This is a genomic window from Parvibaculum sp., assembly GCF_049671045.1.
Classification (GTDB): Bacteria; Pseudomonadota; Alphaproteobacteria; order Parvibaculales; family Parvibaculaceae; genus Parvibaculum.
Genome location: NZ_JBATUH010000068.1, coordinates 1 through 54,041, shown reverse-complemented (window position 1 = coordinate 54,041; position 54,041 = coordinate 1). Strand labels below are relative to the sequence as shown.

The following is a 54,041-nucleotide window of genomic DNA, read 5'->3' as shown; positions in this document are numbered from 1 at the left end:
GGCCTGCTCGGCACCTTCTGGGGCCTTCTCACCACCGTGACCTCGGTCGGCGCGACGATCCACGGCCTCAATATCGAGACATCCGATCCCGCGACCGTCTTCCAGAATCTCAAGGCGGGACTCGAGGGGCCGCTATCGGGCATGGGCACGTCCTTCTCCTCCTCGCTCTTCGGCCTTGCCGGCTCGCTCATCCTCGGCTTTCTCGACCTTCAGGCCGGGCAGGCGCAGAACCGCTTCTACAATGAGCTTGAAGAGTGGCTTTCTACGGTGACGGATATTTCCGGCGCGGCGGAGCCCGGCCCCGGCATGCTCGGGGAAACGCTGAAGCGGCTCGAGCGCATCGAGCAGTCGCTGGCCTCGGGCGGCGGCGCAAACAGCGCGCCGATGCTCGCGCTCGCCGGCCAGATCACGGCTCTCACCGAGCAGATCAAGCACGAGCAGCTTCTCATCCGGCGCCTTGCCGAAAATCAGGAAGCGCTGCGCCCCGTGCTCGATCGCCTCGCTGCCAGTCTCGGCAGAAAATAACCGGCGGGCGGGAACGGCATGACGGTCGCACACAGACGAATTCGCGGACGCGCCCCGAGTGCCGACTACTGGCCGGGCTTCGTCGACGCCATGTCGAGCCTGCTGCTCGTGCTCATCTTCCTGCTCACCATTTTCATGCTGACGCAGTTCTTCCTGTCGCAACTCGTCTCGAGCAAGGACACGGCGCTCGAAGCGCTGCGGAGCCAGATTGCCGAACTCGTCAGCCAGCTCGCGCTGTCGAAACAGGAGAAGGCTGACCTCCAGACCACCATCGCGACGCTTCAGGCCTCGCTCGCCGAAGCCAATGCCGAGAAGGATCGGCTCGGCGCGGCGGCAGGCGCGGGCTCGCAGGTCGCGGTGCTGCAGGACGAGCTTTCAAAGCAGAAGGAAATTTCCAATCAGGCGCTTGCGCAGGTCGAACTTCTCAACCAGCAGATCGCCGCGCTCCGCCGCCAGCTTGCCGCACTCGAGGAGGCGCTCGAAGCCTCCGAAAAACGCGACCGGGAAAGCCAGGCGCAGATCGCGGATCTCGGCCGCAGGCTCAACGCCGCGCTTGCCCAGAAGGTGCAGGAGCTTGCGAAGTACCGCTCCGAGTTCTTCGGCCGCCTGCGCGAAATTCTCGGCAACCGACCCGACATCGAGGTCGTGGGCGACCGTTTCGTCATCCAGTCGGAAATCCTCTTCGACAGCGGCTCGGCCGAGATCAATCCCTCGGGCGTCGCCCAGCTTCAGAAGATCGCGGACGCGGTGAAGGAAATCGCCGCCGAAATCCCGAACGACATTCAGTGGGTCATCCGCGTGGACGGGCACACCGACGCAAATCCGATCCACACGGCGCAGTTCCCCTCCAACTGGTATCTCTCGAGCGCGCGCGCCATCGCCGTCGTCAACTTCATGGCGAAGCGGGGCGTGCCGCCCGAGCATCTCGCCGCGACGGGCTTCGGCGAGTTCCAGCCGCTCGATACGGGCAAGAGTGCCGCCGCCTTCAAGCGCAACCGCCGCATCGAGTTCAAGCTGACGGAGCGCTGAAGGCGGGATGAGGGGCGATCAGAACGCCTTGAGTTCCTTCGACTGCTTGCAGGCAAGGATCTTCGGATCGAAGACATTGCCGATCAGCATCATGTCGTCGAAGCCAGCGGCGACGCTCGATCCTGAAATCTCCTCGCCGCGATTGAGATAGATCGTACCGGCCTTGCCGCCCTGCCCCGCGCCCGGCTCGACGCGCACGACCTGGCTCGGCGAGAGCGCCTTCGGGTCGCCTGCATGTTTCAGGAACGCGATCAGATGCGGATGGGCCGCGATGAGGAGCGCGCCATCCGGCTCGACATCGATATTGTCGAGGCCGGTACCGAGGCGCGCATAATCGCGGCTCGTGAGGGCGCCCGTCGCGGGATCGCGCGTATAGATATGGAGCGCGGCACCGAGCATTTCCGAGACATAGAGCGTCTTGCCGTCCGGGCTCACATTGATGCCGTTCGCAAAGAGAAGCCTGTCGGCGGCGGCATGCGCCGAAGCGCCGTCGTAATAGACGACATTGGCGTTACGCAGCAGGACGAGATCGCTCAGCCTTCCGCCGAGCCCCTTCGAGCCGTGATCATTCGTCGCGTAGAAGGCATCGGGACCGACCGCGACGACATCGTTCAGCGAAACGAACAGCGGATCGGCGACCGTCTTCACATGGGTGAGCAGACCATCCGGCGCGACATCGAAAATCTCGACCGCCTCACCCTTCGCCGCGTGGTTGACGACGAAGAGGCGCCGTTCGCCGCCCGCGCCGACATGGAGGCTGATTCCGTGGGGCTTGAAGTCGGCCGGCTCGTTCGCCGTGACCGGACGAAGCGCCCATTCCGCCTGCGGCGCCTTCAGATCGATCACATAGATGCCGCCGCGCGTGGCTTCATGCCCGGCCATTGCGGCGCGCCGGTCAAAAGCCGAGACGAAGGCCAGGCCGCGCTCGCGGTCGATCTGAATATCCTCCGGCCCCGGCACGGAAGCGATCGCCCGGCATTCCGCGGGAACTTCCGCCCGGATGTCGGTGAAAAAGCCCGCCGCCGAAAGGAAGCGCCAGGCGAGCACGCTCGCTATCACGGCGACGGCGAATACGGCGATGATGGCTCTGCGCAAGAGCGGTGACATGTTCCCTTCCCTCCCGGTTCGTTCAGTGCAGCGCGGCGCTTTGGGGCTCGCCACCCAATATGTCGCCCGTGAATTGCAGGCGGGCAAGCCTGCTGTAAAGACCGCCCTGCCGCACAAGCTCGTCATGCGTGCCGGCAGCGACAATGCGGCCTTCTTCCATGACGATGATTCGATCAGCCTTGAGAACGGTCGCGAGCCGGTGCGCGATCACGAGCGTGGTGTGGCCCCGCATCAACCCTTCTAGTGCCGCCTGGACGAGCGTTTCGCTTTCCGCGTCGAGCGCCGACGTCGCCTCGTCGAGAAGAAGCACCGGCGCATCGCGCAGGATAGCGCGCGCAATGGCGACGCGCTGGCGCTGGCCGCCGGAAAGCGTGACGCCGCGCTCTCCCACCTGCGTCGCATAGCCCTGAGGCAGCGAGACGATGAAATCGTGAATACGCGCGGCCTTCGCGGCGGCGATGACATCCTCCTCGCTCGCATCGGGCCGCCCGTAGCGGATGTTCTCCGCGACGCTCATGCCGAAAACGACCGTCTCCTGCGGCACGACGCCGAGACGGCTGCGAAGCTCGCCGGGCTCGACCTGGGAAATATCGACGCCATCGAGGCGGATTACCCCCGACTTCGGATCGTAGAAACGCAGCAGAAGCTGAAACACCGTGCTCTTGCCCGCGCCGGACGGCCCGACGATCGCCACGGTTTCGCCGGGCTTCACATCGAGAGAGAAATCGCGCAAGGCCGCGACTTGGGGCCGCGTCGGATAGGCGAAGGTCACGCGCTCGAAGCTGATCGCGCCGCGAGCGGGCAGAGGCAGAGCCCTGGGCGATTTCGGCGCGCGGATCTCGGGCTCGATCGCCAGCAGTTCCATCAACCGCTCGGTCGCGCCCGAGGCCATCTGCATGTCGCCCCAGACTTCCGAAAGGGCGGCGAGCGACGTTGCCGCGAAGACCGCATAGAGAATGAACTGAAGCAGCGCGCCGCCCGACATGGTGCCCGCGACGACCGCATGGGCACCAAACCAGAGCACGCCGACGACGCTCGAAAGTCCCATGAAGAAGACGAGCGCGGTCAGCACGGCGCGCGCCGTGATGCGCGCCCGCGCGGTCACGAAGGAGCGCTCCACCGTCTCGGCGAAACGCTGCCGGTCGATCTCCTCATGCGTGAAGGCCTGCACGGTCTGGATGGCGTTGAGGCTTTCCGTGCCGAAGGCGCTCGAATCCGCGAGCCGGTCCTGGCTCGCGCGCGAAAGGCGGCGCACCCAGCGCCCGAAGATCACGAGCGGCAGAACGATCATCGGAATGGCGAGAAGCACGAGGCCGGAGAGCCATGTGCTCGTCACCGCCATCATGGATGCCGCGCCGATGAAGAGGAACACGTTGCGCAATGCGACGGAGGCGGAGGAACCGACGACCGTCTTGATGAGCGTCGTGTCGGCCGTGAGGCGCGACAGCACCTCGCCCGTGCGTGTCACCTCGAAGAAGGCGGGCGAGAGCTTCAGCACATGGGCGTAGACGGCCTCGCGCAGATCGGCGACGACGCGCTCGCCAATCCAGCTCACGAAAAAGAAGCGCATGGCGCTCGCGACGCCGAGAAGAGCCGCGATGCCGATCAGCGCGAGGAAATAGGTGTCGATGAAGTCGGCGCTCGTCTGGGTGAAGCCATTGTCGAGCAGGCGGCGGCCGGCGATGGGCACGGCGAGCGTCGCAAGCGTCGCGAAGACGAGCGAGACGAAAGCGAGCGCCACCATGATCCGGTAGCGGCCGATGAAGGGCATGAGTTTGGCGAGCGGCCGGACGCCCCTGGCGGGCCTGCGGCGCTGGGCTTCTTCCTCGATGGCTTCAACCACCGGATTCGATATCTCGCTCATGGATGGCCGCCGGGTCAGTTTTGCGAGGTCGCGGGCAGCCCCCAGAAGGACACCCTGCCCGTTCATATAGCAACCCTTGCCCCGCCGAGCCAATCCGAAGCCGGCCCCGGCCCCCGCGCCCAATCGCCCCAGCGCATCGCTCAGGGCGGAGCTTGGCCTTGTATTGGGCTCACTCCTTGGCTATAAGCCCCCATTCCCGGCGCGCCAGCGATCGGCAGCCCCGGTTTCCGGCATTTTTGTGATCTGAGAAGGCGTAGAGCCATGAAGAAAGACATTCATCCCGACTACCACATGATCACCGTGGCGATGACGGACGGGACGACCTTCCAGACCCGCTCGACCTACGGCAAGGAGGGCGACACGCTCACCCTCGACATCGACCCGAAGACCCATCCGGCCTGGACCGGCGGCGGCCAGCAGATCGTCGACCGCGGCGGCCGCGTCAGCCGCTTCAAGCAGAAGTTCGGCAATCTCGGCGGCAAGGCCTGAGGTTCACGGAAGCTTCGCTTCAAACGACAAAGCCCCGCTCTCGCGGGGCTTTTTCATTGGCGGATCGTGAGGTTCCGGGACTGCCCGAGGGATCAGGCGCCCTGGCCCCATTCGCGCTGCAGGGTTTCGCGGAAGAAGGCTTCGACGCGATCGAACTGCTCGGCCAGCGGGCGGCTCGCCTCCACGACCGCCGGTTCCGCGCGCAGCCCGGCATCGAGCCTTTCGATGCGCGCATAGAGAAGCTCGGAGCGCATGATGAGGTCGATCAGGGGCTCCGGCAGGACGTGATTGCCGGAAAGACGCGCCGAACGGGCGATCTCCCTCGACGCCAGGCGGTATTTCGCGGCCATGGATTCCTCATGCGAAATCTCGCCTTCATGCACGGCCTTGCGAACGAGAAGCCAGGCCGCCACCTGCATCAGCCGCGTGGTGAGCCGCATGCTTTCGCCCGCATAGGCGAGCGATGCGTCCCGCGAGAGATTGCGCGAGGCTTCGCGGCCCGGACCGTCGAGATAGGCCGACGTCTCCTCGACGAGGCGCATGCCTTCCTCATATGTCCGCTGAAAGAGGCCGGACGACATGAACTCGCCGATGCTCACATCCTCGCCCGCAAACTGCACATCGCCAGCGCCGCCAAACCGATCCGCACTCATCCCCTGACCCTCTTCTCTGGTCCGTGCCAGAGCGGCACGGATGCCCGATGAAGGATCAACATTCATGCCAAACGCTGGCGCCGATGGCATGTCGAGATATGTGTGAAGGGCTCGATCAAAAAAAGAGCCGCGGACTGCCCGCGGCTCAGTTGTAACAGGGAGGCGTCAAACAGAGTGGATAGGAACCACTCAGAATCCAGAAGATCTGGATTACGCAAGGTCACCCTAGCAACCATATGTTTATCAAATCGTGAATTACCCGGCAAATGGGCACTGGCCGCCGGGAGGAGCAGCGCGCTCCAGATCTACTTGTTTTTCCCGGAAAATTGCGCTCCGCCAATATGTTAGCTCTTGCTAACTTACTTCTTGAAAAGTGCCTCCGCCGCCGTGCGCGTGCCGTGTTTTCGCTCCAGTTGCGCGCGGATGCGTGCGATTTCGGCCTCGAGGGCGCTGATTCGTTCGTTGAGTTCCTCGATGCCGAGCAGGCTCAGATCCTCGCGCGCAAGGGCGGCCAGCGCCTCGCCCCTGCGCTTGCGCGGCTCAAGATCGTCCGTGTCCATGGGCTGCCTCCTCATTGCCTCGGCCTGGGTCAGGTTGCCAGTCTCGGAGGGCTTGGATAGACCTTCAAGTGTCCCGGCGCCAGACCGACCCGAGAGGCCCCCCAAATGTCCCCGACCAAGTCCCCGTCCCTTCCTGCCCAGATGAGAGCCATCGCCATCCGCGAGCCCGGCGGCCCGGACGTGCTTGTCCCGGTCCGGATCGCCCGGCCGGAGCCCGGCCATGGCGAAATCCTGATCCGGGTCGAGGCGGCGGGCGTGAACCGGCCCGACACGATCCAGCGCATGGGGCTTTATCCGCCGCCGCCCGGCGCGCCCGCGACGCCCGGCCTCGAGGTTGCGGGCGAGGTCGTCGCCGCCGGTCCCGGCGTCACGCATTGGCGGCAGGGCGACCGCGTCTGCGCCCTTCTCGGCGGCGGCGGGTATGCCGAATATGCGACCGTGCACGAGACCCATGCGCTGCCGATCCCGGCGGGCTTCACCGCCGTCGAGGCGGCGGGCCTGCCGGAAACCTTCTTCACCGTCTGGACCAATGTCTTCGAGCGGGGCCGGCTCGCCGCCGGCGAGACTTTCCTTGTTCACGGCGGCTCGAGCGGCATCGGAACGACGGCGATCCAGCTCGCCCGCGCCTTCGGCGCCCGCGTCTTCGCTACGGCGGGCTCGGCGGAGAAATGCGCTGCCTGCCGCGATCTCGGGGCGGAGGCGGCGATCAACTACCGCGAGCAGGATTTCGTCGCCGAGGCGAAGCGCCTGACCGGCGGGCGCGGCGTCGACGTCATTCTGGACATGGTCGGCGGCGACTATATCGCCCGCAACATGCAGGCCGCCGCGCAGGACGGGCGCATCGTCTCCATCGCCTTCCTCAACGGCCCGACCGCCGAGGTCAATTTCATGCCGATGATGCTGAAGCGGCTGACGCTCACCGGCTCGACGCTCCGCCCTCGCGGGATCGAGGAGAAGGCGGCACTTGCCCGGGCGCTGCGCGAGAAGGTCTGGCCGCTTCTCGATGCCGGCCGGGTGCGGCCGCGGATCGACGCGACCTTCCCGCTCGAGGAAGCCTCCAAAGCGCACGTGCTTATGGAAAAAAGCAGCCATATCGGGAAGATCGTCCTCACCCTTTGAGGGAAGGCGGGCGGAACGCCACCCGAAAATCGCCGAAATGCCCTGTGCCAGCCCCGCCATTGGTCTTTCATTGGGCGGCTTTTCCCCTTATATAACGCCGATACCCACTCATCCCGAGGAAGAGAAAAGGGTTCGTCCGGATGACGTCCGGGTGAATCAGAGGAACAACATGACTCAGCCCCTCATGCCCAAGGCGACGGCCGTCTGGCTCGTCGAAAACACCTCTCTCACCTTCGATCAGGTCGCCGATTTCTGCGGTCTGCACGTTCTGGAGGTGAAGGGCATCGCTGACGGCGACGTCGCACAGGGCATCAAGGGCCTCGACCCTGTTGCCTCGGGCCAGCTCACGCGCGCCGAGATCGAGCGCTGCCAGAAGGACCCCGCGACACGGCTGAAGCAGGCGGAAAGCAAGTACAAGCTGCCGCCTATCCAGCCGCGCAAGGGCCCCCGCTACACCCCCGTTTCGCGCCGTCAGGACCGGCCGGACGCGATCGCATGGCTCCTCCGCAACCATCCGGAACTCTCGGACGCGCAGATCGCCAAGCTCGTCGGCACCACCAAGCCGACGATCCAGAGCGTGCGCGACCGGAGCCACTGGAATTCGGCGAATATCAAGCCGGTCGATCCGGTGACGCTCGGCCTTGCGAGCCAGATCGAACTCGACGCCGCCGTGCAGAAGGCCGCCCGCAAGCTCGAACGCGAGCGGCGCAAGGCCGAGAAGGCTGCGGGCGGCAGCGGCGAGACGCTGCTCCCTGCCTCCGAGACGATCGCCCCCGAGGCGCCGCACCACGCCACCATCGCCGCGCCCGAAGCGGCGGAGGAGAAGAAGGAAGAGCGCAAGACCTATGACGCCGACAGCGTCTTCGCCAAGCTCAAGGACGTGAAGATCGAGGAAGACGAGGAGTAAGCCCTCCTCCAAGCCCCGATGTTCGGAAAGATGAAACCCTCTCCCGGCCGGAGAGGGTTTTTCTTTTGCCGCGATTCCGGTTGGACCTCGGCTCGCTCGCAATTGTCATCCCGGGCTCATCCCGGGATCCAGGGCCGCAAGCTCCGAACCCGCCACTCTGGACCCCGGCACAGGGCCGGGGTCACAGCAGAGGGAGGGCAACCCCGGAGCGACAGCGATGCTCGTGGACCGCCCCTCAGCCCTTCCTGCCATAGCCGGCGTCCGACAGCGCCTCGCCGATTTCCTCGAGGATCACCGGATCGTCGATCGTGGCCGGCATGCTCCACGCCTCGCCGTCCGCGATCTTGCGCATGGTGCCGCGCAGGATCTTGCCCGAGCGCGTCTTGGGCAGGCGCTGCACGACAAGAGCAGTCTTGAACGCGGCGACAGGACCGATCTTGTCGCGCACCAGCGCCACCGCTTCCTTCGCGATCTCCTCGGCGGGGCGGTTCACCCCCTTGTTGACGACAAGGAAGCCCACCGGCACCTGCCCCTTCAGCGCGTCGGCAACGCCGATGACGGCACATTCGGCGACGTCCGGGTGCCCCGCCAGCACTTCCTCCATGCCGCCCGTCGAGAGGCGGTGGCCGGCGACATTGATGATGTCGTCGGTGCGGCTCATCACATAGAGATAGCCGTCCTCGTCGAGATAGCCCGCATCGGCGGTCTTGTAGTAGCCGGGATAGTCGGCGAGGTAGGAATTACGGAAGCCCTCGTCATTGTGCCAGAGCGTCGGCAGGCAGCCCGGCGGCAGGGGCAGCTTGACGACGATGGCGCCCGTCGTGTTCGCGGGCACGGGCTTCGCCGCCTCGTCGACGACCTGGATTTCGTAGCCCGGCATCGCGACGGTGGGCGAACCGTATTTGACAGGCAGCCTTTCGAGGCCCATCGGGTTTGCGACCATCGGCCAGCCGGATTCCGTCTGCCACCAATGATCGATCACCGGCACGCCCAGCGCGCGCTCGGCCCATTGGATCGTATCGGGATCGCCGCGCTCGCCCGCGAGGAACAGAAGCTCGAATTTCGACAGATCGTATTTCTTCACCAGTTCGGCGGCCGGGTCTTCCTTCTTGATCGCGCGGAAGGCGGTCGGCGCCGTGAAGAGCGCCTTAACGCCGTGATCGGCGATGACGCGCCAATAGGTGCCCGCATCGGGCGTGCCGACGGGCTTTCCCTCGAAGAGGATCGTCGTGCAACCATGCAGGAGGGGCCCATAGACGATGTAGGAATGGCCGACCACCCAGCCCACATCGGATGCTGCCCAGAAGACGTCGCCCGGATCGACGCCATAGACGTTCTTCATCGACCATTTGAGCGCAACCATGTGCCCGCCATTGTCGCGCACGACGCCCTTGGGCTTGCCGGTGGTGCCGGAGGTGTAGAGCACATAGAGCGGATCGGTCGCGGCGACGGGGACGCAGGCCGGTGCCGCGCCCGCGGCGCGCGCCTTCTCCATCTCGTCCTTCCAGTCGAAATCGCGGCCGGGCACGAGGGGAGCTTCCAGCTCCGCGCGCTGAACGATGATGCACGCTTCGGGCTTGTGCTCCGAAAGCTCGATCGCCTGATCGAGCAGCGGCTTGTAGGCGATGGCGCGGCCGGGCTCGAGACCGCATGAGGCGGAGACGATGAGCTTCGGCCTCGCATCGTCGATGCGCGTCGCCAGTTCCTTCGCGGCAAAGCCGCCGAAGACGACCGAATGAATGGCGCCGAGGCGCGCGCAGGCGAGCATGGCGACGACGGCCTGCGGCACCATCGGCATGTAGAGAATGACGCGGTCGCCCTTCCCGATGCCGTGGCGTTGCAGCACGCCCGCAAAGGTCGCCACCTTGTCGCGCAATTCGCGATAGGTGAAGCGCTTCACCTTGCCCGTCATGGCGCTGTCATGAATGAGCGCAAGCTGCTCGCCGCGCCCGCCTTCCACATGACGGTCGAGCGCGTTCCAGCAGGTGTTGCATGTCGCGCCCTCGAACCAGCGCGAAAGATCGCCCTCCAGCGTGAGCACCCTGTCCCACGGCTTCGACCAGTCGATTTCGCGCGCGGCCTCGGCCCAGAACGCCTCGGGCGATGCCTTCCAGCGCTCATAGGTTTCGCGATAACGCCCCATGCCGATCTCCCGTTTTTTGTTCGTTTGGCGGTGACTGTTTCAAGACATTGCGCGCTTTGCAAGCCCGCATGAAGGCTTCCCGGCGGCGCTTGTCGCCATTCGCCGCGTTCATTACCGTGAAGCCCGAATTCGCGGCACATCAGCCGCCAAGAGGGACCAATGACGACGAATCCTTATGAACTCGATCTCGACAAGAATCCGGCGAACCATCAGCCGCTGAGCCCCTTGAGCTTTCTCAAGCGCGCGGCGGAGGTCTATCCCGGAAAGCTCGCCGTCATTCATGGCAGCTTGCGGCGCAACTATCGAGAGTTCTACGCGCGCTGCCGCCGCCTCGCCTCCGCGCTCTCGGAGCGGGGCATCGGACTTGGCGACACGGTCGCCGTGATCGCGCCCAACACGCCCGCCATGCTCGAACTCCACTATGCCGTGCCGATGATCGGCGCCGTGCTCAACACGATGAACATCAGGCTCGACGCGCCCATCATCGGATTCATGCTCGATCATGGCGGCGCGAAGGCGCTTTTCGTCGACCGCGAGTTTTCGCAACTTGCCGCCGGCGCGCTCACCCATGCGACGGTCAAGCCCTTCGTCGTCGATATGGACGATCCCGAATACGACGGCGCGGGAGAGAGAATCGGCGCGATCGAATATGAAGACCTGGTCGCCACGGGCGATCCCGAATTCAACTGGCAGCTTCCGGCCGACGAGTGGCAGGCGATCAGCCTCAACTATACGTCCGGCACGACGGGCAATCCCAAGGGCGTCGTCTATCACCATCGCGGCGCCTATCTCCTCGCCATGGGCAATGTCGTCACCGCGGGCATGACGGACAAATCCGTCTATCTCTGGACGGTGCCGATGTTCCACTGCAACGGCTGGATCTTCACCTGGTCGATGAGCGTCATCGCGGGCACGCATGTCTGCCTGCGGCGCGTCGCCGCCGGAAACATATACGAGGCGATCGAGGCTCATGGCGTCACCCATATGGGCGGCGCGCCGACGGTCATGGGCTTCCTCATCAACGCGACGGATGAGGAGAAAAAGAAACTTCCGAACACGGTGCATTATTTCGCCGCCGCCGCGCCGCCGCCCGCCGCGACCATCAAGCGGCTCGAGGATCAGGGCTTCAACGTGATCCATGTCTATGGCCTGACCGAGACTTACGGCCCCGCCGTCGTCAATGCCTGGCACGAGGAATGGGACGAGCTGGAAACCGATGCGCGCGCGCAGGTGAAGGCGCGGCAGGGCGTCAACTATCCCGTGCTCGAAGGGCTTTCCGTGCGCGACCCGGAAACCATGGAGGAAGTGCCGCGCGACGGCGAGACCATGGGCGAGGTGATGTTCCGCGGCAATGTGGTGATGAAGGGCTATCTCAAGAACCCGAAGGCGACGGCCGAGGCGTTCGAGGGCGGCTGGTTCCATTCCGGCGATCTCGGCGTCTGGCATGCGGACAATTACATCCAGATCAAGGATCGCTCGAAGGACATCATCATCTCGGGCGGCGAGAACATCTCCTCGATCGAGGTCGAGGACGTGCTCTACAAACATCCCGACATTCTGGAAGCAGCGGTGGTTGCGCGGCCGGACGAGAAATGGGGCGAGACGCCTTGCGCCTTCATAACGCTGAAACGCGGCGCCGCGCAGACGGAAGCCGAGATCATCGCCTATTGCCGCGCCAATCTCGCGCATTTCAAATGCCCGAAAACGGTCGTCTTCACCGACCTGCCCAAGACCTCGACGGGCAAGATCCAGAAATTCAAGCTGCGGGAAATGGCGCAAAAGCTCTGAGCGGCAAGGCGGGGAGAGACGTGGATGGCCCGGCCATGCCGGGCCATGACGTATCTCGTTGCGGGCTCCCGAAATACAAAGCGCCGGGCTTTCGCTGCCCGGCGCTGTCTCGGATCAGAGCTTTTCAGATGAATTCGTCAGGCTGCGGATTTTCGGCCTGAAAGCCTCTCTATTTGTTCCTTGAGGCGGAGCTTCTGCTTTTTAAGCTCGGCAATTCGGAGATCATCGCTTGAAGGGTGGAGCAGTTCCTGTTCGATTTCCCGTTCCAGGGTCCTATGCCGATCACGAAGTTCGGCAATATGCGACTCCAGTGCCATCCCTTACCTACCTTTCGTTGGGGTGGGTAACCCGAAAAGGATGACTCTTTTTTGACAGCTTGTCGAACCCCCTATCGCAAAGAGGGCGAAGAGACGGTAAATGTCATAATCATGGCTGAAACGAAACGCCTCATTGTGGGAATTTCCGGCGCCTCCGGCGTCATCTATGGTGTGCGCCTTCTTGAAATTCTCCGCTCGCTCGAAATCGAGACGCATCTCGTCATGACGAAAGCGGCCGAGATGACGCTCGGCTACGAGACGGGCCGCACGCCCGGCGAGGTGGAGGCGCTGGCGCATACGCGCTATCAGCTTGCCGATGTCGGCGCCGCGATCGCGTCGGGCTCGTTCCGAACGCTCGGCATGATCGTCGCGCCCTGCTCGATCCGTACCATGTCGGAAGTCGCGACGGGCGTGACCTCCAATCTGCTCACACGCGCGGCCGACGTCATGCTGAAGGAGCGCCGCCGCCTCGTGCTCATGGTGCGCGAGACGCCGCTTCACACCGGCCATTTGCGCACGATGACGCATCTGTCCGAAATCGGCGCCATCATCGCGCCGCCCGTTCCCGCCTTCTATGCAGAGCCGAAAACCATCGACGACATCGTCACGCAAACGGTCTGCCGCGCGCTCGATCTCTTCGGCATCGAGGCGGACGAGACACGCCGCTGGGGCGAGGACATCAGAAGCGGCAGGCGCGCTCCCGTGCGGCCCGCGAAGAAGCCGCGGAAATAGTCAGTCGTCGTTGAAACAAGCGTCGAGCACCCGCGCGAACCTCTCGCCGCACCGGCCTGCGAACGCCCTGCCCTCGCCCTCGAGCCAGGCCGACAGATTGCGCTCGGCAAGCCCGCGGCCGGGCGGCAGGAGCGCCGCCCCGGCAGGCAGCGCCCCGGCAAGCAGCGCATCTAGGCGCAGCTGCATCTCCTTTTCCGCGGCAAGCTCCAGCCGCTTCACCTCGGCGCGCAGGCGAGCGGCCGCCGCATCACCTTCGGCGATGGGCTTGAGGGCCCGGCGCGCGGCGCGAAGCGGCGCGACGACCCCCTGCCCCCATCCGGCGCCGATGCCTCGCATGCCCGCGAGCGTGGCTTCCTCGAGCGACCTTCCGCGCGCCCCCGCATAGAGGCAGAAAAGGATGAGGTTCACATCGAGCCCCTCTTCATCCTGAAGGGCGAGAAGCGCCGCCTCTACGCCGGGCCGGGCATAAAGGACGAGGGAAAAATCCCAGAAATCTTCCGCCGTCTTTCCCATTCCGATCCTGCCTCCGCGCGCTGCGGCATTATCGCCCGCTTGCCCTTGCCCGCCGATGCCGCCACCATTAAAAACGATGGATGCGGGACCGCCCCTGAGCGGCGGTTCGCGCTCTCACGATCGGGCGGCCATGACCGAACAGGAAGAGCAGGAGCTGCGGCAGCGTCTGGCGCAACTCAAGGAAGAACATCGCGATCTCGACAGCGCCATTCTGGCGCTGGAAGGCTCGCCGCTGCCCGATCATCTGCAGATCAAACGGCTCAAGAAGCGCAAGCTCTATCTGCGCGACCGCATCCACGAAATTGACGATCTCCTCTTCCCGGACATCATAGCCTGAGGGCTATTGCTGTATGCCGTGCTTGGCGCGGTACATGGCCCGGTCGGCCCGCGCGAGCGCGTCCTGCGGGTCCTCGTCGCCCGTGAAGGCGATGGCGCCGAAGGAGATCGACAAGGTGATCTCGACACCATCGACGACAAGCGGTTTCTCGCGCATGAGGATCGAGAGAGCGCGCGCCTTCGACTCGGCGGTCTTCTCATCCGTCCGGGCAAGGATGACCGCGAATTCATCGCCGCCCATGCGGCCGATGACGTCCGTTTCGCGCACATGCTCGGAGAGGAGGCGCGTGAGGTGTTCCAGCGCCGCGTCGCCCGCCGCATGGCCCCAGGTGTCGTTCACCTGCTTGAAATTGTCGATGTCGAAATAGGCAAGCCCCGCCGGCTCGTTGTAGCGCCGCGCATAGGCGATGACGCGCGCAAGCTCGCGCACGAAGGCGCGCCTGTTGAGAACGGGAAGGAGCGGATCGCGGTCGGCCAGGTCTTCGGCATCCCGAAGCCGCTTGCGGACCCTGTCCATTTCGCGGCGCAGCCGGTCGACCTCGCCAAGGAGAGACATGAGTGCATCGCGGACGCTCGGCGTCAGCTCCGCCTCGGGAATGCCCATGAAGCTCACGGCATCCGTGATCGTGCGCCCGGCCGCCACTCTGGACGTTCCGGCCACCTCTCCGCGCTCACGCGCCGTCTGAAGGGGCGCCCCCCCGAGCGGCCTGCTGTCACCGACCTTCATGCATCGTCGACCGGAACGTTCTGCGCCGATCCCCCACGGTCCGCGGCCTGAGCATCCCGCCAGACCGAATCAGAAGATGCCACTGTTCGCCTCAAAACGCCACAGACCCCGAATCGCCCGGCCGCGCGGGCGGGCCTGAACCCGGCTTGCCAAGCGGGACGGGACGCCTATACTCCCTCGCTTTCCGCGCCGGACCGGCCTCGCGACGAGGCCCGGCAGGGCCCGGCTCCAATAGGACATCGGAAGGCAAATGGCAGCGCGCGCACTTGTCGGCATCATCATGGGCAGCCAGTCGGATTGGCGGACCATGAAACACGCCGCCGAAATGCTCGACCTGCTGGGCGTCGCCCATGAGGTCCGCATCGTCTCGGCGCACCGCACGCCGCAGCGCCTCGTCGAATATGCGACAACGGCCCGCGACCGCGGCCTCAAGGTCATCATCGCCGGCGCGGGCGGCGCGGCCCATCTGCCCGGCATGACCGCCTCGATGACGCCGCTTCCCGTCTTCGGCGTGCCGATCCAGACGAGATCGCTCCACGGTCAGGACAGCCTCCTCTCCATCGTGCAGATGCCGGGCGGCATTCCCGTCGGCACGCTCGCGATCGGCGATGCGGGCGCGAAGAACGCCGCCCTTCTCGCCGCCGCGGTGCTCGCGCTTTCCGACGCGGAACTCGCCACGCGCCTTGATCAATACCGCGCCGAACTGACCAGTTCGGTCGGCGACATACCCGTGGACGAATAGATTGTCGGCAATCGCACCTGGCGGACGGATCGGTATTCTGGGCGGCGGCCAGCTCGGACGCATGCTGGCATCGGCCGCGGCGGAGCTGGGCTTCACCTGCCACATCTACTGCCCCGACGAAGACGCGCCCGCCACGCATGTCGCGGCGGCGGCGACGCGCGCCGCCTATGAGGACGCCGGGGCGCTGGCGCGCTTTGCCGCAAGCGTCGATGTGGTGACCTATGAATTCGAGAACGTGCCCGCCGAGACGGCACGCATCCTCGGCGAGCACGCGCCAGTGCGCCCCGGCGCGCGGGCGCTCGCGACGGCGCAGGATCGCTTCGTCGAAAAGAGCTTCCTCGCCTCGCATGGAATTCCCACCGCGCCCTTCGCCGATGTGAGTTCCCTCGACGCGCTCGAGGCGGCGCTTGCGGCCATCGGCACGCCCGCGATCCTCAAGACGAGGCGCTTCGGCTATGACGGCAAGGGGCAGGTCACGATCCGCGATGCCGCCGAAGCGCGCCCCGCCCATGAGGCCATCGCCCGCGCGCCCGCCATCCTCGAAGGCTTCGTCCCCTTCGAGCGCGAAATCTCCGTGATCGTCGCGCGCGGGCTCGACGGCCATACGGCCGCCTACGATCCGGTCGAAAACCTGCACAAGAACCACATTCTCGACCGCACCTTCGCCCCGGCCTCGATCGACCCCGCCCTTGCGGCGGAAGCAGGCGCGATCGCTGCCCGCATCGCCGCCGAGCTCGATTATGTCGGCGTGATGGGCGTCGAGATGTTCGTGTTGCCGGTGGGAACCGGTCCCCGGATTCTCGTCAACGAGATCGCGCCGCGCGTCCATAATTCAGGCCACTGGACGATGGACGCCTGCCTCGTCAGCCAGTTCGAGCAGCACATTCGCGCAATCTGCGGCTGGCCGCTCGGCGATCCGGCGCGCCATTCGGACGCGGTGATGACGAACCTCATCGGCGACGACGTGAACGCATGGCCGGATCTCGCCCGCGAAGCCGGCGTGGCGATCCATCTCTATGGCAAGGACGAGGCTCGCCCCGGCCGCAAGATGGGCCATGCCAACCGCCTCTATCCGCTTGGAAAGCGCCCCTCGCCGGAAGCCTGACCGCCCCCGGACCGCCTCAGCCGAAGACGAAGTTACCTCTCGTTAACCATCCGGGCTGATGATCCTTGGCGGGGGTTCGATCCGGGCGCGCATCATCAGCGCAGCGGAGACGTGCAGGGGCGAAAACGATGACGATACTGGCCGGCAAAGCGCCATCTGGGGATACCGTGCATCGCGCAATGGAGAGCATGGCGCCGACCCCCGGCAGGGCATGCAGGAAGCCGCAGCCCCGATCATCGACGCTCACGGCCCTTTTCGACTACTGGTCCAGCCTTCCGGCGGCGGGCGGCCTGCCCGCGGCCGCGGATTTCCGTCCCGCCGAGATCGCGCGCTGCCTGCCCGATACCGCCATCCTCGAAATCCGCTCGCCGGATGTGGTGACCTACAGGCTCGCAGGCACCGGCATCGCGGAGCGCATGGGGCACGACCCGACGGGCGCCAATGTTCTCGATCTCGTCGCCGCGAGCTCTCGCCAGCAGGCCGGCCGGGACCTGCTCGAAATCTTCCATCGGCCCTGCGGCCTTCATCTGCGCTATGTGAATACCTACGCGTCGGGACGGGTGACGGCGATCGAAAGCCTCTATCTGCCGCTGCGGCCGCCGGCAGGCGCCTTTCCGCGCGTGATCTCCGTCCATGCGCCCGAGGATGTCATCGAGTACACGCACCCGCTCGATCTTTCGCTGATCGCGGAAACCATCAACGATGCGATCTGGATCGACCTCGGCTTCGGAACGCCGGCAGGCGATCAGCCGCGTCCGTAACGCAGACGGCCGATGACGCCGAGCGGATCGGGCAGCCACTCGCCCGCCTTCCGCAGGCTCGCCTTCGCCTTCTCGATCTGCATCACATCCTCGATGCGCTTGTCGAGAAACGCCCATGTATTGGCAAAATCCTCCGACTGATCTGCAAACCAGTAGAGCGTGACCGCCGAATAGACGCCCGCGAGCGTCGCCCGCTTCGTGTAGAAGTTGAAATCGGTCGAGCGGTCGCCGATCGCGCGCCAGATCGTATCGACGGTGCGATAGAGCGCGCGCGGGCCCGCTATGCCCGAGAGAGGCAGCGAGAGCAGCGTCACGGCGCGCCGGACGGCTTCGCGATGGGCGAGATCGACCTCGATCCGCATGCGTACGGCAGCCGTGATGCGTTCGCGTATCTTCAGCGCACCGAGATCGCGCCGCGACAGCGCCTCCTCCATCCGCCGGTCGCCATCGGCGAGAAAATAATCGACGAGATCGAGAATGCCGCCGGAAAAGGCGAGCCGCATTTCGCCATGTGTCAGCCCGGCCGCGTCCGCCGCCTCGCGCATGAGCCGCGTCGTCCAGCCGTCGAAGGCGACGTTGGGAAGCGCGGCGGCGAGGATGCGCGCGCGGAAGGCATCGACATGATCGTCATGGCGGCGATGCGTGGAACCGGGCAACGGCTTGCCCTGTGTGCGATCAGGCATCGGCTTTCTCCTTTTCCGACCCGGCCTTCGTCCGCGCGGCCATCCAGGCCCGCGCCTCCGACTCGAAAATGAGGTTTCGGAGATCCGTCATCCGCTGCGGATAGAGAATGCCGTCGAGGTGATCGCATTCATGCTGCACGACGCGGGCGTGGAAGCCTCTGGCGCGCCGCTCGATGCGTTTTCCATCAAGGCCGAGGCCGCTATAGCGAAGCTCCGTATAACGCGGCACGAGCCCTCTGAGGCCCGGCACGGACAGGCAGCCTTCCCAGCCTTGCTCCATCTCGCTCGTCAGGATTTCGATTTCGGGATTGATGAGCACGGTGAGCGCCGCTGTGTAGTCATAGGCTTCCTCGCCCTCCAGCCCTTCCGGCATGCGCTCGGGCGGCGCCTGGAAGATGACAATGCGCTTCGGCACATGAACCTGCGGCGCGGCAAGCCCCGCGCCATTCGCGTCGATCATGGTTTCGATCATGTCAGCGACGAGTGTGCGGGTACCGGGCGCGGTCGGATCGGCGACGGGCTCGGCTATCCGGGACAGGACGGGGTGGCCCATGCGGGCGATCTTCAAAATGGACATGAGCTGAATATGAGGTTGAAAAGACGCCCGGGCAACCGCCCGTCCGCCGTCTTTTCAAGGGGTTGGTGTGGACAAGGCGCGATTCGTTTGATAGATAAGCACCTCGTCAGCGGCACGGCTGGGCCTGCCGCCTCTAAATCATTGAATCCAGATAGGATTTCGTCGTGCAGGTACTCGTTCGCGATAACAACGTCGACCAGGCCATGAAGGCGCTGAAGAAGAAGCTGCAGCGCGAAGGCGTTTTCCGCGAAATGAAGCTCCGCAACTTCTACGAGAAGCCCTCCGAGAAGCGCGCACGCGAAAAGGCGGAAGCCATCCGCCGCGCCCGCAAGCTCGCGCGCAAGCGCGCCCAGCGCGAAAGCGGCGTCGTGGCGAAGCCGCGCTCCATGTAAGTTTCCGGCATTGCCGAAGCGACAACGCCCCCGATTTCGGGGGCGTTTTCGTTTGTGCGCGCCGACCCCACCCCGCCGGAGAAGATGAATGCCGGACCGCGCCCGGCATGACGAACAGGCGAAGGACTTTCCACAGTCGCAGGGCCGTCACCCCGGACTTGATCCGGGGCCATCTGCGCCCTCCACGCCGGAAGAATCGGACGCGGAATCGGCCTAAGGAGCGTCGCCCTTCTCGACCGCCGCTTCCGGTTCGACCGCGACCGGAAAATTGACGGAATTGGAGATGAAGCACATTTCATGCGCCTTGTGGTGGAGCGCCAGCGCCTTCTCGCGGTCGGAGCCCGCCGCAATGGTGACATGCGGGCGCAGGGTGACGCCGGTGAAGCGGCCGCTGCCGCCCTCCCCCTCCATCATGATGCCTTCCGCCGCGTCGCTGTAGGCCGTGACGACGACGCCGGCCACGGCGCAGAGATGCAGATACCAGAGCTTGTGACAGGCCGAAATCGAGGCGACGAGAAGCTCTTCCGGATTCCAGCGTGCCGCATCGCCGCGGAATTTCGGCTCCGCCGATCCGGGGATCGCGGGCTTTCCCGGCGCCGAGATCTCATGCGCGCGGCTATAGGCGCGATAGCCGGTCGTGCCCTCCCCCAGATTGCCCGCCCAGGTCACGGTCACGTCGTAGCGATGTTCTCTGCCTGCCATTTCAGCCTCCATCGTTGCTCGCGGATGCCCGAAACGAAAACGGGCGGCGCTCCGGATGAAGCGCCGCCCGCGTGATTGTCCGTCAACAGCGGATCAAAGCGCCTTGATGATGTCCTCGACCATCTTCTTCGCGTCGGCGAAGAGCATCATCGTGTTGTCGCGGAAGAAGAGCTCGTTCTCCACGCCCGCGTAACCCGATGCCATGCCGCGCTTCACGAAGAGAACCGTGCGCGCCTTTTCGACATCAAGAACCGGCATGCCGAAGATTGGGCTCGACGGGTCGGTCTTGGCCGAAGGGTTGGTCACGTCGTTCGCGCCGATGACGAAGGCGACGTCGGCCTGGGCGAACTGGTTGTTGATGTCCTCAAGCTCGAAGACTTCATCATAAGGCACGTTCGCTTCGGCCAGCAGCACGTTCATGTGGCCAGGCATGCGGCCCGCGACCGGGTGGATGGCATAGGAAACCTTGACGCCTTCCTTCTTCAGATGGTCGGCCATTTCCTTCAGCGCATGCTGCGCCTGGGAGACCGCCATGCCGTAGCCGGGGACGATGATGACCGAGCCCGCATTCTTCATGATGAAGGCCGCGTCGTCGGCCGAGCCCTGCTTCACCGGGCGCGTCTCGACCTTGCCGCCAGCCGCCGCCGACGACGTTTCGGCGCCGAAGCCGCCGAGGATGACGCTGATGAAGGAGCGGTTCATGCCCTTGCACATGATGTAGCTGAGGATGGCGCCCGACGAGCCCACCAGCGCGCCCGTGATGATGAGCGCGAGGTTGCCCAGCGTGAAGCCGATGCCGGCAGCCGCCCAGCCCGAATAGGAGTTCAGCATCGACACGACGACGGGCATGTCCGCGCCGCCGATCGGGATGATGATGAGGAAGCCGAACACGAAGGAGATCAGCGTGATCGCCAGGAAGAGTTCGGTGGACTGGTTCGCCGGGTCGGCGACGATATAGGCGACGCCGCCGACGATGAGCGCGGCGAGCAGCGCGTTGATGAGATGGCGGCCCGGAAGCAGGATCGGGGCACCCGACATGTTTCCGTTGAGCTTCGCGAAGGCGATGATCGAGCCCGAGAAGGTGATCGCGCCGATGGCGACGCCGAGCGACATCTCGACGAGGTTGCCCGCATGGATGGCGCCCGGCGCGCCGATGCCATAGGCCGTGGGCGAGAAGAAGGCTGCCCAGGCGACCAGCACGGCAGCAAGGCCGACCAGCGAGTGGAAGAAGGCGACGAGCTGCGGCATCGCGGTCATGGCGATGCGGCGGGCGACGACCGCGCCGATGCCGCCGCCGATGATGATGCCGACGATGACGAGCGCCCAGGTCGTCTGGTTCTGCGCCTGAAGCAGGGCCAGCGTGGTCACGATGGCGATCGTCATGCCGATCATGCCATAGCGGTTGCCCTGACGGGACGTTTCAGGCGACGACAGGCCGCGCAGCGCCAGGATGAACAGGACGCCCGAGACGAGATAAAGCAGGGCCGAAATATTGGCTGACATGTGCGTGGCCCCTCAGCGATCTTTTTTCTTGTACATGGCGAGCATGCGTTGCGTGACGAGGAAGCCGCCGAAAATGTTGACGGCGGCCAGGATCACGGAGACGAAGCCGAGGCCCGTGGTGAGCCAGCCGCCCTCGCCCGCCTGCGTGAGGTCGATGCCGACGGCGATGAGCGCGCCGACGATGATGACCGACGAAATGGCGTTGGTGACCGACATGAGCGGTGTGTGAAGCGCGGGCGTCACGCTCCAGACCACGTAGTAACCGACGAAGATCGCGAGCACGAAGATCGCGAGCCGGAAGACGATGGGGTCAATGACTGCGGCTTCCATCTCAGTTTCCTCCCTCGCGCAATGACGGATGAACGACCTGCCCGTCCTTGGTCAGGCAGGTGCCGGTGATGATCTCATCTTCCCAGTTGATGTTGAGCGACTTCGTTTCCTTGTCGATCAGGGGCGTGATGAAGTTCAAGAGGTTCTTGGCATAGAGCGCGGACGAGTCGACCGAGAGCTGACCGGCCACGTTGAGTTCGCCGATGATCGTCACGCCGTGCTTCTGCACGGTCTTGCCGGCTTCGGTCAGCGGGCAGTTGCCGCCGCGCTCCGCCGCCAGATCGACGATGATCGAGCCCGGCTTCATCGTCTTGACCATGTCCTCGGTGACGAGAACCGGCGCGGGACGGCCCGGAATGAGCGCCGTCGTGATGACGATGTCCTGCTTCTTGATGTGCTCGGCGACAAGCTCGGCCTGACGGCGCTTGTAATCCTCGCTCATCTCCTTGGCGTAGCCGCCCGCGGCATCACCCGATTCTTCCGATTCCACCATCACGAAGGTGCCGCCGAGGCTTTCGACCTGTTCCTTCGTCGTCGAGCGCACGTCGGTCGCGGAGACGATGCAGCCGAGGCGCTTCGCCGTCGCGATGGCCTGCAGGCCGGCGACGCCGACGCCCATGATGAAGGTGCGGGCGGGCGCGATGGTGCCGGCCGCCGTCATCATCATCGGCATGGCGCGCGTGAAGGCCGCCGCGGCATTGATGACCGCCTTGTAGCCCGCGAGGTTCGACTGCGAGGACAGCACGTCCATCGACTGCGCGCGCGTGATGCGCGGCATGAATTCCATCGCGAAAGCATCGATGCCCGCATCCGCATATTTCCGGATGCGCGCATGGTCGCCATAGGGATTGAGGATCGCCGCCAGCAGCGCGCCCTTCTTGAAGAGGCCGATTTCCTCGTCGAGAGGGCTGCGCACCTTGAAGACGATATCGGCGTCCTTCAGGGCCTCCGCCTCGCTCGAAGCGATTTTGGCGCCTGCCTCCTGAAAGGCCGCGTCGGAGAAGTTCGCCAGGGCGCCTGCTCCGCTTTCGACCGTTACATCAAGACCGAGCGCGACGAGCTTCTTCACGGTTTCGGGGGAAGCCGCGACCCGCGTCTCGCCGTCCTGCCGCTCTCTGGGGATCGCGAGTTTCATGTGGATTCTGCCTGTCCGATGGCGTTGGCGGAGGGCGATACCCGCCACCTACGCTAGATTAGAATTGTTCAAAGGTAATTCATGCGGGCTGTCTGTCAACCCGCACGCATCGAGACCGCCTGAACGACGGGGTCAGAGCAGGAAGATCGCCATGCCGACCAGCACGACGATGAGGATGGCGGCGGACCATTTGGCGCCGCTGAGGAAGCCCTCATAGGTCGCGACGTGATCTTCCGCGTCCATATTCGCGTTCCACTCCGACCGGGTTATTTCCTGAGCCATTTTCCTGCCCCTAACCGTGAATTCATGTGGCGTAATTTGGGCGGACTATAACAAAGCGCGGGCTGACGGCAAGGTCGGGAACGTCCTCAATCCACACACGAATCGGGAAATGGCCTGCCCAGAATTGAATAGGTGGCCGCCGCCGCCGGGACCGCGCTCACGCCTGCCACAGCTTTTCCGGCGTGCCGAGCGTGCTACGGGTGTCCGGGCGGCATGCCTTCAGGTCGCGAAAGGCACGCGCGCGATCAGATCGCCGCGGCGCGTCGGCTTGGAATGCTCCCAGTCGACGAGCAGCGTCCGCAGCGCCGCCACGAAAGCGAGCGGCTGGTCGAGCATGATGTGATGATGGGCGAGCGGAATCTCGACGACGGGCGCCGCGCGGCCGAGCAGCGTGAACATGTAGTCACCGATTTCCGGCGGCACGAGGCCCGAGAACTCGCCGCGCATGATGGCGATGCGGCAGCGCGTGGCGGCAAGGCGCGCGCTCATGTCGCCGATGTCGAAGCGCTGCCAGATCGCGGGATCGAATTTCCACGTCCAGCCCGTGCCGCCATCGGGGTTCGGCACCTGCTTGAGCGAATGGCGCGCGATGTAATCGAGAATGTAGCGGTTGGCGCAGGGCTGCGGCGGCGCGAGGCGAAAGCGGCCGAGCGCGGCTTCGATGGTCGGGTAGATGCGGTGCTGCCTCACCGCATGATCGGGCGGACCGCTCGGCCGTCCGGGCGGATTGACCGGGCTGTCGACGATGACCGTTCCGGAAAGCCGGTCGCCATAAAGCGAGCCCGTGACGATGGTGACGAAGCCGCCGAAGGAATGGCCGACGATGATCGGCGACTCGTCATTGCGGAAGAAGCCCGCATGTTCGCAAACGGCCATCTGCTCCTCGGCGAAGACCTCGAGCGAATAGCTGTCGCGCCAGCCCGAATCTCCCATGCCGGAAATGTCGATCGCCGCCACCGAATATTCTCGGGCGAGGAGGGGCGCGATGAAGGACCACCAGCGCGCATGGGCGCCATTGCCATGCACGAGAAGGAGGCCCGGCTTCGACGGGTCGCCCCAGTGGAGATAGTGAACATCCGTGCCTTCGACCTTGACGAAGCGGCTCTCCGGCTCGATGGCCAGCGCGCGCTCGAACCAGCGCGGCGGCGTGTCGATGAACGGTCCGAGTTCCGGGTCCGGCTCCTTGTCGAAGGGTTCGTTCATCCTGGTCGCTCCACCTTGGCGGGCCTGTCACCCAGCGCCTTGAAGACGCCGGTTCCCGTCATGATAACGCGATCTCCGCACCAGATGCGCCCCTGAACGGTGATGAAATCATCTTCCATTCCGGTCACGACGCCCGTGCCCTCGATCCATTCGCCGACCTTCGCGGCGGACATGAAATCGGTCAGCAGGCGCACCGTCACCCAATAGCGATGCGTCGTCATCGTCACCGCATGGCCGAAAGCCATGTCGGCAAACGCCATCAGCATGCCGCCATGGCAGTTGCCCATGCCGTTCGTGTGATGCTCCTGAACGAAAAAGGCGCGGGCATAGCTGCCATCGGCGCCGATCTTCTCGTAGAGCGGCCCGATCTGCCGTCCGAAGCCGCTGAACCAGTTCATCGGCGCATAGCCGTCAGGGAGGGAAATGGAGGATTCTTCGAGAAGGTCGTCGGTCATCTGGATACTCGGTCAGGCGCGCCATTGCGGCTTGGGTACTCCGGCCTTCTTTAACGCGGCGCTCTGACGCTTATCAAGGCGCGCGGCATCGAAATTCTCGATGGTTTCGTTGAAGAGCCGGTGGAAATTGAGTTCCGCGCCGAGATGCAGGAAGACCCCGCCAAGCCCGATCGCCGCGCGGTCCATGAAGACGAATTCGCGCGGCGGCGTCACGGGCCCGAGCTTCCTCAGCGCCTGATGGACCTGGAACGCCTCCTTGCGGCCATATTCGGCGGCGCTCACGCCATCGGCGACCGAGCGCACCCGGTCGTCGAGCATCGGCGCATAGATGAACCTCGCCCAGACATTGAGCACATCGATGAGTTCGTTCGAGAGCGTGCCGAAGCCCCAGCGCGCATAGGCCGCCGCCGCCCTGTCGCGATCGTCCGCCTCGAGCGCGCGGTAAAGCTCCACCACGCCTTCCACGAAACCCGCCGGAAAGATGCGGATGCAGCCATAGTCGAGGAGATTGATGCCGAGGTCGCGCCGCACCGTGTAGTTGCCGAGATGCGGGTCGCCATGAATGACGCCGTAATGGCTGAAGGGAAACCACCAGGCGGCGAACATGGCTTCAGCGATCCGGTTGCGCTCATCGAGCGGATGATCGCGGAAATTCAGCAACGGCTCGCCCTCGAGCCAGCTCATCGTCAGAAGGCGCCTCGTCGAAAGCTCCTCGATTACCTCGGGCACGGCGATGCGGGGCTCGCTGGCGAAGATCGCGGCATAGAGGCGGATATGCGCGGCCTCGCGCGCATAGTCGAGTTCTTCGTGAAGACGTTCGCGGATCTCGGCATAGATTTCGCGGGTGTCGATGGCCGGGTCGATGCGGCGATGGATCGAGAAGACGATGCCGAGCTGGTTGAGATCCGCATCGACCGCCGACTGCATGTCGGGATATTGGAGCTTCACGGCGAGCTTCCGCCCGTCGGGTCCGGTCGCCCGGTGGACCTGGCCGAGCGAGGCGGCGGCCGCGGCCTCGCGCTCGAACGCATGGTAGCGGCTCTCCCACCCCGCCCCGAGTTCGGCGCGCATGCGCCGCCGGACGAAGGGCCAGCCCATGGGCGGCGCCGAGGACTGAAGCTCGGCAAGCTCGACGGCGAATTCCGCCGGCACCACATCGGGGACGGTCGCGAGCATCTGGGCGACCTTCATGATCGGTCCCTTGAGCCCGCCCAGCGCCGCCTTGAGTTCGCGCGCGGTGCGATCATTGTCCGGCGTCATGCCGAGCAGGCGCTGTCCGGCGAATTTCGCGGCGAGCCCGCCGACGCCCGCGCCCACCTGGGCGTAGCGCTTCACGCGCTGCCCGAGCCGGTTGGCCTCATCGTCGGGTTCGCGGCCGCTCACTCCATCCGCTCCAGCTCGTCGATCAGCCCACGGATGACCGAAAGGCCCTTGTCCCAGAAATCAGGCTGGCTCGCATCGAGGCCGAAAGGCGCGAGCAGCTCCTTGTGGCGCAGCGTGCCGCCGGCGGCGAGCATGGCAAGGTAGCGGTCGGCGAACCCTTCCTGCGCCTGCTCATAGACGGCGTAAAGCGAGTTCACGAGGCAATCGCCGAAGGCATAGGCATAGACATAGAACGGCGCATGGATGAAGTGCGAGATGTAGCACCAGTAAGTCTCGTACCCCTCGGCGAAATGAAAGGCGGGGCCGAGGCTCTCGGCCTGAACGTCGAGCCAGATGCGGCCGATATCGGCGGCCGTCAGCTCTCCCTCGCGCCGCGCGGAATGAAGCCGCCGCTCGAAAGTGTAGAAGGCGATCTGGCGCACGACGGTGTTGAGCATGTCCTCGACCTTGGCCGCAATCATTGCCTTGCGGCGCCTCGGGTCGGACGTGTTCGCCAGCAGCTTGCGGAAGGTGAGCATCTCGCCGAACACGCTTGCCGTTTCAGCGAGCGTCAGCGGCGTGTCGGCCATGAGCGCGCCCTGACGGGCGGCGAGCACCTGATGCACCCCATGCCCAAGCTCATGGGCAAGCGTCATGACATCGCGCGTCTTGCCCTGATAATTGACGAGCACGAAGGGATGCGAGCTCGGCACGGTCGGATGCGCGAAGGCGCCGGTCGCCTTGCCGGGCCGGAGCGGCGCGTCGATCCAGCCCCTCTCGAAAAAGCGATTGGCGATGTCGGCCATATCGGGCGCGAAGCCGCGATAGGCGGAAAGCACCGTCTCCTTCGCTTCGGGCCAGGTGACTATGCGATCGTCCGTCTCAGGCAGCGGCGCGTTGCGGTCCCAATATTCGAGGCGCTCGAGCCCGAGCCAGCGCGCCTTCAGCCGGTAATAGCGGTGCGAGAGTTCGGGATAGGAACGCTGCACCGCATCGACCAGCGCCGCCACGACCTCGGCCTCGACGCGGTTGGCGATGTGGCGCGCATCGGCGATGTCCTTGAAGCCGCGCCAGCGATCCTCGATCTCCTTGTCCTTTGCGAGCGTGTTGGTGACGAGGGTGAAGGTGGCGATGTTCTCGGAGAAGGTCCTGGCCAGCGCCTCGGCCGCGGATTTGCGCCGCGCGGGGGCCTTGTCGGACAGCAGGTTCAGCGCGGCCTCCACCGTCAGCGTTTCGCCATCGACATTGAAGGTGAGGCGTGACAGCGTCTCGTCGAAGAGGCGGTTCCAGGCCGCGCGGCCGGACACGCTCTTTTCATGCAGCAGCGTTTCGAGATCGTCCGCAAGCTGATAGGGCCGCATGTCGCGCAAGTCGCGCAGCCAGGGCTGATAGTGCGAAAGGCCGGGCTCATCGATCGCGGATGAAAGCACCGCCTCGTCGAGGCGGTTGAGCTCGAGCGTGAAGAAGAGCAGGTCCGTCGAAATCCGCGTCACGCGCTCCTGCATGTCGCCATAGAACTTCGCATGGACCGGATTTGTGTTGTCGGTCGCATAGAGCAGCCCCGCATAGGACATGACCCGGCCGAGAATGTCCTCCAGCGCCTCATAGGTGCGGATCGCCTCGGCGAGCGCTTCGCCGCCATTCGTCTCGCGAACGAGCTGATCGAGCTTGCCGCGATAGCGCTCGGCGAAGCTCCGCGCCGTCTCGGCCGCACGCGACAGATCGCGGCCGATCTCCGGCGCGTCAGGAGAGGAATAGAGATCGCTGAGGTCCCATACCGGCAATTCGCCGAGCGCCGCCTTCGGCGCGGCCGCTGCCTCCGCCAGGGCGGCGCGAGGGGCGGACGAAACATTGCAAGGCGCGAACGGCATGGGCGGTCTCCGCAATTCGGGGGTGCTCAGCCCTATATCGCGCGTGGACCGGCGCCAATCAACCGGGCCCCCTCCAAAAAGCAGAAGCCCCGGCGTTTCCGCCGGGGCTTCCCGATCTTTATGGCGTCAAGGCTTACTTGACCACCGAGATGACCGCGCGGCGGTTCAGCGGCTCGCGCACGCCGTCGCCGGTCTTCACGGCGAGGTTCCGCTTGCCGTCCGACGTGGCGCTGGCAACTTCCTTGCCGTTCGCCTTGATGGCGTTGGCAACGGAGTTGGCGCGGCGCTGGCCGAGAGCATCGTTATAGGCGTTGCTGCCGACCGTGTCGGTGTGGCCGACCACAGCGAAGGTCGAGGCCGACGACTTGGCGATCTCCTGGATCACAGCCTGCGCTTCGGGCGTCAGGTTGTACTTGTTGAAGCCGAAGTAGATCGTCCACGGACCCGCAGCGACAACCGCCTTGGCTTCGCAAGCCGTCAGCGCTTCGTAGAAGGCCGCCTTTTCAGCCTTCACGCGCTCCGGCTGCACCGGGCCGCCTTCGCCGCCGAGCCACGAGCCGTTCACGCCGAGCTTGTTGTCGCTCGCCTGCTCGACCCAGCCGTCATAGTAGCGCTGCGCCTTGGCGCACTTGCAGGCGCGGTCCGCGTCGGTGCGGCCGCCATTGTCGAGGGCGGCGAGAAGCTTCGCGCGCGCATCCTGCAGTTCCGGCAGGTCGCTGGCGAGGACGCCGCGCGTCGCCGGATCCCACGGCAGGACCGTCTCGCCGGCAGCCGCGGCGCGGCCCTTCTCGACGATCGTTGCGGTATCGACCCAGTTGCAGTCGACATAGGCTTCAGAGGTCGCCCTCTCCTGGTACTCACGCGCCAGGCATGCGTTGAACGAATCGCCGCTGATCGTTTCATGCAGATACGATTCAGCAGTCCAGGTGCCGCAACCAGCCAGCACCAAGAAGGTCCCCAACGCTATAAGCCGGGATATGATTTTCATCCCAATCTCCGTCGTTATTGTGCTCAACCGCCCGACGTCGTGACGGGTGGCCCGGACCCCACCGGTAATCCCTAATCTAATCTCTTCGCATGGAACTTGAGGAACCATCAATGGCATTTGCCGGAATTGCTTAAGTTCGCCCCGTAAAGTTACACGATGGCAACACTATTCCGGATGCGTCATGATTGCCCGGCGTAGTACCCAGGTTGAGTCTAATACCTCTGTATGAGTGGAAATAAGGCCCGGGGAGAAAGTCCGCAGTTTAAGATGGTCTTTACCAATCCGCCCCAATATGGGCCATCCAGACCGCGACCCAGGCGGCGAAAGTAAATCCGAGGCGACCCTATGACACAGGCCATCCTGATTGTGGACGACGACCCGGCGCAGCGCCGCATTCTCGAAGAGGTCGTCAGCAGGGACGGATACCGCGCCGTTCCCGTCGATGGCGGTGCGGCGGCGCTGGCCTATCTCGAAGGCCCCTCGGGCAGCGAAATTTCCCTCGTGATTCTCGATCTCGTCATGCCGGGCATTGATGGCATGGAGGTGCTGCGGCGCGTCCATCCCGCCAAGCCCAACCTGCCGGTCATCGTGCTGACGGCCCATGGCGGCATCGAGACGGTCGTCAATGTGATGCGCGAGGGCGCGACCGACTTCGTCATCAAGCCGGTGAGCCCCGAGCGGCTCCATGTCTCGATGCGGAACGCGCTCAAGGTTAACGCGCTCACGGGTGAAATCTCCCGTTTACAGAAGAAACAGAGCGGTCGGCTGACATTCGGCGATCTGATCGCGCGTAGCCCCGCGATGGATCAGGTCAAGCGGCTCGGCAAGCGGGCGGCGCAGTCGAACATCCCGATTCTGATCGAAGGCGAATCCGGCGTCGGCAAGGAGCTGATCGCCAGCGCCATTCAGGGCGAGAGCGAGCGCGCGGGCAAGCCCTTCGTCACCGTCAATTGCGGCGCCATCCCCGAAAATCTCGTGGAGAGCATTCTCTTCGGCCATGAGAAGGGCGCGTTCACCGGCGCCACCGACAAGCATGCCGGCAAGTTCCAGGAAGCCTCCGGCGGCACCCTCTTCCTCGATGAAATCGGCGAGCTTCCGCTCGACATGCAGGTGAAGCTGCTGCGCGCGCTCCAGCAGGGCGAGGTCGATCCCGTCGGCTCGAAGAAGCCCGTCAAGGTCGACATCCGCCTCATCTCGGCGACCAATCGCGACCTTCTCCAGATGGTGAAGGACGGCCGTTTCCGCGAGGACCTCTACTACCGGCTCAACGTCTTCCCGATCCATGTGCCGCCGCTGCGCGAGCGCAAGGACGACATTCCCGATCTCGTCGCGCATTTCATCCGCAAGCTCGCTGCGGAAGAAGGAAAGCCCGTCGTCGGCATTTCCCGCGAAGCCCAGTCGATGCTCTGCGCCTTCGACTGGCCGGGCAATGTGCGCCAGCTGGAGAACACGGTTTTCCGCGCCATCGTTCTTTGCGACGGAGAAATGCTTCAGGTTTCCGACTTCCCGCAGATCGCGAGCCTCGTCGAAGGCTATGCGGCCGCCATCGCGCATCCGCAGCCGGCGCCGCAGCCCTCCTACCAGCCGCAGCAGCCGGCGGCCGAACGTCAGGAGCGGGCGCCCATGCGCGAACAGCGCCACACGCTCGCCGATTTCGCGCGGTCGAATTTCTCGGACGGCATCGCGGTGACGGACGAGGCCGGCAATGTCCGCAAGCTCGAGGACATCGAGGCCGAGATGATCCGCCTCGCCATCGAGAAATATAAGGGTCACATGACGGAAGTCGCCCGGCGCCTGGGCATCGGCCGCTCGACGCTCTACCGCAAGGTCCGCGATCTCGGCCTCGAGGTCCGCGAAAGCTGAGGCGGTTCCCGGCCCCAATTTCCTGTAGCTAGCGAACGGCGCGGATGAAAATCCGCGCCGTTCCGCCATTTCCGGGTGGCCATTGATCCGCCCGCTCGATCAGTGCTATTCCCTCCCCCGTTCGACCCCGGGCGGAACCGGGACCGCCCTCTTGGCATCTGGTCAATTCGGCGTCTGGTCAATGGAACCCATCCGGGGAGCGCCCGCGAGAATGAGACCCCTTCCATGAAGCTGGTTTCCGTTCCCTATGCGCTCGGCCTCGCAGTCGCGGCCCTGCTCACGGTGATGATCTGGAAGTTCCTGGGAGCGCCCGTCGAAATGGTCGACGCGCCTGCCGGCAAGGTGCATTGCGTCAGCTACACGCCCTATCGCGGCGCCGAAACGCCGTTCGACGAGAGCTTTCTGGCCGATCCCGCGCGCATCGATGCGGACCTCGCGCTGCTTTCGGGCATGACCGATTGCGTCCGCACCTACAGCGTCGACCAGCGGCTCGATGCGGTGGTGCCGATCGCCGAAAAATACGGCCTCAAGGTTCTGCTCGGCATCTGGATCGGCCGCGACGACGCGCGCAACCAGAAGCAGATCGAACATGCGATCGAGGTCGCGAAGGCGCACCCCAAGGCGATCAAGGCGATCATCGTCGGCAATGAGGTTCTGCTGCGCGGCGAACAGCCGCCCGAGGAATTGATCCGTTATCTGACCGAAGTGAAAAAGGCGACCGGCATGCCGGTCACCTACGCCGATGTCACGGATTTCTGGGTCAAGGCGCCGATCGAGCTTTCGCAGGCCGTCGATTTCGTCACCATTCACATCCTGCCCTATTGGGAGAACAATCCCACTTCCGCGAAGCATGGCGTCGACTATCTGAAAAGCGTGCTCGGCGAGGTGGCGCCGATGTTTCCGGGCAAGAGCATCTTCATCGGCGAGACGGGCTTTCCGAGCGCGGGACGCGAACGCGCGGAAGCGATACCCTCGATCGTCTCCCAGGCGCTCTATCTGCGCGAGCTTGCCGCCTACGCGCAGAGCGTCGATCTCGACTACAATCTGATCGAGGCCTTCGACCAGCCCTGGAAGCGCGCGCTCGAAGGCACCGTTGGCGGGCATTGGGGTGTCTTCACGACCGATCGTGTGCAGAAATTCCCGTGGACGGGCCCCGTCTCGAACCATCCCCAATGGCGCCTCGAAGGTACGGTGAGCTTCGCGCTGTCCTTCCTCATTCTCGCCGTCATGGCGTGGCGCGGCGGCAAGCCCGATCCGCTTGGCGGGCTCGCGGCCGGTGTCGGCGCCGCCATCGCCGGCTCCAGCCTGCTGCTGCAGGTCGAACATTCATGGATCGCCTGGCGCACGCCGATTGAGGCGGGCGTCGAACTCTTCGTCCTCGCGCAATCGCTCGCCGTCATCTGCTTCGTTATCCCGGAACTGACCAAGGGACGAAACGGCATGGGGCCGCTTTCCATCGCGCAGACCATCGCATGGCTCCGCGCGCCCGATCGCGCAAGCCTCGGCCAGCCGCTCTTTCTTGGCCTCGTCCAGCTCTCGGTCGTCTTCTCCACGCTGGTGATCGCGCTCGGCTTCTGCTTCGATCAGCGTTACCGCGACTTTCCCCTCGCCGCCTTCGGGCTTGCGGCCGCAAGCCTCGCGCTCCTCGCGCTCAATCGCGGCGATCACAAGCGCCAGCCCGAGGGCCGCCACGAAGAGGTCATGTTCGCGACGCTGCTCGTCGTCACCGCCTGCATCACCGCCTTCAATGAAGGCGTGCAAAACATCGAGGCGCTGGTCTGGGTTTCATTCACGCTGCTGGTGGCGCTGCCCTGGTTCGGCGTGACGCGCGCCGCCTGGCGCTGCCTCTTCGCTAGATCCGGGGCAACCGCAAAAGCGTGAGCATGAGGCCGATGGCGGCATAGTCGGCATTGTAGAGCACGAGCCCCATCAGGCTCATGACGAGGCCGAGACGGATCGCCCAGAGCCAGCCAAAGGCGATGGCAAGAACGCCGCCCGCGAGCGCGAGCCAGCCCCACACCCAGTAGATATGCATGAGCACGACGCCCTCGCGCGGCGCGCACCACCAGGGAACGATGTCGGCGCTACAAGTGATGCCGATCCAGTGCGGCTCGATCAGCGCATAGCGCAGCACGAAGGCGACGGCGAGCGTCGCCACCGCCGCATGGATCCAGGACCTCACCCGCGCCCAGGGCCAGGCGGATTCAGCTGAAGCTTCGAGAGGATTCGGCACGGGACTTTCCACTGGCAATCTCCGTCGGCGATCGCGGAGATTATGGCCGCGCCCCCGAAGCCCGATATATCAGATCGGGCGGGCGCGATGAAGAGCGCCGGAGTGCGCCTACTCCACCATGCCGAGGGCGTGAAGATAGAGATCGAGAATCGCTTCCTGCTCCTGGCGCTCCGCCTTGTCCTGCTTGCGGATGCGGATCACCTGGCGAAGCGTCTTGGTGTCGAAGCCATTGGCCTTCGCTTCGGCATAGACTTCCTTGATGTCGGCAGCGGTCGCCGCCTTCTCTTCCTCAAGACGCTCGATGCGCTCGACAATGGTGCGCAGCTGATCCTGCGCGACGCCACCCGAATTCACAGGCATATTGCCGTCCGCCATGATGCGTTGCTCCACTTCCATCCATTCTCCGGTGAGTGCGGGACACTAGCGAGCTCGCGCCATCGCGGCAATATCCATGCGGGAGAAAGCTGTGGATATTGCCCGCGCCTAAATGTCCGGCTCGATAAAATCAGTCGGGGCTATGCGCCTTTTGCGCGGCCTCGAAGGCGGCGAGCTGTTCGGGCGTCGCTTCCTTCTGGAATTTCGACTTCCATTCGGCGAATGGCATTCCATAAACCGTTTCGCGCGCTTCATCGCGCGTCATCGAAATGCCTTTGGCTTCGGCCGCCTGCGCGTACCAGTCCGCAAGACAGTTCCTGCAGAAACCGCCATGGATCATGAGATCGATGTTCTGCACATCGGTGCGCTGGCGCAGATGAGCGATCAGCCGGCGAAAGGCCGCCGCTTCAAGCTCCGTCTCCAATGCCTTGTCCATCAACAAACTCCTGTCGCGATGTTTATCCGGGCTTCTGCCCATCTGTATGCGAGCCGTAATGGCGGACCACGCCGAGATCGGCGTTGCGCCGGGCATCGCGCAACAATGCCGCAAGCCGCGCGGCCCATTCGCGCTGTCCGGCCTCGTCGCAAATGAGATCCTGCCTGATCTCGACAAGCGCATGGGCGAGCCCGTTCATCGTGCCGTGTCTGTAGAGGCAATCGCCCTTGAGCCGCCCGGAATAAGGCTCGTTATCGCCGACGACGAGCCCCGGCTCCATGCGAAGCGCATCGAGCAGCATGAGCGGCAGCCTGTCGTCGCGATCCCACAATATGCCCGCATGCCAGGGCCGCGCGGCGCCGCGCCATGAGGGCGTGAAACTGTGGATCGAGACGATCACGGGCTGAACGCCGCGCCCGCGCGCCCGCGCGATCGCCGCCGAGATCGCCTCGTGATAGGGCAGATAGAAATGCAGCAGACGATGCTCGAACTCGACCGTATCATGCATGGGATCGACATCGCGATTGGCGGGCACGATCGCGCCATCGGAAAGTTTCATCACCAGCGTCGGATCGTCGGCGCCCCGGTTGAGATCGATGAGAAGGCGCGAATAACGCGCAAGCACGGCCGGCGCATCGAGATGGGCGGCGAGCAGGCGCGACACTTCGCCCGCGCCGATGTCATAGGCGATGTGGCGCTCGAACTCGGCTTCCGGCAGGCCGAGTGTTCCATAGCCTGCGGGCAGCGCGTTCGATGCGTGGTCGCAAACGATCAGAAACTCCGGATCGCCCCCGGGATTGACGAGATCGAATGATGCGGATTCGTTCGGGGAGATTTCCCCGTCACATGACATGGACTGCATGGTTGCATTATACCCAAGGGGTGCAACACAGAGAATGGTCCCTCCCCTTCCCATGACGCCAGGCTTTTCCGCCGAACGCGCCTTTCTGCTGAGCCTTTACGAGGCGGCGGTCAAATCGGCCCTGCCCGAAATCTGCCTCGGGCCCCATCTGCCGCCGCCACCGGCGGGCCGTCTCGTCATCTTCGCCATCGGCAAGGCCGCCGCTTCCATGGCGGCTGCCGCCGAAGCGCATTATGCGCGGCATGCGCCCGAAGCCACTACTTCAGGTCTTGCCATCACGCGCTACGGCCACGCCCGGCCGACGCGGCATGTCGAGATCGTCGAGGCGAGCCACCCGGTGCCCGACGCGGCGGGGCTTGCGGCGAGCGAGCGGATGCTCGCCATGGCGCGCACACTGGGGCCGGACGATCTCGCGCTCGTGCTCCTTTCGGGCGGCGGCTCGGCGCTCGCCACGCTTCCCGTCGAGGGCGTGAGCCTCGAAGACAAGCAGGCGCTGACGCGCGCATTGCTCGCCTCCGGCGCGCCGATTGCGGACATCAACTGCGTGCGCAAGCACCTCTCGCGGATCAAGGGCGGGCGCCTCGCCGAGGCGATCTCGCCGGCGCCGTTCGTCACCCTCGCCATTTCCGATGTGGCGGGCGACGATCCGAGCGTCATCGCATCGGGACCGACGGTTCCCGATCCAACGACGCGCGAGGATGCGCTCAACATTCTCGACCGTTTCGAGATCGAGCTTCCTCCGCACATCCGCGTGGCGCTCATCTCCGCGCCTGAAAGCCCGAAGCCCGGCGCCTCCGTCTTCCGCAATGCGCGCTACGAGATCGTGGCGAGCGGCGCCGGCGCGCTTCGCGCCGCTGCCGATCGCGCGGCGGCGCGAGGCTACGCCGTCACCGATCTCGGCGACCGGATCGAAGGCGAGGCCCGAGACATTGCAGCGGCCCATGCCCGCCTCGCGCTCGACGCACGCGCAAGGGGCGAGCGCTGTGTCATTCTCTCGGGCGGCGAAACGACCATCACGATCGAAGACCCGTCATGCGCGGGGCGCGGCGGCCGCAATCAGGAATATGCGCTGGCGCTCGGGCTCGCGCTTCAGGGTGCAGGCGGCATATCCGCGCTTGCGGCGGATACGGACGGCATAGATGGCGGCTGGGGCGCGAGCGACGATCCGGCGGGCGCGCTTTGGCTGCCCGACACGCTGGCGCGCGCCGAGGCGCTCGGCCTCGATCCGCGCGAGGCCCTCCGCGCCCATGATTCCGGGGGCTTTTTCGACCGTCTCGGCGATTTGCTGCGAACGGGCCCCAGTTTCACCAATGTGAATGATTTTCGAGTCATACTGATCGAGGGGGAGCAAACATGAGGAGAGCCACCCGGTGATGCGTCGGCGTAACGTCAAGATCATAGCCACCCTTGGACCGGCATCGAACGTCAAGGAGAAAATCCGCGAGCTGTTCAATGCGGGCGCCGATGTGTTCCGGCTCAATATGAGCCACCTGAACCATGAGGGCCTGACCCGCCTTCATGCGCTGATCCGCGAGGTCGAGGCCGAGGAAGGACGCCCCGTCGGCATTCTGGTGGACCTCCAGGGGCCGAAGCTCAGGGTCGGCGAGATCGCGGATGGCGCGGCGATGCTCGAAAAGGGCGCGCGCTTCCGGCTCGATCTCGATCCGGCGCCGGGAGACGCGACACGCGCGCCCCTGCCCCATCCCGTAATCTTCGCGGCGGTCGAGGTCGGCCAGTCGCTGCTGCTCGACGACGGCAAGATCCGCCTGCGCGTGACCCGGACGGGCGCCGACTTCGCGGAAACGGAAGTGATCGTCGGCGGGCGGCTCACCAATCGCAAGGGAGTCAACGTGCCGGAGACGGTGCTGCCGCTCAAGGCGCTCACCGACAAGGACGTCGCCGATTTCGAGAAGGCGCTCGAACTCGGCGTTGACTGGGTGGCGCTCTCCTTCATTCAGCGCCCGGACGATATCGCCGAGGCGCGCAAGATCGCGCGCGGGCGCGTCGCCGTTCTCGGCAAGATCGAGAAGCCGCAGGCGCTCATCCATCTCGACGAGATCATCGACATCTCGGACGCGGTGATGGTCGCGCGTGGCGATCTCGGCGTGGAGTTGCCGCTCGAGGAAGTGCCGGGCTGGCAGAAGCGGATCACGCGCTCGGCGCGGCGCGCGGGCAAGCCCGTTGTCATCGCGACGCAGATGCTCGAATCGATGATCGCCTCGCCCGTGCCGACGCGCGCGGAGGTCTCCGACGTCGCCACCGCCGTCTTCGAGGGCGCTGATGCGATCATGCTTTCGGCGGAATCGGCGGCGGGCCAATATCCAGTCGAGGCGGTGCGCATGATGAATCGCGTCGCGGAATCGGTCGAGGCGGACCCGACCTATCCCGGCATCATCTATTCGCAGCGGACCGAGCCCGAGGCGACGGGCGCCGATGCGATCAGCGCCGCCGCCCATTCGGTCGCCGACACGCTCAAGGCGGCGGCCATCGTCTGCTGGACGAACTCCGGCTCGACGGGGCTTCGCGCCGCGCGCGAGCGCCCGCTCTTTCCCATCGTTGCCCTGACGCCGATCCCCGCCACGGCGCGCCGTCTCGCGCTCGTCTGGGGCCTCCATTGCGTGCTGACCGAGGATGCGCACGATCTCGACGACATCGCCGAGCGCGCCTGCCGCATCGCCTTTCAGGAAGGCTTCGCGCAGCCCGGCCAGCGCATCATCGTCACGGCGGGATTGCCGCTCGGCACGCCGGGGGCGACCAACATGCTGCGCGTCGCCTTTGTCGGTCGCAAGGGAAGCGCCGCCGACTGAACAGCGTCAGCGAAGCGGCGCGCCGGGCTCGACCACATGCGTGCCCGCGCGGGGAGCCTCTCCCCGCGCGAGGCGCGAGAGCGCGTCGATCACGATATCGGGCCGCACATGATGCGGCATGTGGCCGACACCGACGAGCTTGATCATCTCCGAGCCCGCAATCGCTTCATGAAGCGCATAGGAATGGAGCTTCGCCCAGACGGTGCGGTCGCGATTGCCGGTGACGATGATCGTCGGCACACGGATTTCTCCATATCGCCCGCTCTGCGCGCGGAGAAAGCCGCGCAGGCGGCGGGTGTCGGCGCTGTTGGCGCGAAAATGGCGCGGTCTGAAGAGAAGCGGCAGGCCGATCCGCTCGGCATATCGCGGCGGCACGGGATCGGGCGCGAAATTGTTGCGTATGCCCGCCTCCATCAGCATGAGCCCGCCCGGCACCATCAGCACATGGAGGAAGAGCGAGCCGACAAGCGGCATGGCGATGATCCTGTGATACCAGGCATCCGCGCCCTCCCAGACATGGGTGGCGCCTGAAAGAACGAGAAGGCCCGAAAGATCGTCGGGAAAGCGGAGCGCGTAAGCGGCCGCGAGTGCGCCGCCCCAGCTATGGCCGAGAAGCACGGGCCGTTCGACACCGAGCCTCATCAGCGCTTCATGGAGGAGGCGCGCCTGCTCGGCCGGATCGGAGGCGTCCTCGCCGCCCGGCCTTTCGCTCCAGCCATGGCCGGGCCGGTCGAAGGCGATGACGCGATGCCGCTTCGACAGTTCCGGCATGATGCTCTCGACCATGTCGCCGAGATTGCCGCTCGCCCCGTGAACGAGAACGATGGGCGCCGCATCGGCCGAGGCCGCGCCCATTTCGACATAATGTATGCGGACGCCTTCAACCTCGACGAAGCCGCCTCTCGGCGGAAAGCGGCCTGCAACCCGCGCCGCATACCATGCCGAATAAAATGCGAGTGCCAGAAGCCCCGCCGCGATCGCTGCCAGAAGGACGTCCATGGACCGTCAGATGCCCCGCCCCTCGACCTCGATCGAGAGGGATTTCTCCGCCTGCTCCGCGCCATCGAGCCACGGATTGATCTTGAGGGCGCGGCGATAGAGATCGAGAGCGCCCTTCTTGTCGCCGAGATCGCGCAGCATGACGGCGAGCCCGCCCATGGCGCCGAAATGGCGCGGCTCGAGCTTCAGCACCCGCTCGATGTCCTTCAGCGCGGAGGCGTAATCGTCCTTGAGGTAGTGAATGGCGGCGCGCTTGTCCCAGCCCTCGACGAAATCCGGCGCCATCGCCACGACTTCGTTGAAGTAGAAAAGCGCGCGGTCGTAATCCTTCTCCGCAAAGGCATCGAGCCCGCGCCCCATCAGCAGATCGACGCTCGGGCTGCCGGAATACATCCAGACGCGAAAGATCGCCGTGCTGACCGCCTTGGCCTCGTCGGCGCTCTTGGCGCGGGCAAGATCGGTGAAGAGCGTGTCGAGCACCACGGCGCGAAGCTTGGGATCGTCCATGCCGGCTTCCGGCAGCTCCGGCGCGCCGGGCGTTGGTGCCGCCAATGAAACGCTTCCTGCGCAGATGAGGAACTGCGCAGCCAACAGCATGCTTAGAAGGAAGCGACCGGCCATGGCGGAAGCATATGCGCAGGCGAAGTCCGGGCCAAGCCCGGCCGCAAGAGTTCGTGCGGCTCAGCCGTTCATGTCGCGGCGGGTGCAGCCCTCGAACTCGACGATGAAGTCAGGCCCGAAAACACGCGACGGCGTCTGGAAGCCCGGCACCGCCCTGCCGGCCAGCGTGCGGCGCATGATCTCGAGGCTCGTCATGGCGGTGAGCGTATAGCCCTCGGGCGTCCGCAGCCGCGACACGATCCTGTCTCCGGCCTCGTTCACCGCCTCGCCGACAAGGACGGCAAAGCCCTCGCGCCGCTCGGCATCGGTCGGTCCTTCGGGCTGACTTTCGATGGCGCCCTTGAGCCGGCGCTGCATGAAGCCCGTGCTCGCGAACCAGCGGCCGATGGCGCCGAGCGACGCCATGCGCTCCAGTTCCGGGCTCGCCTCGAAATAGACCGTGATGTTCGGAATGCCGGTCGAATGATATGCGGTCGCCACATCGCCCCAGCCGACGGCAATGGCGGGCTTCGGCCCCTGCCCGAAATCGACCTCGCGGCGCGGCGGCGAACCGAGCGCGACGATCTCGCCGTCGCGGCGGACCCGCGTTCCCTTGCCGATGCTTTCAACGCCGGTCTTGGCCGTTCCGCGCGACATCCGCCCGAGGCCGGATATGGCAAGCGTCAGCTCGACCGCATCGGGCATGCGCGCCTTCATATGGGCCGCGAGACAGTCGCTCGGCACGACATCGAAGCCAACGCCGGGCATGACCATGATGCCCGCCTCGCGCGCTTCGGCATCGGCGGCGGCGCAAGCCTCGAAGACATCGATCTCGCCGGTAATGTCGAGGTAATGCGTTCTCGTGCTGATGCAGGCCTCGCGCATGGGCTGCGAGGTGTGCGCGAAGGGACCGGCGATATGGAGCACCGCATCGACCTGGGAGAGCGCCGCCGTGAGCGCCTGCCTGTCATTGAGGCCGAAGGCCTGATATTCGAAACCGTGCTGGCCGGCGACGGATTTGAGCCGCGCCTCGTTGCGCCCGGCGAGAAGCGGGCGCATGCCCAGTGCCCTTGCGGTCCGCGCGACGAGCTTCCCCGTATAGCCGGTCGCGCCGTAGATCATGAACTTGCCGCTCATTTCCCCTCCGTTGCTCCGCCTCCCGACAATCGGTCGACTATAGCGCCTTTCGGGGGCCCTCGCCCATGACCGGCCCGTCAGCCCGGGCCCGACCTCCGGTCCATCCGCTCTCAGAGCGTCGAAGACGCGCGCCTCACGCTACCAGCCCGCGGCCCACGAGATCGGCGCGCAAGCCCTCCGCATCGGTGAAGTGGTGGGTGTGGAAGCCGAGCGCCGCCGCCGCATCGACGTTGCGCCGCGAATCGTCGATGAAGAGCGCCCGCGAGGGCTCAAGGCCGGTCCGGCCGATCAGGATTTCATAGATTCGCGGATCGGGCTTGATGACGCCCTCCTCGCCCGACACCACCACCTCTTCGAGTAGCGCGAGTTCGGGAAAGCGGACGCAAAGCTCGGGATAGACGGGCGCCGGCATGTTGGTGAGGCCATGGAGGCGGTGCCCCCGCGCCTTCAGCGCGGTAATGAGCGCCGACGTGCCGGGAACGGGACCGGGAATCATCTCCTGAAACCCTGTCCGCCAGAGGTCGATCAGCGCCGCCGCGCCGGGATGGAGCGCCTTGAGGCAGGCGGCGTTCTCCTCGAAGGAGACGCCATAATCATGCGCGAGATGCCATTCGAGCGTGCAGACGGTGGCGAGGAAGTGCTCCATCTCCGCCTCGGAGGCGAAATGGCGACGGTAGAGATGGCGCGGGTCCCACTGGAAGAGCACATTGCCGAGATCGAAGACCACGGTGTCGATCTGCGCCATCACGGCCTCCCGAAACAAAAAGGCCGCGCCCTGCGGCACGGCCTTTTCGTGAATGAAGAGTGCGGGCCCGAAGCCACGCGGACGGCTCCGCCGATCAGCCCTGGCGGGCCTTGTAGCGGGGATTCGTCTTGTTGATGATGTAGATACGCCCCTTGCGCCGGACGAGACGGTTGTCGCGGTGGCGAGTACGCAGCGATTTCAAGGAGTTACGAATCTTCATGACGAAACCTTCGGGGCCAGAATTCAACGGGCTGGGCGTTGGCCGGAAAGCCTCGCCATCGGCATTTCGGGCCGGACAGCCTTGGAGTTGGCGCGGAAACTAAGGGGCAGACCCCGCCCTGTCAACCAGACTCTGGATCGGCTTCGCCCGGGTCTTTTCCCCGCCCACAAAACAGTTTACATCACCGGCCATACAGAAAATGGCACTGGCGTCACTTTCGATGCCACAGATATCCCCGACGGTATGTAAATGGCGTTCGACAAGCCCACTCCTTCAGAACCTCCGGTCCGCACGCTCCCCGATGAGGATGTGATGCGGCATCGTCCGCAGTGGTTCCGGGAGGCGCTGGCGGCGCCGCGCGAGAGCCGCCGCGTGACGGTCGACGGCGCGCGCATCCACTATCTGCGCTGGGGCAATGACGATCCAAAACGGCCGGGCGTGCTGTTCGTCCATGGCAACGGCGCCCATGCGGAGTGGTTTTCCTTCATCGCGCCCCTTCTGACCAACCGCTACAACGTCGCCGCCATGGACCTTGGCGGCATGGGCGACAGCGACTGGCGCGAGCGCTATTCGCGCGAGAGCTTCGCGGATGAGATCGGCGCGGTCGCCTTCGATGCGGGCCTCGGGCCGAAGCCCGTGGTCGTCGGCCATTCCTTCGGCGGCTTCGTGACGCTCATGGCGGGCAAGTATCATGGCGAGCGGCTGGGCGGCATCATCCTCGCCGACTTCACGGTCCGCGCGCCCGAGGAGCGCCATGAATGGTTCCTCGACAATCAGCGCCGGCCGACGCGCATCTATCCCAATTTCGAGACGGCGCGAGCGCGCTTCCGCCTGGCGCCGCTCCAGCCCTGCGCCAATGGCTTCATCATCGACTTTATCGGCGATCTCAGCCTGCGCGAGGTGAAGCGCGGCGAGAATCCCGGCCGCCGCCATTCGGACGAGGCCGGCTGGACGTGGAAGTTCGACGCCGAACTCTTCAACGGGCTGCGGATGGGCGACGATCACGCCGACATCTACAAGAACCTCGCCTGCAAGGGCGCGACCATGCTCGGCCTCGAGAGCAAGGACTACAATCCCTCGACCGTGGACTATCTGCGAAAGCTTTCGCCCGAGAAGCCTGTCTTCACGATCCCCGGCGCGCAGCACCACATCATGCTCGACCAGCCGCATGCCTTCGCTGCGGCCGTCGCGACGCTGATGGCGCAATGGGAAGCGGAAGGGGCGCTTGGCTGACCTCGAAGGCTAGAGAGGGACGAAGGTCCCGCTCTCATCGGTCAGATTCGCTCCGCCCGCGTCAGACGCCGGCTTCAGATAACGGTAGACCGTCGCGCCCAGAATGCCGTCGGGCGTTTCGCCATCCGCCGCGAGCGGCAGGATGATGCGCTCGCCGACGACGATCCGGCCGGCATGGGCGAAGACGGCGCCCGTCCCGTGGAAATAGCAGGGCATGAGCACGACCTGGCGGTGGCGGGCGACGATGGCCTCGCCGCCCCGGTTCCTGAAGAATTCCTCCGCCGTCTTGCCACGCAGGCTCTCGCCGAACGCCTCGACGATCTCCTCGCCCGCAAGGCGCCCGACGAAAAGGTCCGCCTCGCGGTCATATTTCCACGACCAGACGATGGGGAGCTGGCGCACGATCGCGCCCGGCCTGATGTCCGGCCAGCCCGGCATCCGGCGCTGGCCGCGAGCCTCGTTCCAATGGATCGCGACGGCGCGCAACGCGCCCTCCGAGACACCGCTCAGCAACTGTTCGAATGACAATCGAGCCCCCCGCCCTTCCGACCGGGGGCGGACCATAACGGGAAAATATTGCGCAGGTCTTATAAATTCCCGCGCCCGGCTTCCCCTGCCCGGCTTCCCCCCGTCCGCCTTACTGGAAGCCGAGCCCCTCCTCCTCGTCCTCGAAATCCTCCGCCGGCTGCGTCAGCCCGCGCATGGTCGGGTGGAAGACCGCGAAGGCGAGAACCAGAAGCACGAGCAGCCCGCCGACGATGAACGGCGCCTGATGCATGAAGCCGTAAAGCGGAATGCCGATGAAGGGATTGAGAATCATGCCGGTCGCCGAGGTGCCGCTGATGAGGCCCGCCATCGCGCCCTGATCGCGCCGGGAAACGGAGAGCGAGGCGCCCGCCTGCAAGCCGGGGCGGAGCAGGCCGAAGCCGAGGCCGCTCAGGGTCAGCGCCGCGACGAGAAGCCCGTATGAATTGCCGATGATGAGGCCCGCGAAGGAAAAGAGCATCGTCACCGAACCCCAGCGCAGCAGGAACTGCACCGACAGGTTGAAGCGCTGGATGAGGCCGATCTGGGCGAACAGCGTCGCCATGGCCATAGCCATGAGGCCGATGCTCACCATCTGCATGGCCTCATCCCCGCTCAGCTTCAGCACGTCCATGAAATAGAACGCGCAGAGCTGCATCACGATCGCCTGGGCGAAGCTCAGGATAACGCTGATGACGACCCAGGGAAGCGCCTTCTTGTCGTACCAGCGAAGGCCCGCGCGCCGGCTCTGCTTCTCGCTCACATGAAACGAGGGGCGCGTGCGCTCCGGCAGAAAGAACCAGATGAGGCCGGCGCTGACAAAGGCGAGCGCCGCCACGGCGAAAAACGGGGCGACGACATGGAGCTGCGCGAAGGCGGCGGCAACGCCCGGCCCGATCGCGGTGCCGAGGCCGAAGGCGGCGCCGAGCGAGGCGACGCCCGCCGCGCGCTCCGAGCGCGTCGTGCGGTCGGCGACATAGGCTTGCGCCGCCGACCCGTTGCCCGAGCCGAACCCTCCGAAGATCGCACGCGAGAGCATGAGAAGCGGAAAGGTGATGACGAGAGGCAGCCAGCCCCAGAGGCCGATCAGCACCACGACGGCAAAGAGCGCGGTCGAGATGGCGAAGGCCAGAAGCCCCACGAGCATGATGGGCTTTCGCCCGACGACGTCGCTGCGCCGCCCCCAGAAGGGGCTGGTGACGACCCAGAGAAAGGCCGACAACGAATAGATCATCGTCGTCTCGAACTCGCCCATGCCAAGCCTGCGGGCGATGGGCGGCAGCACGGCATAGACGAGCGTCTGGCCCATGCCGCCGGCCAGCTGACAGAGGAAGAGGACGCGAAAGGCGCGCTGCCGCTCGGCTGGCGTGGTTATTCTCGGCTCCGGCTCCAACTCCGGGCTCGCCATCACTGCAACGGGCTCGTCTTTATTCTGGATCGACATGCATGTTCCGGATCGACAAGGGGCCTCTGCCGAACCTCAATCGGGCCCCCTCATTTACGTGAATCGCGAGGGGCCGCCAATCCCTGCCCATCACATAATTGTGCGAGCGCCGCCCGCGACATCGCTTGCCAATCCGGAATACGTGCCTAACCTCCGCATATCGATATTTTGCCCATTGGAGACTGACGATGGATCTGGCCTTGAGCGCGCGGGACGCAGCCTTCCGCGACGAGGTGCGCCGCTTTCTCGACGAGAAGCTGACGCCGAAACTTCGCGCGACCGGCAAGCTCATGACCAGCGTCTATGCCGACTACGAAACGACCATGACCTGGCACCGCGCCCTTCACGCGAAGGGCTGGGTCGCGCCGGCCTGGCCGGTCGAATATGGAGGCTGCGACTGGTCGGTGATGCAGCACTACATCTTCGCCAGCGAATTGTCGGCGGCTGGCGCGCCACCGCTTTCGCCCATGGGGGTCGGCATGTGCGGGCCGGTGCTGATCGGCCACGGCACGGCGGAGCAGAAAGCCTTCTACCTGCCGCGCATCCTCTCGGGCGCGGATTTCTGGTGTCAGGGCTATTCGGAGCCGGGCTCGGGCTCCGACCTCGCCTCGCTCCAGATGAGCGCCGTCGACATGGGCGATCATTTCCTCTGCAACGGCTCGAAGATCTGGACGACGCATGCGAACTACGCCAACCGCATTTTCAATCTCGTCCGCACCTCGAAGGAAGACATTCCCCAGCGCGGCATCACCTTCCTGCTGATCGACATGGAGACGGCCGGCGTCAAGGTCGAGCCGCTGGTCATGCTGTCGGGCGAGCACATCCAGAACCAGGTCTTCTTCACCGATGTGAAGGTTCCGAAGGCCAATGTCGTCGGCAAGGTCGGCGATGGCTGGACGGTGGCAAAATATCTGATGCAGTTCGAGCGCGGCGGCCATGCCTATGCGCCGGGCCTCGCCACGCGGCTCGAGCGCATCCGCGCCATGGCGCGGGCGGAGCGCGGATCGGACGGCGCGCGCCTGATCGACGATGCGGCTTTCGCGGCGAAGATCGCGGCGGCGGGCGTCGAGATCACGGGCCTCGAATTCACCGAGCACCGCATCATGTCGGCACTCTCGAATGGCGAGGCGCCGGGAGCCGAATCCTCGCTGCTCAAGACGCGCGGCACGGAAATCTCTCAACTCCTCACCGAGCTTGCGCTCGAGGCCGCCGCCCATTATGCCCTGCCCTACCAGCCGCATGCGACACGCCCCGGCGGTCCCGTGCCGGGCTTCACCGCCCCGAGCGACAACCGAACGCCGGTCGGCCCGGAGCATAGCTGGCCCGTCACGGCAAAATATCTCAACGATCGCGCCGGCTCGATCTATGCGGGCACGAACGAAATCCAGCGCAACATCATGGCGAAAGCCGTTCTCGGACTTTGAGGCCCCTGTTCCATGCATATCGACGACGCGCTCACGGCGCGTAAATCCATTCGCGCTTTCAGGCCCGATCCCGTTCCCCTTTCGCTCGTGACGGAAATTCTGGAAATCGCCTCGCGCGCGCCCTCCGGCACGAACATCCAGCCCTGGAAGGTCCATGTCGTCGCGGGTGAGACGAGACTGCGCCTCGAAGCGGAAGTGCTCGCCCATCGCGAGACGCAGCCGGCCGATGAAGGTGCCGAATTCCCGCGCACATCGAAGCGTAAGGAGCCCTACATCACGCGCATGCGCACACTCGGCAAGGAGATGTATTCGCTGCTCGGAATCCCGAAGGGCGACAAGGAGGCGAACTGGCGGCAATGGGGCCGCAACTACCAGTTCTTCGACGCGCCGGTCGGCCTCATCTTCACGCTCGACAAGGATCTCGATGCGATGAGCTTCATCGACATCGGTATCCTCATGCAGTCGATCATGCTCGCGGCGAAGGCGCGCGGCCTCGACACCTGCGCGCAAGGCGCGTGGAACAATTACTGGTCGGTGACGCGCCGCGTGCTCGGCGTGCCGGAGGACGAGTACATCATCTGCGGAATGTCGCTCGGTTATGCCGACGAGAGCGCGCCGGTGAACACGCTCGTCGCCGAGCGGGAGCCGCTTTCAGACTTCGTGACCTTTCACGGCTTCGATTGATCTCAGCGCTGGCCGATGCGGTGCGTCTGAAGCGTCCGCGCTTTGGGGATCGTGCGGAGCTTGCCGGACGGGGGCGCCGCCTCCTCCGGCGGACCGAACATGAAGAGCATGAGGCCGGCGGGCGTGGCGATGATCGGCACCGGATCTGAAAGTCCGCCCGCGATCTGTCCCACGGCAAGCTCGCCCGCCATGCCGGCCGCGCTCTGCGGCGCGGCGGCGGGCCCTGCCGCAAGGGCAACGCCGCCCAGGCCGAGCCCGAGGGCCAGCGCGGCGGCGAACGATGCTTGACGGATGAGGCTCATCTGCGCTCCGGGTCTGCTCCCGGAGAGATATAGCCATTCCAGTCCCTCGATCAAGCTGGCCATTTCCACGCATGCGGCTGTTCATCCGGCAACCTTGCCAAGCGATGATGCGCCGCTATTCTCGTCGGCACTGAAATCCGAAATTCTCCGAGGAGGTCGAGACATGGCGGAATATGCCCGCCCACTTCCTCAGCCGACGCCCGAGACCCGGCACTTCTGGGACGGATGCAAGGCTGGGGAGCTGCGCCTTCAGCGCTGCAAGGATTGCTCGCACAGATATTTCCCGCCGCGCCCCTTCTGCCCGTCCTGCTCGTCGCGCAATGTCGAGATCTTCACGGCATCGGGCAAGGCGACGCTCTACAGCTACATCATCAATCACCGGCCCCGCCCCGATTTCGGCGAGGCGCCGCACTCGATCGCGGTCGTCACGCTGGCGGAAGGGCCGCGCATGATGACCAATATCGTGGATTGTCCGCAGACGCCGGAAGCTCTCCAGCTCGACATGCCCCTCGAAGTGACCTTCGAGAAGGTGAATGAAGAGATCAGCCTTCCGAAGTTCAGGCCGGCGAAGGGATAGGCCATGAAGCAGAAGTCAGTTGCGGTCGTCGGCGCTGCCGAAACGACCGAGATGGGAAAGATTCCGAACACGTCGCAGCTCATGCTTCACGCCGACGCGGCGCTCAACGCGATGCGCGATGCGGGCCTCACCGCGAAGGATATCGACGGTATCGCCACCGCCGGCGACAGCCCCGTCGAGATCGCGCAATATCTCGGCATCACGCCGACATGGGTCGACGGCACGAGCGTCGGCGGCTGCTCCTTCATGCTGCATGTCCGCCATGCGGCGGCGGCCATCAATGAGGGGCTTTGCAGCACCGTTCTCATCACGCATGCGGAATCGGGCCGCTCGCGCGTCGGCGCGCGGCGCATGAGCCGCGATCCGGCAAGCCAGATGGGGCAGTTCGAGGTGCCCTATGGCATCACCAACCCGCCGACCATGTTCACCATTCCGGCGCTGCGCTACATGAAGACCTATGGCGTGACGGAGGAAGACGTGGCCATGGTCGCGGTCATCCAGCGCGAATGGGCGGCGAAAAACCCCCGCGCCTCGTTCCGCGATCCGATCACGGTCGACGACGTTCTCAATTCCAGGATGATCGCCTGGCCGTTCCGGCTTCTCATGTGCTGCCTCGTCACCGATGGCGGCGGCGCGCTCATCCTGACGAGCGCCGAGCGGGCGAAGGATTTTCCGCAGAAGCCGGTCTATATCCTCGGCACGGGCGAGAGCTGCGAAACGCCGATGATCAGCCAGATGGAGGACTTCACGACTTCCAGGGCGTTCCGCGTTTCCGGCAGCAAGGCGTTCGCCGAGGCGGGCATCACGCACAAGGATGTCGATCATCTGATGATCTATGACGCCTTCGCGCATCTGCCGATCTACGGGCTCGAGGATCTCGGCTTCTGCGAGCGCGGCGAAGGCGCGGCCTTCATCCGCGAGCGCAACACGGCGCCGGGCGGCAAGCTGCCGCTCAACACCAATGGCGGCGGCCTCTCCTACATGCATTCGGGCATGTATGGCATGTACGCGCTGCAGGAAAGCGTGCGGCAGATGCGAGGCATCGCGCCGGCGCAGGTGCCGGGCGCGAAAATCTCCATCGCCCACGGCGTCGGCGGCATGTTCGCCTCTTCCGGCACCATCGTCTTCTCGAACGAGGCGCCATAAGGCGGAGAGGCCATCATGAACCTGGCGAAACCAAGGATCGATGTTGGCCTCTTCACCAACCATCCCGAGGCGATGCTCGATTTCTATCAAAGTGAGATCGGGCTTCCCTTCGACCACACGCTGCCGCTCGGACAGGGGCTCGTGCAGCACCGGCACGATCTCCTCGGCTCGGTGCTCAAGATCAACAGCTCGCGCGCGCCCCTGCCCGACGGCGCGCCTTCCGGCTACCGCGAGCTTCTCATCGCGCGCGAGGGCCTTTCCGGGCCGCGAAACCTCGCCGACCCGGACGGCAACAGGGTGACGCTGGTGCCGCCCGGCACTTTCGGCATCACCCGCATCGGCGTCAAACTCGCGGTGCGCGACGCGGCGGCGCATAGGCGCTTCTATGCCATCGCTCTCGGCCTTCCCGATGTGCCCGAGGCAGGCGGCAATTCATTCTACTGGGGCGACAGCGTCGTCATGTTCGAGGAGACGGCCGATGCGCCGGCCGATGCGGCCCTCGAAGGCACGGGCTTTCGCTATCTGACCGTGCAGGTCTGGAAGACTGACGAGGAACACCGGGGCGTGCTCGCGCGGGGCGGCCGCGAGGGCCGGGCGCCGCAGACGCTCGGCAAGGTCGCGCGCATCTCCTTCGTCCGCGATCCCGACGGCAACTGGATCGAGATTTCGCAGCGTGCCTCCCTCACCGGCTCTCTCGACTAGGCCCGCACTTCGGATAGACTGAGAGCCAACAAGGAACCAGAAAGCTCAACCCGGAGGCTCGGATGATCAAGGTCTATCACGCACCCAATACGCGCTCGGTGCGCATCGTCTGGCTTCTGGAGGAGCTGGGCCTTCCCTACGAGCTGAAGACCCTCGCCTTCAATCCGAAGGATCTGCAATCGGAAGAATATCTGGCGATCCATCCCTATGGCCAGGTTCCCTCGATCGACGAGGACGGGCTCATTCTCAACGAGTCCGGCGCCATCACCCAGTACATCCTTGCAAAATACGGCAAGGGGCGGCTCGAGCCCAAGGCCGGAACGCCGGAGCATGCGCGCTTCCTCTACTGGCTGCATTTCGCCGAGGCGACCTTCATGCCGCCGCTCGGCAATATCGCGCAGCACGCCTTCATCCGCCCCGAGGCGGAGCGCATCCCGCAGCTCGTCATGGAATCGCAGGCGAAGGCGAAGAAGGTGCTGAGCGTTCTCGACCGCGAGCTGGCGGGCAAGCCGTTCATCTGCGGCAACGACTTCACTGCGGCCGACACGATGCTCGGCTACAACCTGCTGCTCAGCAAGATGTTCGGCCTGCTGAGCGACGATTATCCCAATGTCGTCGCTTATTTCGGCCGTCTGGCGGCGCGCCCTGGCTTCCAGAAGGCGACGGCGAAATAAGGCCGAAGGCACGGAGACGAAGATGACCTACAATAAAATCCAGGTGAACCGCATTTCCGGCGCGCTCGGCGCCGAGATCACGGGCGTCGATCTTTCCGCCGACCTCGACAACGAAACCTTCGACGACATTCACCGGGCGTTTCTCGACCATCAGGTCATCTTCTTCCGCGATCAGCATCTGACGCATGAGCAGCACAAGGCCTTCGGCCGCCGCTTCGGCACGCTCAACATCCACCCTTACGTGAAGGGAATGGACGGGCATCCCGAGATCATGCAGATCGTCAAGGAGCCGGACGACAAGGTGAATTTCGGCGGCGGATGGCACACCGACATGTCGTTTCTCGAGGAGCCCGCGCTCGGCTCGATCCTCTATGCCAAGGAGGTTCCGCCCTATGGCGGCGACACGCTCTGGGCGAACCAGTATCTCGCCTATGAGACGCTCTCCGACGGCATGAAGAAGATGCTCGACGGGCTCAAGGCCGTGCACACCGCCAAGGGCGAATATAGCGAGCGCGGACATTCGGCGCAGAAGCGCAAGTCGATGGAAGTTACGACGGCGGGCGATGACGTGCCTTCGTTCGAGCATCCGGTCGTGCGCACACACCCCGGAACGGGCCGCAAGGCGCTTTACGTCAATCCCGCCTTCACCGAGCGATTTGTGGGCATGACGAGGCGCGAGAGCGCACCGCTTCTGCGCTTCCTTTTCGAGCATTGCACGCAGGAAGGTTTCACCTGCCGCTTCCGCTGGACGCCGAACGCGCTCGCCTTCTGGGACAATCGCTGTACGCAGCATTTCGCGCTCAACGATTATCACGGCCATCGCCGCCACATGGAGCGCGTGACGGTTAACGGCGACCGTCCGTTCTAAGAAAAGACGGCCTTTCCGGGAAGAGAGCGGGCTTTTGTCCGCTTTCGTCTTTGAAACCCGCGTTTCGGTGTGCATCATGCACGCATCGATGCATTTGGACGCGCGCCGCTGATTGCAGCCGCGCAAAACTGATCGGAGCCGCGAGGCTTCCCGGGGGGTCGAGATGAATGTGAAGTCGATGAGGCGCGGGGGGGTCTGCGCCGCCTTTCTGGTGTCCATCGTTCTTGCAGCCACGGCGCGCGCCGAGGCGCCCGGGCTTCCGGGGCCGGAGAATGCCGACGCGCGCGGGCTCGCCATCGCGCAGGAGAACGACAAGCGCGATATCGGCTGGGGCGACGCCAGGGCGGACATGAAGATGGTGCTGACCAATGCCTCCGGCGAGACGAGCGAGCGCGTGCTGCGCTTCACCATGCTCGAAAATCCCGACGGTAATGACGGCCATTGGAGCCTCATGGTCTTCGACAAGCCGGCCGATATCGAGGGAACGGCCCTTCTCACCTACTCCCATGTGAAACAGGCCGACGAGCAATGGCTCTATCTGCCGACGGTGAAGCGCGTGAAGCGCATCTCCTCGTCCAACAAGTCGGGGCCCTTCGTCGGCAGCGAATTCGCCTTCGAGGATTTCTCCACGCAGCAGATCGGAAAATTCGCCTACAAATGGCTGAAGGACGAGGCATGCGGAGATCGCACCTGCCATGTGGTCGAGCGCACGCCGCAATATGAGGATTCCGGCTATACGCGCGAAATCGTCTGGGTCGATACGACGGACTATCAGTTCCGCAAGATCGACTATTACGACCGCAAGGACGCGCTTTTGAAGACGCTCACCTATCAGGACTACAAGCTCTATGAGGGCAAGTTCTGGCGTCCCGGCGAGCTCGACATGGTGAACCACGTCACGAAAAAGACGACGCGCCTCATCTGGCTCGGATACAGCTTCCACACCGGCCTGACGCAGAGCGACTTCACCACGGCAAGCCTCGAGCGGGCGCGGTGAGGCACCGGCGGGCGATCAGATGACAAGGACTGGCGACATGGGCATGACGGGGCGCGCCCTTCCTCTCAGGCGTTGGCTAGCCGCGACGGGGTTCTGTCTCGCCGCGAGCATGGCGGCGCTCAATGCGGCGCATGCGGATGATTTCACCCTCCGTGGCTCGATCGAGCCCGAGATCCGCGCCTTCACGCAGGCCGCCAGCAATTCGCGCCAGACGGATAGCGATCTTTCGATCGCGGGCGAGATCACCGCGAAATATTTCTGGGACGGCGGCAATCAGTCTCTTGTCTTCACGCCGTTTGGACGCCTCGATCAGCGCGACAGCCGGCGTACCCATTGGGACCTGCGCGAAGCACGCTACGCCAGGGTCATGGGCGACTGGGAGTTTCGCGCCGGTTTCGACAAGGTCTTCTGGGGCGTGACGGAGGCCGTGCACCTCGTCGATGTCGTCAATCAGACCGACCTCCTCGAAGACCCGATCAAGCAGGAGGCGCGGCTAGGTCAGCCCATGGTGCGGCTGCGCACCACGCAGAACTTCGGCACGGTCGACGTCTTCGTTCTTCCCTGGTTCCGCGAGCGGACATTCGCCGGCCCGAACGGCCGGCCGGCTTTCGACATTCCCGTCGATCCGAGCCTCACACGCTATGAAAGCTCGCGGCAGCAACGCCATGTCGACGGCGCGGTGCGCTACTCCAACCACTTCGGGGATATCGATCTGGGGGTCGCCTATTTTCAGGGCACGAACCGCGAGCCGATCCTGACGCCTGCATTGAGCAAGGATGGCGACCTCGTGCTTGCGCCCTTCTATGCGCAGATGAAGCAGGCGTCGCTCGACGTGCAGGCGACGAAGGGCGCCTGGCTCTACAAATTCGAGGGCTTTTGGCGGCGCGAACTCGGCCGGGAATATGAAGCCGCGACGGGCGGCATCGAATATACGCTCTACGGTATTCTCGGTACGGATAATGACCTCGGGCTCGTCGCCGAATATGCGCTCGACAGCCGGGGCATGACGGCGCGCAACCCCTATCAGAACGATGGCTTCCTCGCGCTGCGCTGGACGGCGAATGACGCCGCATCGACGAGCCTCCTCGGCGGAGCGGTGATGGACGCCTCGACCGGCGCGCTCGGCCTGCGCTTCAAGGGCGAACGCCGCCTCGGCGATGACTACAGGCTCTCGCTCGAAGCCTATTTCTTCGGCAATGTGCCGCGCCGGGATCCGGTTTACAGCATCGCCGATGACGACTATGTGCAGCTTCGCATAGCCCGTTATTTCTGAGGCATTTCCGCTCACCGACAAGGGTCGACTCCGGGCATGCCGATTGCGCAGATCCTGACTTTCATGACCGAGCTTGGCGATCAGGCCGTGATCCTGCCCTTCGCGGCGACCGTCGCCATCGCGCTTGCGGCAGCGGGCGCGCGCCGGGAAGCGCTTCTCTGGTGCGTCGCCATTTTCGTTCCGCTCTTCGCCACGCTTGTCGCCAAGATTGTCTTCGTCCCTTGCGGGCACCTCCTTCCTGGCCTCGGCATCCGCAGCCCGAGCGGCCATGCGGCGGCGGCGATCGCCGCCTATGGAGGCTTTGCCGTGCTCTGGGCGAAATTCGCCGACGATCGCCGATTGCAGGCGCTTTTCATCTCGACGGCGTTTCTCGCCAGCATCGGCGTCGCCGTGTCGCGCGTCTATCTCGGCGCGCATTCCCTGTCCGAGGTGCTGATCGGCAGCGCCATCGGGCTTTCGGCCCCGGCGCTTCTCTGGCGCATGGGTCCGCCGGCTGACGCACTTTCCCCCCGGCCGCGGCTCGTCTTTCTCCTTCTGCTCCTGCCGCTCGCCCTCGCCTTCCTGCTTCGCGGCAGGACGCTGTCCGTCGAAGGACACATCGCCGCCTTTGCGATCCGCCTCATGTCCGCCTTCGGCGTTTGCGGCTGACCAGCTCCGCCCACTCTCTGCGGTTTGACAGGCCGCGCCCGGCTTCTATAGTGCCCACGCTCGATGGTTCCCGAGGAGGCGGATTCGCCTTCAAGGGAGGCAAGAGGGAACAGGGTGAGGCGTGACACGGCGCCAATTCCCTGGCTGCCCCCGCAACTGTAAGCGGCGAGGCCCGGTTCCACACAGCCACTGATACCGGCCGGCAACGGCCAAAGATCGGGAAGGCGGAACGGTGCCCACGACCCGCGAGCCAGGAGACCTGCCGTCAAGCGCGTCATCTGCCGGTGGCCGGGGTGTGCCAGCCGGGCGGCAAGACCGCATGATGACGCGACAGGTTTCGTCCGCGTCCGCCTGCCGCGTCTGTCCC

Annotated in this window: 58 protein-coding genes, 1 pseudogene and 1 riboswitch (1 of these 60 running past the window's edge); of the genes and pseudogenes, 27 read left to right on the top strand and 32 right to left on the bottom strand. The window is 65.1% G+C overall.

What is annotated here, in order from left to right:
• Positions 1–525: the 3' portion of a flagellar motor protein MotA gene (locus tag WBG82_RS08465; RefSeq protein ID WP_424423695.1), read on the top strand. 438 nt of this gene lie to the left of the window's left edge; 525 of the gene's 963 nt are visible here — the last part of the coding sequence; the start codon falls outside the window, past its left edge; it ends in the stop codon at positions 523–525.
• Between the two features lie 18 nt (positions 526–543).
• On the top strand, positions 544–1,554 hold the full coding sequence (locus tag WBG82_RS08460) for a peptidoglycan -binding protein (RefSeq protein ID WP_424423693.1): 1,011 nt from the start codon (positions 544–546) through the stop codon (positions 1,552–1,554).
• An 18-nt stretch (positions 1,555–1,572) separates the two neighbouring features.
• On the opposite strand, the gene WBG82_RS08455 is transcribed toward WBG82_RS08460, so the two are convergent.
• Positions 1,573–2,661, bottom strand: coding sequence for a strictosidine synthase family protein (locus tag WBG82_RS08455; protein WP_424423691.1), 1,089 nt, complete (start codon positions 2,659–2,661; stop codon positions 1,573–1,575).
• Between the two features lie 22 nt (positions 2,662–2,683).
• Positions 2,684–4,525 (bottom strand): ABC transporter transmembrane domain-containing protein, encoded by a 1,842-nt coding sequence (locus tag WBG82_RS08450; protein WP_424423688.1) that lies wholly within the window; start codon positions 4,523–4,525, stop codon positions 2,684–2,686.
• Positions 4,526–4,786: 261 nt separating this feature from the next.
• Between WBG82_RS08450 and rpmE the strand changes: the two genes are divergently transcribed.
• A complete protein-coding gene (rpmE, locus tag WBG82_RS08445; RefSeq protein ID WP_324296969.1) occupies positions 4,787–5,014 on the top strand; it encodes a 50S ribosomal protein L31 in 228 nt (75 codons plus the stop codon).
• 92 nt (positions 5,015–5,106) lie between these two features.
• Here rpmE and WBG82_RS08440 read toward each other — a convergent pair whose 3' ends face one another.
• The gene (locus tag WBG82_RS08440; RefSeq protein WP_424423685.1) at positions 5,107–5,667 is read right to left on the bottom strand and encodes a DUF1465 family protein; all 561 of its coding nucleotides are present in this window, start codon (positions 5,665–5,667) and stop codon (positions 5,107–5,109) included.
• Positions 5,668–6,026: 359 nt separating this feature from the next.
• Positions 6,027–6,227, bottom strand: coding sequence for a DUF1192 domain-containing protein (locus WBG82_RS08435; protein WP_424423683.1), 201 nt, complete (start codon positions 6,225–6,227; stop codon positions 6,027–6,029).
• Between the two features lie 105 nt (positions 6,228–6,332).
• Here WBG82_RS08435 and WBG82_RS08430 point away from each other — a divergent pair, with 105 nt between their 5' ends.
• On the top strand, positions 6,333–7,346 hold the full coding sequence (locus WBG82_RS08430; RefSeq protein ID WP_424423680.1) for an NAD(P)H-quinone oxidoreductase: 1,014 nt from the start codon (positions 6,333–6,335) through the stop codon (positions 7,344–7,346).
• A 169-nt stretch (positions 7,347–7,515) separates the two neighbouring features.
• A complete protein-coding gene (locus WBG82_RS08425; RefSeq protein WP_424423678.1) occupies positions 7,516–8,253 on the top strand; it encodes a DUF1013 domain-containing protein in 738 nt (245 codons plus the stop codon).
• 235 nt (positions 8,254–8,488) lie between these two features.
• On the opposite strand, the gene WBG82_RS08420 is transcribed toward WBG82_RS08425, so the two are convergent.
• Positions 8,489–10,396, bottom strand: coding sequence for a propionyl-CoA synthetase (locus tag WBG82_RS08420; protein WP_424423676.1), 1,908 nt, complete (start codon positions 10,394–10,396; stop codon positions 8,489–8,491).
• Positions 10,397–10,555: 159 nt separating this feature from the next.
• On the opposite strand from WBG82_RS08420, the gene WBG82_RS08415 reads away from it, so the two are divergent.
• On the top strand, positions 10,556–12,184 hold the full coding sequence (locus WBG82_RS08415) for an acyl-CoA synthetase (protein ID WP_424423673.1): 1,629 nt from the start codon (positions 10,556–10,558) through the stop codon (positions 12,182–12,184).
• A 137-nt stretch (positions 12,185–12,321) separates the two neighbouring features.
• Here the strand turns inward: WBG82_RS08415 and WBG82_RS08410 are convergent, their stop codons facing one another.
• On the bottom strand, positions 12,322–12,501 hold the full coding sequence (locus WBG82_RS08410; RefSeq protein ID WP_324296977.1) for a YdcH family protein: 180 nt from the start codon (positions 12,499–12,501) through the stop codon (positions 12,322–12,324).
• A gap of 111 nt (positions 12,502–12,612) precedes the next feature.
• Here WBG82_RS08410 and WBG82_RS08405 point away from each other — a divergent pair, with 111 nt between their 5' ends.
• Positions 12,613–13,233: a UbiX family flavin prenyltransferase gene (locus WBG82_RS08405; RefSeq protein ID WP_424423670.1), complete on the top strand. Its 621-nt coding sequence runs from the start codon at positions 12,613–12,615 to the stop codon at positions 13,231–13,233.
• Here WBG82_RS08405 and WBG82_RS08400 read toward each other — a convergent pair whose 3' ends face one another.
• Entirely contained in the window at positions 13,234–13,746 is a 513-nt protein-coding gene (locus WBG82_RS08400) for a TIGR02444 family protein (RefSeq protein WP_424423668.1), read from the bottom strand.
• Positions 13,747–13,876: 130 nt separating this feature from the next.
• Here WBG82_RS08400 and WBG82_RS08395 point away from each other — a divergent pair, with 130 nt between their 5' ends.
• Positions 13,877–14,083 carry a YdcH family protein gene (locus tag WBG82_RS08395; protein ID WP_324296980.1) on the top strand — a complete coding sequence of 69 codons (207 nt, stop codon included), beginning with the start codon at positions 13,877–13,879 and terminating at the stop codon, positions 14,081–14,083.
• A 3-nt stretch (positions 14,084–14,086) separates the two neighbouring features.
• Here the strand turns inward: WBG82_RS08395 and WBG82_RS08390 are convergent, their stop codons facing one another.
• Positions 14,087–14,725: a GGDEF domain-containing protein gene (locus WBG82_RS08390; RefSeq protein ID WP_424423665.1), complete on the bottom strand. Its 639-nt coding sequence runs from the start codon at positions 14,723–14,725 to the stop codon at positions 14,087–14,089.
• A 334-nt stretch (positions 14,726–15,059) separates the two neighbouring features.
• On the opposite strand from WBG82_RS08390, the gene purE reads away from it, so the two are divergent.
• The 3 genes from purE to WBG82_RS08375 all read left to right on the top strand — a co-directional run bounded on the left by purE (position 15,060) and on the right by WBG82_RS08375 (position 17,417).
• Entirely contained in the window at positions 15,060–15,551 is a 492-nt protein-coding gene (purE, locus tag WBG82_RS08385; protein ID WP_424423661.1) for a 5-(carboxyamino)imidazole ribonucleotide mutase, read from the top strand.
• 1 nt (position 15,552) lies between these two features.
• A complete protein-coding gene (locus WBG82_RS08380) occupies positions 15,553–16,656 on the top strand; it encodes a 5-(carboxyamino)imidazole ribonucleotide synthase (RefSeq protein ID WP_424423658.1) in 1,104 nt (367 codons plus the stop codon).
• 188 nt (positions 16,657–16,844) lie between these two features.
• Positions 16,845–17,417: a PAS domain-containing protein gene (locus WBG82_RS08375; RefSeq protein WP_424423656.1), complete on the top strand. Its 573-nt coding sequence runs from the start codon at positions 16,845–16,847 to the stop codon at positions 17,415–17,417.
• Here the strand turns inward: WBG82_RS08375 and WBG82_RS08370 are convergent.
• Positions 17,402–18,100, bottom strand: a complete 699-nt coding sequence (locus tag WBG82_RS08370; protein ID WP_424423653.1) for a COQ9 family protein — start codon at positions 18,098–18,100, stop codon at positions 17,402–17,404. The two genes, WBG82_RS08375 and WBG82_RS08370, sit on opposite strands and share 16 nt — an antisense overlap.
• On the bottom strand, positions 18,093–18,677 hold the full coding sequence (gene def / locus WBG82_RS08365) for a peptide deformylase (RefSeq protein ID WP_424423650.1): 585 nt from the start codon (positions 18,675–18,677) through the stop codon (positions 18,093–18,095). Before def ends, WBG82_RS08370 begins: the two co-directional genes overlap by 8 nt.
• Positions 18,678–18,841: 164 nt before the next feature.
• Here def and rpsU point away from each other — a divergent pair, with 164 nt between their 5' ends.
• On the top strand, positions 18,842–19,069 hold the full coding sequence (gene rpsU, locus WBG82_RS08360; protein ID WP_324296987.1) for a 30S ribosomal protein S21: 228 nt from the start codon (positions 18,842–18,844) through the stop codon (positions 19,067–19,069).
• Positions 19,070–19,282: 213 nt separating this feature from the next.
• Here rpsU and WBG82_RS08355 read toward each other — a convergent pair whose 3' ends face one another.
• The 10 genes and pseudogenes from WBG82_RS08355 to WBG82_RS08310 form a co-directional block, all read right to left on the bottom strand.
• On the bottom strand, positions 19,283–19,771 hold the full coding sequence (locus tag WBG82_RS08355; RefSeq protein WP_424423646.1) for an OsmC family protein: 489 nt from the start codon (positions 19,769–19,771) through the stop codon (positions 19,283–19,285).
• Positions 19,772–19,864: 93 nt separating this feature from the next.
• Positions 19,865–21,274, bottom strand: a complete 1,410-nt coding sequence (locus tag WBG82_RS08350; protein ID WP_424423644.1) for an NAD(P)(+) transhydrogenase (Re/Si-specific) subunit beta — start codon at positions 21,272–21,274, stop codon at positions 19,865–19,867.
• A 12-nt stretch (positions 21,275–21,286) separates the two neighbouring features.
• Positions 21,287–21,589 (bottom strand): annotated as a pseudogene (locus tag WBG82_RS08345) (proton-translocating transhydrogenase family protein); the annotation flags it as partial.
• A 16-nt stretch (positions 21,590–21,605) separates the two neighbouring features.
• Positions 21,606–22,739, bottom strand: a complete 1,134-nt coding sequence (locus WBG82_RS08340; protein ID WP_424423642.1) for a Re/Si-specific NAD(P)(+) transhydrogenase subunit alpha — start codon at positions 22,737–22,739, stop codon at positions 21,606–21,608.
• Between the two features lie 132 nt (positions 22,740–22,871).
• On the bottom strand, positions 22,872–23,021 hold the full coding sequence (locus tag WBG82_RS08335; RefSeq protein ID WP_424423639.1) for an aa3-type cytochrome c oxidase subunit IV: 150 nt from the start codon (positions 23,019–23,021) through the stop codon (positions 22,872–22,874).
• 219 nt (positions 23,022–23,240) lie between these two features.
• The gene (locus tag WBG82_RS08330; RefSeq protein WP_424423636.1) at positions 23,241–24,224 is read right to left on the bottom strand and encodes an alpha/beta fold hydrolase; all 984 of its coding nucleotides are present in this window, start codon (positions 24,222–24,224) and stop codon (positions 23,241–23,243) included.
• On the bottom strand, positions 24,221–24,679 hold the full coding sequence (locus WBG82_RS08325) for a PaaI family thioesterase (RefSeq protein ID WP_424423633.1): 459 nt from the start codon (positions 24,677–24,679) through the stop codon (positions 24,221–24,223). The genes WBG82_RS08330 and WBG82_RS08325 overlap by 4 nt, the downstream gene beginning before the upstream one ends.
• A gap of 12 nt (positions 24,680–24,691) precedes the next feature.
• Positions 24,692–26,062, bottom strand: coding sequence for an ABC1 kinase family protein (locus WBG82_RS08320; protein WP_424423630.1), 1,371 nt, complete (start codon positions 26,060–26,062; stop codon positions 24,692–24,694).
• Positions 26,059–27,912, bottom strand: a complete 1,854-nt coding sequence (locus tag WBG82_RS08315) for a M3 family oligoendopeptidase (protein ID WP_424423627.1) — start codon at positions 27,910–27,912, stop codon at positions 26,059–26,061. The genes WBG82_RS08320 and WBG82_RS08315 overlap by 4 nt, the downstream gene beginning before the upstream one ends.
• 133 nt (positions 27,913–28,045) lie before the next feature.
• Entirely contained in the window at positions 28,046–28,858 is an 813-nt protein-coding gene (locus WBG82_RS08310; protein WP_424423745.1) for an OmpA family protein, read from the bottom strand.
• Positions 28,859–29,245: 387 nt separating this feature from the next.
• Between WBG82_RS08310 and WBG82_RS08305 the strand changes: the two genes are divergently transcribed.
• Together WBG82_RS08305 and WBG82_RS08300 are read left to right on the top strand one after the other, a co-directional pair.
• Entirely contained in the window at positions 29,246–30,763 is a 1,518-nt protein-coding gene (locus WBG82_RS08305; RefSeq protein WP_424423624.1) for a sigma-54-dependent transcriptional regulator, read from the top strand.
• 225 nt (positions 30,764–30,988) lie between these two features.
• Positions 30,989–32,644: a beta-(1-6) glucans synthase gene (locus WBG82_RS08300; protein ID WP_424423621.1), complete on the top strand. Its 1,656-nt coding sequence runs from the start codon at positions 30,989–30,991 to the stop codon at positions 32,642–32,644.
• On the opposite strand, the gene WBG82_RS08295 is transcribed toward WBG82_RS08300, so the two are convergent.
• The 4 genes from WBG82_RS08295 to WBG82_RS08280 form a co-directional block, all read right to left on the bottom strand.
• Entirely contained in the window at positions 32,616–32,996 is a 381-nt protein-coding gene (locus WBG82_RS08295) for a hypothetical protein (RefSeq protein WP_424423619.1), read from the bottom strand. The genes WBG82_RS08300 and WBG82_RS08295 overlap by 29 nt on opposite strands.
• A gap of 108 nt (positions 32,997–33,104) precedes the next feature.
• The gene (locus tag WBG82_RS08290) at positions 33,105–33,371 is read right to left on the bottom strand and encodes a DUF2312 domain-containing protein (RefSeq protein ID WP_424423742.1); all 267 of its coding nucleotides are present in this window, start codon (positions 33,369–33,371) and stop codon (positions 33,105–33,107) included.
• Positions 33,372–33,501: 130 nt separating this feature from the next.
• A complete protein-coding gene (locus tag WBG82_RS08285) occupies positions 33,502–33,807 on the bottom strand; it encodes a DUF1244 domain-containing protein (RefSeq protein ID WP_424423616.1) in 306 nt (101 codons plus the stop codon).
• A gap of 22 nt (positions 33,808–33,829) precedes the next feature.
• Positions 33,830–34,660, bottom strand: coding sequence for an N-formylglutamate amidohydrolase (locus WBG82_RS08280; RefSeq protein ID WP_424423739.1), 831 nt, complete (start codon positions 34,658–34,660; stop codon positions 33,830–33,832).
• Between the two features lie 61 nt (positions 34,661–34,721).
• Between WBG82_RS08280 and WBG82_RS08275 the strand changes: the two genes are divergently transcribed.
• A complete protein-coding gene (locus WBG82_RS08275) occupies positions 34,722–36,026 on the top strand; it encodes a glycerate kinase type-2 family protein (protein ID WP_424423613.1) in 1,305 nt (434 codons plus the stop codon).
• A gap of 13 nt (positions 36,027–36,039) precedes the next feature.
• Positions 36,040–37,476, top strand: coding sequence for a pyruvate kinase (gene pyk, locus WBG82_RS08270; protein ID WP_424423611.1), 1,437 nt, complete (start codon positions 36,040–36,042; stop codon positions 37,474–37,476).
• A gap of 6 nt (positions 37,477–37,482) precedes the next feature.
• Here the strand turns inward: pyk and WBG82_RS08265 are convergent, their stop codons facing one another.
• From WBG82_RS08265 to ykgO, 5 genes are all read right to left on the bottom strand, one after another.
• Entirely contained in the window at positions 37,483–38,475 is a 993-nt protein-coding gene (locus WBG82_RS08265; RefSeq protein WP_424423609.1) for an alpha/beta fold hydrolase, read from the bottom strand.
• Positions 38,476–38,481: 6 nt separating this feature from the next.
• Complete coding sequence (locus WBG82_RS08260) at positions 38,482–39,027, bottom strand: tetratricopeptide repeat protein (protein WP_424423607.1); 546 nt, start codon at positions 39,025–39,027, stop codon at positions 38,482–38,484.
• 129 nt (positions 39,028–39,156) lie between these two features.
• Positions 39,157–40,212, bottom strand: coding sequence for a saccharopine dehydrogenase family protein (locus WBG82_RS08255; protein ID WP_424423605.1), 1,056 nt, complete (start codon positions 40,210–40,212; stop codon positions 39,157–39,159).
• 133 nt (positions 40,213–40,345) lie between these two features.
• Entirely contained in the window at positions 40,346–40,957 is a 612-nt protein-coding gene (locus WBG82_RS08250; protein ID WP_424423603.1) for an HAD family hydrolase, read from the bottom strand.
• A gap of 94 nt (positions 40,958–41,051) precedes the next feature.
• Complete coding sequence (gene ykgO / locus WBG82_RS08245; RefSeq protein WP_324297007.1) at positions 41,052–41,177, bottom strand: type B 50S ribosomal protein L36; 126 nt, start codon at positions 41,175–41,177, stop codon at positions 41,052–41,054.
• A gap of 312 nt (positions 41,178–41,489) precedes the next feature.
• Between ykgO and WBG82_RS08240 the strand changes: the two genes are divergently transcribed.
• Complete coding sequence (locus tag WBG82_RS08240; RefSeq protein WP_424423600.1) at positions 41,490–42,410, top strand: alpha/beta fold hydrolase; 921 nt, start codon at positions 41,490–41,492, stop codon at positions 42,408–42,410.
• Between the two features lie 9 nt (positions 42,411–42,419).
• On the opposite strand, the gene WBG82_RS08235 is transcribed toward WBG82_RS08240, so the two are convergent.
• A complete protein-coding gene (locus WBG82_RS08235; RefSeq protein ID WP_424423598.1) occupies positions 42,420–42,938 on the bottom strand; it encodes a PAS domain-containing protein in 519 nt (172 codons plus the stop codon).
• Positions 42,939–43,047: 109 nt separating this feature from the next.
• On the bottom strand, positions 43,048–44,379 hold the full coding sequence (locus WBG82_RS08230; RefSeq protein ID WP_424423596.1) for an MFS transporter: 1,332 nt from the start codon (positions 44,377–44,379) through the stop codon (positions 43,048–43,050).
• A 188-nt stretch (positions 44,380–44,567) separates the two neighbouring features.
• On the opposite strand from WBG82_RS08230, the gene WBG82_RS08225 reads away from it, so the two are divergent.
• Positions 44,568–45,803, top strand: a complete 1,236-nt coding sequence (locus WBG82_RS08225; protein ID WP_424423593.1) for an acyl-CoA dehydrogenase family protein — start codon at positions 44,568–44,570, stop codon at positions 45,801–45,803.
• Between the two features lie 12 nt (positions 45,804–45,815).
• Complete coding sequence (locus tag WBG82_RS08220) at positions 45,816–46,487, top strand: nitroreductase (protein WP_424423592.1); 672 nt, start codon at positions 45,816–45,818, stop codon at positions 46,485–46,487.
• A 2-nt stretch (positions 46,488–46,489) separates the two neighbouring features.
• Here the strand turns inward: WBG82_RS08220 and WBG82_RS08215 are convergent, their stop codons facing one another.
• Complete coding sequence (locus WBG82_RS08215) at positions 46,490–46,789, bottom strand: hypothetical protein (RefSeq protein WP_424423590.1); 300 nt, start codon at positions 46,787–46,789, stop codon at positions 46,490–46,492.
• A gap of 163 nt (positions 46,790–46,952) precedes the next feature.
• Between WBG82_RS08215 and WBG82_RS08210 the strand changes: the two genes are divergently transcribed.
• From WBG82_RS08210 to WBG82_RS08175, 8 genes are all read left to right on the top strand, one after another.
• On the top strand, positions 46,953–47,366 hold the full coding sequence (locus tag WBG82_RS08210) for a Zn-ribbon domain-containing OB-fold protein (RefSeq protein WP_424423587.1): 414 nt from the start codon (positions 46,953–46,955) through the stop codon (positions 47,364–47,366).
• 3 nt (positions 47,367–47,369) lie between these two features.
• Positions 47,370–48,512, top strand: a complete 1,143-nt coding sequence (locus tag WBG82_RS08205) for a thiolase C-terminal domain-containing protein (RefSeq protein WP_424423585.1) — start codon at positions 47,370–47,372, stop codon at positions 48,510–48,512.
• Positions 48,513–48,527: 15 nt separating this feature from the next.
• Complete coding sequence (locus WBG82_RS08200) at positions 48,528–49,214, top strand: VOC family protein (protein WP_424423582.1); 687 nt, start codon at positions 48,528–48,530, stop codon at positions 49,212–49,214.
• Between the two features lie 62 nt (positions 49,215–49,276).
• On the top strand, positions 49,277–49,888 hold the full coding sequence (locus tag WBG82_RS08195) for a glutathione S-transferase family protein (protein ID WP_424423579.1): 612 nt from the start codon (positions 49,277–49,279) through the stop codon (positions 49,886–49,888).
• Between the two features lie 22 nt (positions 49,889–49,910).
• Entirely contained in the window at positions 49,911–50,756 is an 846-nt protein-coding gene (locus WBG82_RS08190; protein WP_424423577.1) for a TauD/TfdA dioxygenase family protein, read from the top strand.
• Positions 50,757–50,919: 163 nt separating this feature from the next.
• Positions 50,920–51,753, top strand: coding sequence for an outer membrane lipoprotein-sorting protein (locus WBG82_RS08185; protein WP_424423575.1), 834 nt, complete (start codon positions 50,920–50,922; stop codon positions 51,751–51,753).
• Between the two features lie 19 nt (positions 51,754–51,772).
• Complete coding sequence (locus WBG82_RS08180; RefSeq protein ID WP_424423573.1) at positions 51,773–53,026, top strand: hypothetical protein; 1,254 nt, start codon at positions 51,773–51,775, stop codon at positions 53,024–53,026.
• 36 nt (positions 53,027–53,062) lie between these two features.
• Positions 53,063–53,674: a phosphatase PAP2 family protein gene (locus WBG82_RS08175; RefSeq protein ID WP_424423571.1), complete on the top strand. Its 612-nt coding sequence runs from the start codon at positions 53,063–53,065 to the stop codon at positions 53,672–53,674.
• Between the two features lie 47 nt (positions 53,675–53,721).
• Positions 53,722–53,955: riboswitch (cobalamin riboswitch) on the top strand.
• The last annotated feature ends 86 nt before the right edge of the window (positions 53,956–54,041 follow it).

Bases quoted from the DNA above. Each gene is read 5' to 3' on its own strand.
- WBG82_RS08265 (WP_424423609.1), bottom strand. From the start codon at position 38,475: ATGGACGTCCTTCTGGCAGCGATCGCGGCGGGGCTTCTGGCACTCGCA.
- WBG82_RS08220 (WP_424423592.1), top strand. From the start codon at position 45,816: ATGCATATCGACGACGCGCTCACGGCGCGTAAATCCATTCGCGCTTTC.
- WBG82_RS08290 (WP_424423742.1), bottom strand. From the start codon at position 33,371: ATGGCGGACGGCAATATGCCTGTGAATTCGGGTGGCGTCGCGCAGGAT.
- WBG82_RS08185 (WP_424423575.1), top strand. From the start codon at position 50,920: ATGAATGTGAAGTCGATGAGGCGCGGGGGGGTCTGCGCCGCCTTTCTG.
- WBG82_RS08175 (WP_424423571.1), top strand. From the start codon at position 53,063: ATGCCGATTGCGCAGATCCTGACTTTCATGACCGAGCTTGGCGATCAG.
- WBG82_RS08410 (WP_324296977.1), bottom strand. From the start codon at position 12,501: ATGGCACTGGAGTCGCATATTGCCGAACTTCGTGATCGGCATAGGACC.
- WBG82_RS08435 (WP_424423683.1), bottom strand. From the start codon at position 6,227: ATGGACACGGACGATCTTGAGCCGCGCAAGCGCAGGGGCGAGGCGCTG.
- WBG82_RS08370 (WP_424423653.1), bottom strand. From the start codon at position 18,100: ATGCCTGATCGCACACAGGGCAAGCCGTTGCCCGGTTCCACGCATCGC.
- WBG82_RS08180 (WP_424423573.1), top strand. From the start codon at position 51,773: ATGACAAGGACTGGCGACATGGGCATGACGGGGCGCGCCCTTCCTCTC.
- WBG82_RS08395 (WP_324296980.1), top strand. From the start codon at position 13,877: ATGACCGAACAGGAAGAGCAGGAGCTGCGGCAGCGTCTGGCGCAACTC.
- WBG82_RS08275 (WP_424423613.1), top strand. From the start codon at position 34,722: ATGACGCCAGGCTTTTCCGCCGAACGCGCCTTTCTGCTGAGCCTTTAC.
- WBG82_RS08405 (WP_424423670.1), top strand. From the start codon at position 12,613: ATGGCTGAAACGAAACGCCTCATTGTGGGAATTTCCGGCGCCTCCGGC.
- WBG82_RS08250 (WP_424423603.1), bottom strand. From the start codon at position 40,957: ATGGCGCAGATCGACACCGTGGTCTTCGATCTCGGCAATGTGCTCTTC.
- WBG82_RS08430 (WP_424423680.1), top strand. From the start codon at position 6,333: ATGTCCCCGACCAAGTCCCCGTCCCTTCCTGCCCAGATGAGAGCCATC.
- WBG82_RS08315 (WP_424423627.1), bottom strand. From the start codon at position 27,912: ATGCCGTTCGCGCCTTGCAATGTTTCGTCCGCCCCTCGCGCCGCCCTG.
- WBG82_RS08450 (WP_424423688.1), bottom strand. From the start codon at position 4,525: ATGAGCGAGATATCGAATCCGGTGGTTGAAGCCATCGAGGAAGAAGCC.
- purE (WP_424423661.1), top strand. From the start codon at position 15,060: ATGGCAGCGCGCGCACTTGTCGGCATCATCATGGGCAGCCAGTCGGAT.
- WBG82_RS08240 (WP_424423600.1), top strand. From the start codon at position 41,490: ATGCGGCATCGTCCGCAGTGGTTCCGGGAGGCGCTGGCGGCGCCGCGC.
- WBG82_RS08225 (WP_424423593.1), top strand. From the start codon at position 44,568: ATGGATCTGGCCTTGAGCGCGCGGGACGCAGCCTTCCGCGACGAGGTG.
- WBG82_RS08215 (WP_424423590.1), bottom strand. From the start codon at position 46,789: ATGAGCCTCATCCGTCAAGCATCGTTCGCCGCCGCGCTGGCCCTCGGG.
- ykgO (WP_324297007.1), bottom strand. From the start codon at position 41,177: ATGAAGATTCGTAACTCCTTGAAATCGCTGCGTACTCGCCACCGCGAC.
- WBG82_RS08455 (WP_424423691.1), bottom strand. From the start codon at position 2,661: ATGTCACCGCTCTTGCGCAGAGCCATCATCGCCGTATTCGCCGTCGCC.
- WBG82_RS08280 (WP_424423739.1), bottom strand. From the start codon at position 34,660: ATGTCATGTGACGGGGAAATCTCCCCGAACGAATCCGCATCATTCGAT.
- WBG82_RS08325 (WP_424423633.1), bottom strand. From the start codon at position 24,679: ATGACCGACGACCTTCTCGAAGAATCCTCCATTTCCCTCCCTGACGGC.
- WBG82_RS08375 (WP_424423656.1), top strand. From the start codon at position 16,845: ATGGCGCCGACCCCCGGCAGGGCATGCAGGAAGCCGCAGCCCCGATCA.
- WBG82_RS08355 (WP_424423646.1), bottom strand. From the start codon at position 19,771: ATGGCAGGCAGAGAACATCGCTACGACGTGACCGTGACCTGGGCGGGC.
- WBG82_RS08350 (WP_424423644.1), bottom strand. From the start codon at position 21,274: ATGTCAGCCAATATTTCGGCCCTGCTTTATCTCGTCTCGGGCGTCCTG.
- WBG82_RS08210 (WP_424423587.1), top strand. From the start codon at position 46,953: ATGGCGGAATATGCCCGCCCACTTCCTCAGCCGACGCCCGAGACCCGG.
- WBG82_RS08205 (WP_424423585.1), top strand. From the start codon at position 47,370: ATGAAGCAGAAGTCAGTTGCGGTCGTCGGCGCTGCCGAAACGACCGAG.
- WBG82_RS08285 (WP_424423616.1), bottom strand. From the start codon at position 33,807: ATGGACAAGGCATTGGAGACGGAGCTTGAAGCGGCGGCCTTTCGCCGG.
- WBG82_RS08230 (WP_424423596.1), bottom strand. From the start codon at position 44,379: ATGTCGATCCAGAATAAAGACGAGCCCGTTGCAGTGATGGCGAGCCCG.
- WBG82_RS08460 (WP_424423693.1), top strand. From the start codon at position 544: ATGACGGTCGCACACAGACGAATTCGCGGACGCGCCCCGAGTGCCGAC.
- WBG82_RS08415 (WP_424423673.1), top strand. From the start codon at position 10,556: ATGACGACGAATCCTTATGAACTCGATCTCGACAAGAATCCGGCGAAC.
- rpmE (WP_324296969.1), top strand. From the start codon at position 4,787: ATGAAGAAAGACATTCATCCCGACTACCACATGATCACCGTGGCGATG.
- WBG82_RS08335 (WP_424423639.1), bottom strand. From the start codon at position 23,021: ATGGCTCAGGAAATAACCCGGTCGGAGTGGAACGCGAATATGGACGCG.
- def (WP_424423650.1), bottom strand. From the start codon at position 18,677: ATGTCCATTTTGAAGATCGCCCGCATGGGCCACCCCGTCCTGTCCCGG.
- WBG82_RS08340 (WP_424423642.1), bottom strand. From the start codon at position 22,739: ATGAAACTCGCGATCCCCAGAGAGCGGCAGGACGGCGAGACGCGGGTC.
- WBG82_RS08305 (WP_424423624.1), top strand. From the start codon at position 29,246: ATGACACAGGCCATCCTGATTGTGGACGACGACCCGGCGCAGCGCCGC.
- WBG82_RS08420 (WP_424423676.1), bottom strand. From the start codon at position 10,396: ATGGGGCGTTATCGCGAAACCTATGAGCGCTGGAAGGCATCGCCCGAG.
- WBG82_RS08400 (WP_424423668.1), bottom strand. From the start codon at position 13,746: ATGGGAAAGACGGCGGAAGATTTCTGGGATTTTTCCCTCGTCCTTTAT.
- WBG82_RS08255 (WP_424423605.1), bottom strand. From the start codon at position 40,212: ATGAGCGGCAAGTTCATGATCTACGGCGCGACCGGCTATACGGGGAAG.
- WBG82_RS08190 (WP_424423577.1), top strand. From the start codon at position 49,911: ATGACCTACAATAAAATCCAGGTGAACCGCATTTCCGGCGCGCTCGGC.
- WBG82_RS08425 (WP_424423678.1), top strand. From the start codon at position 7,516: ATGACTCAGCCCCTCATGCCCAAGGCGACGGCCGTCTGGCTCGTCGAA.
- WBG82_RS08200 (WP_424423582.1), top strand. From the start codon at position 48,528: ATGAACCTGGCGAAACCAAGGATCGATGTTGGCCTCTTCACCAACCAT.
- WBG82_RS08440 (WP_424423685.1), bottom strand. From the start codon at position 5,667: ATGAGTGCGGATCGGTTTGGCGGCGCTGGCGATGTGCAGTTTGCGGGC.
- WBG82_RS08300 (WP_424423621.1), top strand. From the start codon at position 30,989: ATGAAGCTGGTTTCCGTTCCCTATGCGCTCGGCCTCGCAGTCGCGGCC.
- WBG82_RS08330 (WP_424423636.1), bottom strand. From the start codon at position 24,224: ATGAACGAACCCTTCGACAAGGAGCCGGACCCGGAACTCGGACCGTTC.
- WBG82_RS08195 (WP_424423579.1), top strand. From the start codon at position 49,277: ATGATCAAGGTCTATCACGCACCCAATACGCGCTCGGTGCGCATCGTC.